General features: G+C 61.1%; 60 protein-coding genes (1 of these 60 cut by a window edge). 40 read left to right on the plus strand and 20 right to left on the minus strand.

All coding sequences use genetic code 11. The features are described 5' to 3' along the window. Positions 1–159: 159 nt before the first annotated feature. On the minus strand, positions 160–1341 hold the full coding sequence (locus tag AAE029_RS32760; RefSeq protein WP_371077110.1) for a sensor histidine kinase: 1182 nt from the start codon (positions 1339–1341) through the stop codon (positions 160–162). Between the two features lie 286 nt (positions 1342–1627). Between AAE029_RS32760 and AAE029_RS32765 the strand changes: the two genes are divergently transcribed. The 4 genes from AAE029_RS32765 (at position 1628) to AAE029_RS32780 (ending at position 2635) form a co-directional block, all read left to right on the plus strand. After that, positions 1628–1837 carry a cold-shock protein gene (locus AAE029_RS32765; protein ID WP_371077111.1) on the plus strand — a complete coding sequence of 70 codons (210 nt, stop codon included), beginning with the start codon at positions 1628–1630 and terminating at the stop codon, positions 1835–1837. 51 nt (positions 1838–1888) lie between these two features. Continuing rightward, on the plus strand, positions 1889–2050 hold the full coding sequence (locus tag AAE029_RS32770; RefSeq protein WP_371077112.1) for a hypothetical protein: 162 nt from the start codon (positions 1889–1891) through the stop codon (positions 2048–2050). Positions 2051–2090: 40 nt separating this feature from the next. Further along, positions 2091–2327, plus strand: a complete 237-nt coding sequence (rpsU, locus tag AAE029_RS32775) for a 30S ribosomal protein S21 (RefSeq protein ID WP_371077113.1) — start codon at positions 2091–2093, stop codon at positions 2325–2327. 92 nt (positions 2328–2419) lie between these two features. After that, positions 2420–2635 carry a hypothetical protein gene (locus AAE029_RS32780; RefSeq protein WP_371077114.1) on the plus strand — a complete coding sequence of 72 codons (216 nt, stop codon included), beginning with the start codon at positions 2420–2422 and terminating at the stop codon, positions 2633–2635. Positions 2636–2823: 188 nt separating this feature from the next. On the opposite strand, the gene AAE029_RS32785 is transcribed toward AAE029_RS32780, so the two are convergent. Next, positions 2824–3027, minus strand: a complete 204-nt coding sequence (locus AAE029_RS32785; protein WP_371077115.1) for a DUF2905 domain-containing protein — start codon at positions 3025–3027, stop codon at positions 2824–2826. A gap of 216 nt (positions 3028–3243) precedes the next feature. On the opposite strand from AAE029_RS32785, the gene napE reads away from it, so the two are divergent. Genes napE through AAE029_RS32815 form a run of 6 tightly spaced genes read left to right on the plus strand, consistent with a single transcriptional unit; the run spans position 3244 to position 7867 of the window. Then, positions 3244–3432: a periplasmic nitrate reductase, NapE protein gene (gene napE, locus AAE029_RS32790; RefSeq protein WP_371077116.1), complete on the plus strand. Its 189-nt coding sequence runs from the start codon at positions 3244–3246 to the stop codon at positions 3430–3432. A gap of 8 nt (positions 3433–3440) precedes the next feature. Further along, positions 3441–3941, plus strand: coding sequence for a ferredoxin-type protein NapF (gene napF, locus AAE029_RS32795; protein WP_371077117.1), 501 nt, complete (start codon positions 3441–3443; stop codon positions 3939–3941). Beyond that, the gene (locus tag AAE029_RS32800) at positions 3934–4221 is read left to right on the plus strand and encodes a chaperone NapD (RefSeq protein ID WP_371077118.1); all 288 of its coding nucleotides are present in this window, start codon (positions 3934–3936) and stop codon (positions 4219–4221) included. The genes napF and AAE029_RS32800 overlap by 8 nt, the downstream gene beginning before the upstream one ends. Continuing rightward, positions 4196–6700, plus strand: coding sequence for a periplasmic nitrate reductase subunit alpha (napA, locus tag AAE029_RS32805; protein WP_371077119.1), 2505 nt, complete (start codon positions 4196–4198; stop codon positions 6698–6700). The genes AAE029_RS32800 and napA overlap by 26 nt, the downstream gene beginning before the upstream one ends. Continuing rightward, complete coding sequence (locus tag AAE029_RS32810; protein WP_371077120.1) at positions 6670–7173, plus strand: nitrate reductase cytochrome c-type subunit; 504 nt, start codon at positions 6670–6672, stop codon at positions 7171–7173. Before napA ends, AAE029_RS32810 begins: the two co-directional genes overlap by 31 nt. 7 nt (positions 7174–7180) lie before the next feature. Continuing rightward, positions 7181–7867, plus strand: coding sequence for a NapC/NirT family cytochrome c (locus AAE029_RS32815; protein WP_371077176.1), 687 nt, complete (start codon positions 7181–7183; stop codon positions 7865–7867). Positions 7868–7989: 122 nt separating this feature from the next. Here AAE029_RS32815 and AAE029_RS32820 read toward each other — a convergent pair whose 3' ends face one another. After that, positions 7990–8196, minus strand: a complete 207-nt coding sequence (locus AAE029_RS32820) for a hypothetical protein (protein ID WP_371077121.1) — start codon at positions 8194–8196, stop codon at positions 7990–7992. 426 nt (positions 8197–8622) lie between these two features. Between AAE029_RS32820 and AAE029_RS32825 the strand changes: the two genes are divergently transcribed. Next, the gene (locus AAE029_RS32825; RefSeq protein ID WP_371077177.1) at positions 8623–9663 is read left to right on the plus strand and encodes a chemotaxis protein CheB; all 1041 of its coding nucleotides are present in this window, start codon (positions 8623–8625) and stop codon (positions 9661–9663) included. Between the two features lie 38 nt (positions 9664–9701). Beyond that, positions 9702–13331, plus strand: coding sequence for a CheR family methyltransferase (locus tag AAE029_RS32830; RefSeq protein ID WP_371077122.1), 3630 nt, complete (start codon positions 9702–9704; stop codon positions 13329–13331). A 230-nt stretch (positions 13332–13561) separates the two neighbouring features. On the opposite strand, the gene AAE029_RS32835 is transcribed toward AAE029_RS32830, so the two are convergent. The 5 genes from AAE029_RS32835 to AAE029_RS32855 form a co-directional block, all read right to left on the minus strand. Beyond that, positions 13562–13966: a response regulator gene (locus AAE029_RS32835; RefSeq protein WP_371077123.1), complete on the minus strand. Its 405-nt coding sequence runs from the start codon at positions 13964–13966 to the stop codon at positions 13562–13564. Positions 13967–14701: 735 nt separating this feature from the next. Next, a complete protein-coding gene (locus AAE029_RS32840) occupies positions 14702–15532 on the minus strand; it encodes an SDR family oxidoreductase (RefSeq protein WP_371077124.1) in 831 nt (276 codons plus the stop codon). A 64-nt stretch (positions 15533–15596) separates the two neighbouring features. Further along, complete coding sequence (locus AAE029_RS32845) at positions 15597–16442, minus strand: alpha/beta fold hydrolase (protein ID WP_371077125.1); 846 nt, start codon at positions 16440–16442, stop codon at positions 15597–15599. 102 nt (positions 16443–16544) lie between these two features. After that, a complete protein-coding gene (locus AAE029_RS32850; protein ID WP_371077126.1) occupies positions 16545–17144 on the minus strand; it encodes a TMEM175 family protein in 600 nt (199 codons plus the stop codon). 37 nt (positions 17145–17181) lie between these two features. After that, complete coding sequence (locus tag AAE029_RS32855) at positions 17182–17877, minus strand: alpha/beta fold hydrolase (RefSeq protein ID WP_371077127.1); 696 nt, start codon at positions 17875–17877, stop codon at positions 17182–17184. 167 nt (positions 17878–18044) lie between these two features. Between AAE029_RS32855 and AAE029_RS32860 the strand changes: the two genes are divergently transcribed. Beyond that, entirely contained in the window at positions 18045–18668 is a 624-nt protein-coding gene (locus AAE029_RS32860) for a CGNR zinc finger domain-containing protein (protein ID WP_371077178.1), read from the plus strand. A 320-nt stretch (positions 18669–18988) separates the two neighbouring features. Here AAE029_RS32860 and AAE029_RS32865 read toward each other — a convergent pair whose 3' ends face one another. Then, on the minus strand, positions 18989–19396 hold the full coding sequence (locus AAE029_RS32865; protein WP_371077128.1) for a YkvA family protein: 408 nt from the start codon (positions 19394–19396) through the stop codon (positions 18989–18991). 137 nt (positions 19397–19533) lie between these two features. On the opposite strand from AAE029_RS32865, the gene AAE029_RS32870 reads away from it, so the two are divergent. After that, positions 19534–21624 carry an acyltransferase family protein gene (locus AAE029_RS32870; protein WP_371077129.1) on the plus strand — a complete coding sequence of 697 codons (2091 nt, stop codon included), beginning with the start codon at positions 19534–19536 and terminating at the stop codon, positions 21622–21624. Positions 21625–22098: 474 nt separating this feature from the next. Here AAE029_RS32870 and AAE029_RS32875 read toward each other — a convergent pair whose 3' ends face one another. Continuing rightward, positions 22099–22332 carry a hypothetical protein gene (locus tag AAE029_RS32875; protein ID WP_371077130.1) on the minus strand — a complete coding sequence of 78 codons (234 nt, stop codon included), beginning with the start codon at positions 22330–22332 and terminating at the stop codon, positions 22099–22101. Positions 22333–22423: 91 nt separating this feature from the next. After that, on the minus strand, positions 22424–23314 hold the full coding sequence (locus AAE029_RS32880) for a LysR family transcriptional regulator (protein ID WP_371077131.1): 891 nt from the start codon (positions 23312–23314) through the stop codon (positions 22424–22426). A 125-nt stretch (positions 23315–23439) separates the two neighbouring features. Here AAE029_RS32880 and AAE029_RS32885 point away from each other — a divergent pair, with 125 nt between their 5' ends. Together AAE029_RS32885 and AAE029_RS32890 are read left to right on the plus strand one after the other, a co-directional pair. Beyond that, a complete protein-coding gene (locus AAE029_RS32885) occupies positions 23440–24054 on the plus strand; it encodes a C39 family peptidase (RefSeq protein WP_371077132.1) in 615 nt (204 codons plus the stop codon). A 34-nt stretch (positions 24055–24088) separates the two neighbouring features. Beyond that, positions 24089–25162 carry a D-alanine--D-alanine ligase family protein gene (locus tag AAE029_RS32890; protein ID WP_371077133.1) on the plus strand — a complete coding sequence of 358 codons (1074 nt, stop codon included), beginning with the start codon at positions 24089–24091 and terminating at the stop codon, positions 25160–25162. A gap of 30 nt (positions 25163–25192) precedes the next feature. Here AAE029_RS32890 and AAE029_RS32895 read toward each other — a convergent pair whose 3' ends face one another. From AAE029_RS32895 to AAE029_RS32905, 3 genes are all read right to left on the minus strand, one after another. Further along, on the minus strand, positions 25193–25696 hold the full coding sequence (locus tag AAE029_RS32895; RefSeq protein WP_371077134.1) for a GNAT family N-acetyltransferase: 504 nt from the start codon (positions 25694–25696) through the stop codon (positions 25193–25195). Positions 25697–25879: 183 nt separating this feature from the next. Beyond that, positions 25880–26749 (minus strand): ketose-bisphosphate aldolase, encoded by an 870-nt coding sequence (locus AAE029_RS32900; RefSeq protein ID WP_371077135.1) that lies wholly within the window; start codon positions 26747–26749, stop codon positions 25880–25882. 746 nt (positions 26750–27495) lie between these two features. After that, positions 27496–28545 carry a GlxA family transcriptional regulator gene (locus AAE029_RS32905; protein ID WP_371077136.1) on the minus strand — a complete coding sequence of 350 codons (1050 nt, stop codon included), beginning with the start codon at positions 28543–28545 and terminating at the stop codon, positions 27496–27498. A gap of 190 nt (positions 28546–28735) precedes the next feature. On the opposite strand from AAE029_RS32905, the gene AAE029_RS32910 reads away from it, so the two are divergent. Both AAE029_RS32910 and AAE029_RS32915 read left to right on the plus strand, forming a co-directional pair. After that, a complete protein-coding gene (locus AAE029_RS32910) occupies positions 28736–29812 on the plus strand; it encodes a class I SAM-dependent methyltransferase (protein ID WP_371077137.1) in 1077 nt (358 codons plus the stop codon). Positions 29813–30380: 568 nt separating this feature from the next. Further along, positions 30381–31304: an alpha/beta hydrolase gene (locus AAE029_RS32915; RefSeq protein ID WP_371077179.1), complete on the plus strand. Its 924-nt coding sequence runs from the start codon at positions 30381–30383 to the stop codon at positions 31302–31304. A 30-nt stretch (positions 31305–31334) separates the two neighbouring features. Here the strand turns inward: AAE029_RS32915 and AAE029_RS32920 are convergent, their stop codons facing one another. Continuing rightward, on the minus strand, positions 31335–32219 hold the full coding sequence (locus AAE029_RS32920; RefSeq protein ID WP_371077138.1) for a LysR family transcriptional regulator: 885 nt from the start codon (positions 32217–32219) through the stop codon (positions 31335–31337). A 138-nt stretch (positions 32220–32357) separates the two neighbouring features. Here AAE029_RS32920 and AAE029_RS32925 point away from each other — a divergent pair, with 138 nt between their 5' ends. Beyond that, on the plus strand, positions 32358–32579 hold the full coding sequence (locus AAE029_RS32925; protein WP_371077139.1) for a DUF1127 domain-containing protein: 222 nt from the start codon (positions 32358–32360) through the stop codon (positions 32577–32579). A 161-nt stretch (positions 32580–32740) separates the two neighbouring features. Here the strand turns inward: AAE029_RS32925 and AAE029_RS32930 are convergent, their stop codons facing one another. Further along, positions 32741–34033, minus strand: coding sequence for an NAD(P)/FAD-dependent oxidoreductase (locus AAE029_RS32930; RefSeq protein WP_371077140.1), 1293 nt, complete (start codon positions 34031–34033; stop codon positions 32741–32743). Positions 34034–34037: 4 nt separating this feature from the next. Further along, a complete protein-coding gene (locus tag AAE029_RS32935; RefSeq protein ID WP_371077141.1) occupies positions 34038–35435 on the minus strand; it encodes a PLP-dependent aminotransferase family protein in 1398 nt (465 codons plus the stop codon). Positions 35436–35671: 236 nt separating this feature from the next. Here AAE029_RS32935 and AAE029_RS32940 point away from each other — a divergent pair, with 236 nt between their 5' ends. From AAE029_RS32940 to AAE029_RS32960, 5 genes are all read left to right on the plus strand, one after another. Beyond that, positions 35672–36754: an ABC transporter ATP-binding protein gene (locus AAE029_RS32940; RefSeq protein WP_371077142.1), complete on the plus strand. Its 1083-nt coding sequence runs from the start codon at positions 35672–35674 to the stop codon at positions 36752–36754. Between the two features lie 43 nt (positions 36755–36797). Continuing rightward, positions 36798–37847, plus strand: coding sequence for an ABC transporter substrate-binding protein (locus AAE029_RS32945; RefSeq protein ID WP_371077143.1), 1050 nt, complete (start codon positions 36798–36800; stop codon positions 37845–37847). A gap of 73 nt (positions 37848–37920) precedes the next feature. After that, positions 37921–39177, plus strand: coding sequence for an ABC transporter permease (locus AAE029_RS32950; RefSeq protein ID WP_371077144.1), 1257 nt, complete (start codon positions 37921–37923; stop codon positions 39175–39177). Next, positions 39177–39992, plus strand: coding sequence for an ABC transporter permease (locus AAE029_RS32955; RefSeq protein ID WP_371077145.1), 816 nt, complete (start codon positions 39177–39179; stop codon positions 39990–39992). The genes AAE029_RS32950 and AAE029_RS32955 overlap by 1 nt, the downstream gene beginning before the upstream one ends. A 26-nt stretch (positions 39993–40018) precedes the next feature. After that, on the plus strand, positions 40019–40384 hold the full coding sequence (locus tag AAE029_RS32960) for a RidA family protein (RefSeq protein WP_371077146.1): 366 nt from the start codon (positions 40019–40021) through the stop codon (positions 40382–40384). Between the two features lie 299 nt (positions 40385–40683). Here the strand turns inward: AAE029_RS32960 and AAE029_RS32965 are convergent, their stop codons facing one another. After that, positions 40684–41598: a LysR family transcriptional regulator gene (locus tag AAE029_RS32965; RefSeq protein ID WP_371077147.1), complete on the minus strand. Its 915-nt coding sequence runs from the start codon at positions 41596–41598 to the stop codon at positions 40684–40686. A 111-nt stretch (positions 41599–41709) separates the two neighbouring features. Between AAE029_RS32965 and AAE029_RS32970 the strand changes: the two genes are divergently transcribed. Then, positions 41710–42135 carry an ester cyclase gene (locus AAE029_RS32970; protein WP_371077148.1) on the plus strand — a complete coding sequence of 142 codons (426 nt, stop codon included), beginning with the start codon at positions 41710–41712 and terminating at the stop codon, positions 42133–42135. Between the two features lies 1 nt (position 42136). After that, positions 42137–42361, plus strand: a complete 225-nt coding sequence (locus AAE029_RS32975; protein WP_371077149.1) for a DUF2798 domain-containing protein — start codon at positions 42137–42139, stop codon at positions 42359–42361. A 43-nt stretch (positions 42362–42404) separates the two neighbouring features. On the opposite strand, the gene AAE029_RS32980 is transcribed toward AAE029_RS32975, so the two are convergent. After that, complete coding sequence (locus AAE029_RS32980) at positions 42405–43025, minus strand: NAD(P)H-dependent oxidoreductase (RefSeq protein ID WP_371077150.1); 621 nt, start codon at positions 43023–43025, stop codon at positions 42405–42407. A gap of 93 nt (positions 43026–43118) precedes the next feature. Here AAE029_RS32980 and AAE029_RS32985 point away from each other — a divergent pair, with 93 nt between their 5' ends. Further along, positions 43119–43787: a TetR/AcrR family transcriptional regulator gene (locus AAE029_RS32985; protein WP_371077151.1), complete on the plus strand. Its 669-nt coding sequence runs from the start codon at positions 43119–43121 to the stop codon at positions 43785–43787. A 185-nt stretch (positions 43788–43972) separates the two neighbouring features. Here AAE029_RS32985 and AAE029_RS32990 read toward each other — a convergent pair whose 3' ends face one another. After that, positions 43973–44173 (minus strand): hypothetical protein, encoded by a 201-nt coding sequence (locus AAE029_RS32990; protein ID WP_371077152.1) that lies wholly within the window; start codon positions 44171–44173, stop codon positions 43973–43975. Between the two features lie 245 nt (positions 44174–44418). Here AAE029_RS32990 and AAE029_RS32995 point away from each other — a divergent pair, with 245 nt between their 5' ends. The 13 genes from AAE029_RS32995 to nuoE form a co-directional block, all read left to right on the plus strand. Then, the gene (locus tag AAE029_RS32995; RefSeq protein ID WP_371077153.1) at positions 44419–45003 is read left to right on the plus strand and encodes an NADPH-dependent FMN reductase; all 585 of its coding nucleotides are present in this window, start codon (positions 44419–44421) and stop codon (positions 45001–45003) included. A 316-nt stretch (positions 45004–45319) separates the two neighbouring features. Continuing rightward, complete coding sequence (locus AAE029_RS33000; RefSeq protein WP_371077154.1) at positions 45320–45820, plus strand: NADH-quinone oxidoreductase subunit J; 501 nt, start codon at positions 45320–45322, stop codon at positions 45818–45820. Further along, positions 45820–46122: an NADH-quinone oxidoreductase subunit NuoK gene (gene nuoK / locus AAE029_RS33005; RefSeq protein WP_074071540.1), complete on the plus strand. Its 303-nt coding sequence runs from the start codon at positions 45820–45822 to the stop codon at positions 46120–46122. The genes AAE029_RS33000 and nuoK overlap by 1 nt, the downstream gene beginning before the upstream one ends. A gap of 4 nt (positions 46123–46126) precedes the next feature. Continuing rightward, positions 46127–47590: a monovalent cation/H+ antiporter subunit D family protein gene (locus AAE029_RS33010; protein ID WP_371077155.1), complete on the plus strand. Its 1464-nt coding sequence runs from the start codon at positions 46127–46129 to the stop codon at positions 47588–47590. Beyond that, complete coding sequence (locus AAE029_RS33015) at positions 47587–47841, plus strand: hypothetical protein (RefSeq protein WP_371077156.1); 255 nt, start codon at positions 47587–47589, stop codon at positions 47839–47841. The genes AAE029_RS33010 and AAE029_RS33015 overlap by 4 nt, the downstream gene beginning before the upstream one ends. Further along, positions 47834–49609, plus strand: coding sequence for a Na(+)/H(+) antiporter subunit D (locus tag AAE029_RS33020; RefSeq protein ID WP_371077157.1), 1776 nt, complete (start codon positions 47834–47836; stop codon positions 49607–49609). The genes AAE029_RS33015 and AAE029_RS33020 overlap by 8 nt, the downstream gene beginning before the upstream one ends. A gap of 8 nt (positions 49610–49617) precedes the next feature. Continuing rightward, positions 49618–51093, plus strand: coding sequence for an NADH-quinone oxidoreductase subunit M (locus tag AAE029_RS33025; protein WP_371077158.1), 1476 nt, complete (start codon positions 49618–49620; stop codon positions 51091–51093). Next, positions 51090–52529, plus strand: a complete 1440-nt coding sequence (locus AAE029_RS33030; RefSeq protein WP_371077159.1) for an NADH-quinone oxidoreductase subunit N — start codon at positions 51090–51092, stop codon at positions 52527–52529. Before AAE029_RS33025 ends, AAE029_RS33030 begins: the two co-directional genes overlap by 4 nt. 128 nt (positions 52530–52657) lie before the next feature. Continuing rightward, positions 52658–53023, plus strand: a complete 366-nt coding sequence (locus AAE029_RS33035; protein WP_371077160.1) for an NADH-quinone oxidoreductase subunit A — start codon at positions 52658–52660, stop codon at positions 53021–53023. After that, on the plus strand, positions 53011–53514 hold the full coding sequence (locus tag AAE029_RS33040) for an NADH-quinone oxidoreductase subunit B family protein (protein WP_038690953.1): 504 nt from the start codon (positions 53011–53013) through the stop codon (positions 53512–53514). Before AAE029_RS33035 ends, AAE029_RS33040 begins: the two co-directional genes overlap by 13 nt. Next, positions 53511–54047: an NADH-quinone oxidoreductase subunit C gene (locus tag AAE029_RS33045; protein ID WP_371077161.1), complete on the plus strand. Its 537-nt coding sequence runs from the start codon at positions 53511–53513 to the stop codon at positions 54045–54047. The genes AAE029_RS33040 and AAE029_RS33045 overlap by 4 nt, the downstream gene beginning before the upstream one ends. A gap of 16 nt (positions 54048–54063) precedes the next feature. Beyond that, positions 54064–55278, plus strand: a complete 1215-nt coding sequence (gene nuoD / locus AAE029_RS33050) for an NADH dehydrogenase (quinone) subunit D (protein WP_371077162.1) — start codon at positions 54064–54066, stop codon at positions 55276–55278. Between the two features lie 17 nt (positions 55279–55295). Then, positions 55296–55405, plus strand: the 5' portion of a protein-coding gene (gene nuoE, locus AAE029_RS33055) for an NADH-quinone oxidoreductase subunit NuoE (RefSeq protein WP_371077163.1). 403 nt of this gene lie beyond the right edge of the window; only the first 110 of its 513 coding nucleotides appear in the window; its start codon is at positions 55296–55298; its stop codon lies off the right edge, out of view.

Below are 55405 nucleotides of genomic sequence, written 5' to 3' on the forward strand. Positions count from 1 at the left end.
AGAATCAGAACGCAATTCCATAGGCAATTCTAAATGTGTGAATGCCATAGCCCCGCCGGGGAGAAGGGGAGTTCGCCGCTTGCTCGGTTTGTCCCCTCTCCCCGCGCGCGGGGAGAGGGTTAGGGTGAGGGGCTTTTCGCGACGGTTGGAGAGTAGAATTCACATTCGAGGCATGCGGAAGGTGAAGCGTGTCTCGTCGCGCGTCGAGGTCACTGTGATCTCCCCCCGATGGGCGGCAGCGATCTGTGATGCGATGTAGAGGCCCAGCCCGAGGCCCTGTTTGCCGGGGCCGTCGTGCTCGCGGCTGAAAGGTTCGAAGAGCTGGGCCATGGCGTCCTCAGAAATCGGTTCGCCGGGATTTGCGACCGACAGCGCGAACTCATCCCCCTCAGTCCAGGCGCGAACGGTGACAACGCCGTCCCGCTCGCCGTGCGTCAGGGCGTTGCTGAGCAGGTTGGAGAGGAGCTGCCCCATGCGGGCGCGGTCGCATGACACGGGTTCGCTCAGGCGGAATTCCGTCTCGATCACGCGATCCGGCCAGCTCGCGCCGAGCTCGTCCACGATATGCATCAGAACAGGCTCGAGCGGCTCATCGGCGTTTCGATCGAGCCGGATGCCGCCGCCGAGCCGGCCTCTTGCGAAATCCATCATATTGGCAACGAGGGTTGCGATGCGGTCGGCGCTTCTCTGCATCAGGTTCAGGGTCGCTCTCGCCTGCTCGTCATCGATCCTGCGGGCAAGCCGATGGATGCCGGCCTGGACCGCGGACAAAGGATTGCGCAGATCATGCCCGAGGATTGCGATGAACTGTTCGCGCTGCTCCGAGGAGGCCTGCTCATCCAGAAGCTTGGCCTGCGATGCGGCAAGCTGCCTGTCCGTCTCCAGATGCCGCGCGATCAGCTCCGCAAACAGCTTCAGCGTGCCGATCGTGCGGGGATCGCCGACACGGGCCGGCTTGCGATCGAGTGCGCAGAGCGTGCCGAAGAAGCTGCCGTCGTTGAGGATGATCGGAGCGGCGATATAGCTTCGAAAGCCGTGAATGGCGGGATCCGGATGCGTACGGAAGACCTCGTCGCGCGTGACATCGTCAATCGCAACCGTTTGCCGATGTCTACGGATCTCGTCGCTGATCGTGGTTTCGACCGGGAGCTCGGCTGCGGGCTTCAGGCCGAGGCCGATTTCGTCGAGGACGCTGCAGGCGATCCATTGTTTTTCCGTCACGCGGGCGACAGCGGCAAAGCCCAATCCAGTCGTGCGGCAGACCATATCCAATATGGCGGGAACGGCGGCGATGCGGCCGACGGCATCGATATCAGCCTGGAGGTCATCGTTCGACGTCAACTCGCGTACCTCGCACGTCCTTCTACTATGACGCTATTCCGATCGCAAGTCATCACAGTAGAGTAGCAAGGATCGTGGTCGCATGCAGGCGGCCTTCCGGTTGCGGAAGGAATTTATTTTTCAATCCGTCATTGCCCAATCGAATAATAGGCCTATATGGAGGCGATCGAATATTGCTTGTGACCTTGGCTCGTGCGCTGACGCGCTCAGTCGGATTTCCTCTCAAACATCGATAGCAGCCGGCGGGTGGTCCTCCGGAAAATACAACGATTGAAAGGAGATCGTTATGAATTCAGGCACGGTAAAGTGGTTCAACGGCACCAAGGGTTTCGGTTTCATCCAGCCCGATGACGGTTCGACGGACGTCTTCGTTCATATTTCGGCCGTCGAGCGCGCCGGCATGCGCAATCTCGCCGAAGGTCAGAAGATCCGGTACGATCTCGTTCGCGACAAGAAGTCCGGCAAGAACTCCGCCGACAACCTTCAGACAGCATGATTTGTCATTTGCCAGCGCTGACCACGGACGTACTGGCAGCGCAAAGGCGGAATGACGGTAGAGGTCGGGTTGCTGCCCGGCCTTTTTGTTTTTGATCAACAAGAAACGCCAAAGGCCGCCAATCGGGGACCTTGGTTGAAACCGGCCAGCATCAAGTCGGCCGTCAAGGTCGGTCAGCGTCAAGGCCGGAAAACATTCTCCCAATTTCCATGATCGATAGGGTAGCCCGGCTACCAACAGAAGGGATATAGTCTTGCAGGTACTCGTCAGAGACAACAATGTCGACCAGGCGCTCCGCGTGCTGAAGAGGAAAATGCAGCGGGAAGGGCTGTTTCGCGAATTAAAGGCGCGCAGCGCCTACGAAAAGCCATCCGAAAAGCGTGCCCGCGAAAAGGGCGAAGCCATTCGCCGTCAGCGCAAGCTGGCCCGCAAGAAGCTGCAACGGGAAGGTTTGCTTCCGGCGCCGAAGAAGATGGCGCGCGCACGCTGATTTTCGCAGCGAGCGCGCTGCCGCCCCCGGACGGGGCCATCCGGCATGGCCCCCGCCAGCTATTGAGCCCAGCACTATCGAAAGGAAGGCTGATGACCGCGACCAAGGGAGAATTCTTCAATCCCAAGAAGCTTTCCGCCCATGACAAGGCCGAGGTGACCGACAACACGGCGCGTGCCATCATCGCCGCCGAGGCAGCTGAGCGCCAGAAGAAAACGGAGAAGCTGAAGAGCCTCCGCATGCAACAGGCGGCCAGTGCCGAGCCGGAAGCCGGAACACCGACCAAAAAACGCCGCTCGCGACGGTAATTATCGGCCATCTCGGGGTTCGGTTACGGTCTCTCTTTGGCGCGTGGCCCTCATCCGCCCTCCGGGTTTCTCCCCGCGAGCGGGGCGAAGGGGAGTTGTACCTCCGTCGTCCCTCACGGCGGCGATGTCAGGCTAGGCTGGGGGGCCAAGCCGGTTGATTCCCGGCGGGTTGCCATCGATCGGCCAAGTCAGAAACGGTTGATCAGCCAGAGGATCGCCGAAAGCACGATGCTGACGATCAGGCCGGTCACAATAGGGGCGTAGAAGGTCAGGTTCCCGCGCCTGATCACAATGTCGCCCGGGAGTCTCCCGAGGCCGATGCGCGTGAGCCATGGCCAGAGAATGCCGACCACAAGAACGATGAGACCGAGGATGATCAGGATTCGCGACATGGCTTAGTCCGCCAATGACGATTGAATTCCAGTATATCGGAAGCTTGGCCCTTTGCGAGCACATGCTGCAGCAGTGACAACCTGCCGAGCGGATTCATTCCCGCTAAAGGGGAAAATGGCGCCCGCTAAAGGGGAAAATGGCGAGCTGCCGGCCTCCGTCGTCTTGATTTAAATTACGATCGACGCATGTTACCTTAGATTGCAGGGGGGCTTGCGATGTCGGAATTGCTTGAACATCCAAGTGAGGCGGATCGGCGGTCGCTGCGACGAAGGGAGCTGCTGACCTTCCTGGTGCTGGCGTTCGGCATCTGGCCGCTCGTTGCCGTCGGTGTCGTGGGCGGCTACGGTTTCATCGTGTGGATGTACCAGATCGTCTTCGGTCCGCCGGGCCCTCCGGGACATTGAGGTTCGCCATGCGCCAAGAACGCCTCTCGCGCCGTGAACTGTTCGTGGGCCGCCCGGCTAAGACGAAGGTCTTCATTCGGCCGCCGGGCGTATCCGCCGAAGCCCTTGAAGCCTGCACGGGCTGCGGTGCCTGCGTTGCGCGATGTCCCACCAAAATAATCCATCTGGTCGAGGGCCTGCCGTCGATTGATTTCGCAGCCGGCGAATGCACGTTCTGCGGAGAGTGCAGGGTTGCCTGTCCCGAGCCGGTCTTTGCAGAAGAGGACGCCCGATCCTTCCCCCATGTGGCCGTCATCACCGATGGCTGTCTTGCCAGGCATGATGTCGCGTGCCAGTCCTGCGGCGAAAGCTGTCCCGAGCAGGCCATCCGGTTTCGCCCGCGCATCGGCGGGCCGTTTCTTCCAGAGCTGAACGAAGAGATGTGCAGCGGCTGCGGCGCGTGCCTGAAGGTCTGTCCGGTCGGCGCCATCACCCTGCGCGTAAGAGAGATGGGGGGCGCCGATGTCTGAGATGGCTACCCCCTATCATATTTCAAGCGCCGTCATCGCCACGATGCCGGCCCACACCGAGGCCGTCCTTGCCGCGCTGGCGGGGATGGAAAACGTCGAAGTCCATGGCCATGGCGGCGGCAAGATCGTCGTCGTCATCGAGGGGACGAGCACGGGCATGCTCGGGGAATGCCTGTCGAAAATCTCGCTTCTCAACGGCGTGATCGCGGCAAACATGGTTTTCGAGCACGTCGAGATCGAGGAGATGCAGAGCCATGACGGGAGAACTGACGCGGCGTGACATTCTCAAGGCTCAGGCGGCCGCCATTGCCGCGGCCGCGGCGGGCATTGCGCTTCCTGCGGCTGCGCAGCCAGTGCCGGGCGGCGTCAGCGCGCTGGAGATAAAGTGGTCGAAGGCGCCATGCCGGTTCTGCGGAACGGGATGCGGCGTGATGGTCGGGGTCAAGCAAGGGCAGGTGGTCGCGACGCACGGCGATATGCAGGCCGAGGTCAATCGCGGGCTCAACTGCATCAAGGGCTATTTCCTGTCGAAGATCATGTACGGGGAGGACCGTCTGCAGACGCCGCTTTTGCGCAAGCGCAACGGGGCCTATGCCAAGGACGGCGAGTTCACGCCGGTCGGCTGGGACGAGGCCTTCGATGTGATGGCCGAACAGTGCAAGAAGGTGCTGAAGGAAAAGGGGCCGACGGCGGTCGGCATGTTCGGTTCCGGCCAGTGGACGATCTTCGAGGGCTATGCCGCCACCAAGCTGATGCGGGCCGGCCTGCGCTCCAACAACCTCGATCCCAATGCCCGGCACTGCATGGCGTCGGCGGCCTACGCCTTCATGCGCACCTTCGGCATGGACGAGCCGATGGGCGTCTACGACGATTTCGAGAATGCCGACGCCTTCGTGCTCTGGGGCTCGAACATGGCGGAGATGCACCCGATTCTCTGGACGCGCGTCGCCGATCGCCGCCTCGGGCAGCCGCATGTCCGCGTCGCGGTCCTTTCTACCTTCACCCATCGCAGCATGGATCTCGCCGACATTCCGATCATCTTCAAGCCCGGAACCGATCTCGCGATCCTGAACTATATCGCCAACCACATTATCCGCACGGGTCGCGTGAACGAGCAGTTTGTTGAGCAGCACACGAGATTCTCGCGCGGGGTGACCGACATCGGCTATGGCCTGCGCCCGGACAACCCACTGGAGGTAAAAGCTGCCAATTCCGCCGATCCGGCGACGATGGAGCCGATCGACTTCGACACGTTCAAGAAATTCGTTGCCGATTACACGCTGGACAAGACCGCCAAGCTGACGGGCGTCGATCCGGAGTTTCTCGAACAGGTCGCGGAACTTTACGCCGATCCTGACCGCAAGGTCATGTCGCTCTGGACGATGGGCTTCAACCAGCATGTGCGCGGCGTCTGGGCGAACCAGATGGTCTACAACCTGCATCTTCTGACCGGAAAGATATCGGAACCCGGAAACAGCCCGTTCTCGCTGACGGGCCAGCCTTCGGCCTGCGGCACTGCCCGCGAGGTCGGCACCTTCGCGCATCGACTGCCGGCCGACATGGTCGTGACCAATCCCGAGCACCGGAAACGTGCAGAGGAAATCTGGCACGTCCCGCAGGGTCTCATTCCCGAGAAACCCGGCTATCACGCCGTCGAGCAGGATCGCATGCTGAAGGACGGCAAGCTCAACTTCTACTGGGTGCAGGTCAACAACAATATCCAGGCCGCCCCTAACACCAGCAACGAGACCTACCAGGGCTACCGCAACCCGGAAAACTTCATCGTCGTATCCGACGCCTATCCGACGATCACGGCGATGTGCGCCGACCTCATCCTGCCGGCCGCCATGTGGGTGGAGAAGGAGGGGGGCTATGGCAATGCCGAACGCAGGACACAGCTGTGGCGCCAGCTCGTGCAGGCGCCGGGCGAAGCGCGCTCGGACCTCTGGCAGATCGCCGAGTTCTCGAAGCGCTTCACGACCGACGAGGTGTGGCCGGCGGAGATTCTCGACGCCAATCCCTCCTATCGCGGAAAGACCCTTTTCGACGTGCTGTTTCGCAATGGTGAGGTCGACCGGTTCCCCTTGAGCGACCTCGACGCCGACTACGACAACAACGAGGCCAAGGATTTCGGTTTCTACATCCAGAAGGGCCTGTTCGAGGAATATGCCTCCTTCGGGCGCGGGCACGGGCACGATCTTGCACCCTTCGATACCTACCACGAGGTGCGCGGGCTGCGCTGGCCCGTCGTGAACGGGCAGGAGACGTTGTGGCGCTACCGCGAAGGCTTCGACCCCTTCGTCAAGCCCGGGGAAGGGGTCAGGTTCTACGGGCAGCCGGACGGAAAGGCGGTGATCCTCGCCGTGCCCTACGAACCGCCGGCAGAACCGCCCGACAGCGAATTCGATTTCTGGCTGGTGACCGGCCGCGTGCTGGAGCACTGGCATTCCGGATCGATGACGATGCGGGTGCCGGAACTCTTCAGGGCATTTCCCGGCGCGCGCTGCTTCATGAACGCCGACGACGCCCGCAAGCGCGGCTTCAACCAGGGGGCGGAGGTGCGCATCGTCTCGCGACGCGGCGAGATCCGCTCGCGCATCGAGACCCGCGGGAGAAACCGCATGCCGTCGGGCGTTATCTTCGTGCCATGGTTCGACGCCAGCCAGCTGATCAACAAGGCGACGCTGGACGCGACCGATCCCATCTCCAAACAGACGGATTTCAAGAAATGCGCGGTCAAGATTCTTCCGGCCGTCTGAGGAGGCGGCAGCATCGCTTGCTGGTCGCAACAGGACTTGTCCTGTTCGTCGCAACCGCCGCGATCGGTCAGGTGGTCGAGAACCTCGTGCCACAGCTCCAGGGACGCGCCAGTTCGATGGAGACGGGTCCGGCGGCACCCCTGCCGAAATGGATCATCGACGATCAGCGCAGGATGCGTGCCTATCCCGACCAGCCGCCGATCATTCCGCATTCGATCGAGGGGTATGAGCTTTCGGTCAACGCCAACCGCTGCCTCTCCTGCCACAGGCGCGAATTCACGCAGGCATCCGGCGCGCCGATGATCAGCGTGACGCACTACATGACGCGCGACGGCCAGATGCTCGCCGACGTCTCGCCGCGACGCTATTTCTGCACGGCCTGCCACGTTCCGCAGGCGAATGTCCAGCCGCTGGTCGGAAACACCTTCAAGGACATGAGCGAACTGGGTTTCAAGCCGGCCGGAAGCGAGTGACGTCATGATCGCTTGGATCAAGAAAATCCCTCTCCAGGCCTGGCGCATCATGACGAGGCCCGCCGCCACACTCGGCCTCGGTTTCCTGACGCTCGGCGGCTTCATCGGCGGCGTCATGTTCTGGGGCGCGTTCAACACGGCGCTCGAGCTGACCAATACCGAGACCTTCTGCACCTCCTGTCACGAGATGCGCGACAACGTCTATCAGGAGCTTTCGCGCACCATCCATTTCTCCAACCGCTCGGGCGTGCGCGCGACCTGTCCCGATTGTCACGTGCCGCACCAGTGGACGGACAAGATCGCCCGCAAGATGCAGGCCTCCAAGGAGGTTTGGGGCAAGATCTTCGGCACGATCAATACGCGGCCGAAATTCCTCGAAAATCGCCTCGAGCTTGCCAAGCACGAGTGGGCCCGCATGAAGGCCAATGACAGCCTGGAATGCCGCAACTGCCATTCCTCTGTCGCGATGGACTTACAGAAGCAGACGCAGCGGGCGGCCGAGATCCACGAACGGTATCTGCTTTCGGGCAGGGCGACCTGCATCGATTGCCACAAGGGTATCGCGCACGAGCTGCCCAACATGCAAGGTATCGATCCGGGCTGGATGATGCCGAAGGAACTGGAGGGCAAGACGATGGCGGCTGAGACCCCCGTCGACGAGCTTCGGCGAGCGCTAGCGGACGTGCATCATTAAAGCCTGTAGCGTGAAAAGGGATTCACACGACTAGCTTTAAGCTTTGTTTTTATGCATGTCGTTGCCGCAAAACCGCTGCACCCTTTTGCGCGATATGCATCAGTCCTCTGTTGCCGGTGGCGTCAAGCACGCTGATCCGAAGAAGAATCGGCTCGGGAGGACTCGATGATCCTGGCAAGATGCAGGCGGTGATCTTCCAATGTAAGCTCGAATTCCATCAGCAGCTCTGCCGCCAAGTCGACCGGAAGACCATGCTCGAACAACTGATCGACAATTTCGCGCTGTCTGCGAACAATACGCTCGCCATCGCGCACGTGGCGCTCAGCCATTTCTAACGTGGTTTCTGGGCGAGCCATACATCACTATACCACGATTAGGGATACGGAAGGTGAAATCTTATAGGTGATGCGATGGAAGGTCATGGACCGAGAGCAAGCCGAAAGACCGCAACGGAGATGCCGCGATCGAGAGCACAAGACTCCCGGTCTGTTATCCGCTTTTAATCAGAGCGGGATGCCGAAGAACGTGCGCGGTCTTCAGGCAACATCCTGCCTCTAACTTTCTGAATTAAAGACGCTTTGGATTTCAGATCGATCCGATCTTAAATCATCCGCCTCTGGCCTATAGTCGTGCCAGGGACTATGATTGAGGGCGAAGGCGCCTGCTGCAAACAGCCTATGTCCGCAGCTACACAGACGGCGTTCGTTGGAACAAATCCATCCAGATACTTGTTCTTTAGCTGAGCGAGGAAGATGATGGCCAATCGCGACATCGTAGTGATCGGAGGATCGGCCGGTTCGATCGGGCCAATTAAAACGATCCTTTCGGACCTGCCTGCAGACCTCCCCGCTGCGGTCGTCATCGTCGTGCACGTGCCCTCGAATAGCCGTGGTATCTACACTTCGATCGCATCCATGGGGGGAGGCCTCCCTATCAAGGTTGCCGAGGACGGCGACATGATCGAGGTCGGGCGGACCTACATCGCTCCGCCGAACCATCACTTGCTTATCACCGGCAAACAACTCCGCCTGGGCAATGGCCCGCGGGAAAACCTGGTCCGCCCGGCGATCGATCCGTTGTTCCGGTCCGCGGCCATTCATTACGGCCCGCGCGCGATCGGTATCATATTGAGTGGTATGCTGAACGACGGCGCGGCAGGACTGAGTGCAATCAAGCAATGCGGCGGGATTGCTCTTGTCCAGGCGCCGAGGGATGCTTCCGCCTCGGAAATGCCGCTTGCTGCGCTCGAGGCCACGCCAGTCGACCTGAGTGCGGCAGCACCCGATCTCGCACCGGCGATCTCGCACTACGTCAACCAGATCGCCGGCGATCGGCCTCCTGTCCCCGCCGATTTGCAGCTCGAAGTTGCGATTGCCAACGGCGGTCCTACCAATAGCCCGGATATTGCCAAGATTGCCGGACCAAGCACTTTTACCTGCCCGGACTGCGGAGGCGTCATTTCCGAAGTCAACGGCTCGACGCCGTTACGATTTCGTTGCCAGGTGGGACATGCATTCACGGCAAAAGCACTGCTTACGCAGAAGGAGGAATCGGTGGACGAGGCCGTCCGTGTTGCTCTGCGCATCATCGAGGAGCGGGCCGGACTGGTCTCCAGAATGAGCAACGACGCGAAGCGGGCAAAGCGCATGGGGATGGCGGAAATGTACCAAAAACGTGCGGCGGAGTATCGTGGTTATGCGGAAACCCTGCGTCGCGTCGTTGTACAGAGCATGGAAGAAACGCCAGGCGATTTGGGGTATGTCGACGATGAAGATTCCGATAAAATAAAGGCATGACGAACAATTAAGTCGTCGCGAATTGTGGGACCGAAAGCGTGACGAAGCAGCCTCGACCGAAACAGGCCGGAAAGACGGAAAAGACCATCGCTGCGGGAGACACCAGAGCGCAAGCCTCGGCGCGTCCTGTTATCATCGGCATCGGTCTCTTCGCCAGCGATCTGTCGAGCCTTGAAACATTGCTTGGCAAGATGACCGCGAAGTTGAGCGCTTCCTACGTTCTTGCGATCCAGCATCGCGATCTGCTCGACGAACAGCAGTTTAGCTCTCGCATCGCTGCAGTCAGTGGCCGGATCGTCAAGAAAATCACCGAGCGGATGCAGATAGAGCCGGAAGAGATTTATTATCTTCCTGCGGGGACAACCGCTGTCCTGTCCAACGGTCGCTTCGAGCTCCAGACGCAGACCGAGCTGGCGGGTGAGCGCGGTATAATCGACACTTTCCTCGTCTCGCTCGCCGAGCAGGAACAAAAGCACGCGATCGGCATCGTCCTGGCGAGCGTTGCAGCCGAAGGGACACTTGGTGTAACGGCAATCAAGGAGCAGGGCGGGCTCACCTTTTCAGAGGCCGGCGCCGAGCCGATCGATCTTGTGCATCACGCGGCGCAACCGAAGAGTGCCGGATCGATCGCGGACCTTTCCTTGCCGATCGATGCTATGGCCGAGCGCGTGCAAGCCCAGATCCGCGCCCTGCAGCGTGCAACCGCCGCCCAGGATTTCGACGAGCTCGTCACCGAGGCGGCGCCGCAACTGACCAGGATCGCCGCGGTCCTGCGCAACAGGACCGGCCACGACTTTCACGGATACAAGCACAATACCTTCCTTCGCCGCGTGCAGCGACGCATCCAGGTCACCCAGACCGAGACGCTCGACAATTACATCGAATTCCTGCGTGGCGATGCGGATGAGGCCAAGGAGCTGTTCAACGATCTTCTCATCGGCGTCACCCACTTCTTTCGCGATGTCAAGGAGTTCGAGTTTCTGGAGAAGGAGGTCATACCCAAGCTCTTCGAGGGCAAGGGATCGGGTGACCACTTGCGCGTCTGGGTTCTCGGGTGCGCGACGGGAGAAGAAGCCTATTCGATCGCAATCCTGCTGCGGGAGCACATGGCGCGGCTCGATGTCGTGCCTCACATCCAGATTTTCGCCACTGATATTGATGCACGAGCCCTCACCCAGGCCCGGGTCGGCCGGTATGCGGCGTCGGCAGTGAAGGATGTGACGCCCGAGCGGCTCGCCCGCTGGTTCGTCAAGGAGGGCGAGACCTATGGCATTGTCAAGGAGCTGCGCGAGATGTGCCTCTTCTCGCAGCACAACCTCATAAAGGACGCGCCTTTTTCTCGCCTCGACATGGTATCGTGCCGCAACTTGCTGATTTATCTTGGTCCGGAGCTACAGAACAGGATCATACCGCTCTTTCATTTTGCCTTGCGGCCCGGCGGCTACCTGTTCCTCGGCAATTCGGAAAATGTCAGCCGACATGCCAAACTGTTTTCTCCGGTCGATCGCCGGTTCAGGATATTCCGGCAGATCGAGACGATGACGCGCCTGCTGCCGGATTTTCCGCTCTCCGCAAGCACGGACCGCCATGGCGTGGCGGAGGGGCTGCCAGGCGTGCGCTCCACGATGAACAATGCTTCCGCCCTGACCAAGCATGCGGAAAGGATCATGGAGCGCTATGCACCGGCCTATATGATCGTCGACGAGAACCATGATGTGCTGCACTTTTCAGGCCGCACCGGAAAATTCATCGATCCTCCCTCAGGACATGCAAGCCTCAATGTCTTCAACCTCATTCATCGCGACTTGAGGATCGATCTGCGTACCGCGCTTCACAAATGCGAAACCGACAAGACGGCGGTCAAGATCGGCGGGCTGAAGGTCGGGCAAAACGGCAGCGCGCTCGTGGTCTCGCTGTCGGTCGAGCCGATCGAAACCGCGCCGGGGCAGCCACGGCGCTACATGATCATTCTCCAGGACGGTCAGATCGTCGGAGACGAGGAGACAGCCCCTTCGCAGCGCTCGCCAGGGCAAGACGAGCATGTCCGCCGGCTTGAGGATGAGCTTCGTCAGGCACGCGACCGCTTGCAGGCGACGGTGGAGGAACTGGAGAGTACCAACGAGGAACTCAAGGCTTCGAACGAGGAATATCAATCCGTAAACGAGGAACTCCAGTCCTCGAATGAAGAGCTCGAAACGTCGAAGGAAGAACTGCAATCGTTGAATGAGGAACTGCAGACGGTCAACGGAGAGCTTGCCCACCGCGTCGAAGAGCTCGCTCGTGCCAATTCCGACCTCCGGAACCTGCTTGAAAGTACGCAGATTGCCGCCGTCTTCCTCGACAACGATCTTCGCATCAAAAGCTTTACCCCTGCCATCACGGACATCTTCCATCTCATCGAGAGCGATCTCGGACGGCCGATCCACCACATTGCGACACGCATTGCCTACGAGGATCTCGAAGCGGATGCCCGCCGCGTCATCCGTACGCTCGCCACGATCGAGCGGGCGACGAAAAACCAGCAGAACGGCTCCCAATATCTGATCCGTGTTCTGCCCTATCGCAGCGTCGACAATGTCATCGAGGGCGCCGTGCTCACCTTCCTGGATGTCACGCGCATGGTGCGGGCGGAGGAGCGGCTGCGTGACAGCGAAGCACTTCTTCGTTCGGTCGTCGAGGGGATTCCGCAGATGGTCTGGCGCGCGGTGGACGGAGGAAACTGGACCTGGTGCAGTCCGCAATGGACGACCTTTACCAATCAATCGGAAATGGCTGCCCTGGGACGTGGCTGGTTGGAACCGGTGCATCCGGATGATCGCGAGCGGGTCATCGAAGCCTGGAAACATACGGAGCGAACCGGGACGCTTGAAATCGAGCATCGCCTGTGGAATGTGGAGGAGGGCGCATACCGGGCTGTCCATCTGCGAGGGCGTCCAGTCACCGATGATGCCGGCAAGATCGTCGAATGGTTCGGTACGACAACTGACATTCACGATATGCTGCTGCTGCAGGAACGTCAGCGGATACTGCTGCACGAACTCCAGCATCGCGTGCGCAACACGCTGGCCATCGTCCGATCGATTGCAAGACGAACCGCCGAGAGGACCGGCAGCGTCAAGGAATATGCGGACGAACTCGATCATCGCATCATGGCCATGGCCCGGACGCAAACGCTTCTGACCCACGCACCCGACAGCACGATCGATTTAAAGAAGCTCATATCAGCAGAGTTGGAAGCGCACGAGCCGGAAGGCAAGCTGCATGTCGAGATCGATGGGCCATCCGTGTCCGTCTCCGGCAAAGTTGCGGAAAATCTGGGGCTCGCTATTCACGAACTCCTAAGCAACGCGGTGAGATACGGAGCGTTTGCCAGCGGAAATGGCCGTCTGAAGGTCAGCTGGAACGTGGTAAACTCAAGCGATGCGGGTAAGCTCGCTATCAACTGGCAGGAGATACTGCCCTCGGCGAACCTCGCCCCACCAGCTCACAGAGGTTTCGGCTCCGAATTGATTGAAGGCGTCGTTCCCTATCAGTTTGGCGGGACTGCACAACTCAAGTTCCGCCCAGAAGGGCTCCTCTGCACAATTGAACTGCCGCTGTCAGACAATGTCCGGCTTGCGGAGCAGGCGGCAGGATTGCGGGAACGGAGAGAGCGATCAGCAGATTGAATCATCCCGTGCTACTGCATGTCTCCTTAGAACGGTTCAGCTTTCCATGGAATCGCAGAACCGCTTTAACCCTTTGTTTTCACGCGATTCCGGACGGAAAACCGCTTCGCACTTTTCCTGGAATTGCTCTAAATCGGCCGATTTAAGGATAAAAACATGCAGCAATTCAAAGCGATACAGCGACCTTTGTGCGTCTTATAAGACGCGCGGCGCTGTAGGTGCGGCCTATATTAAAAGGCTATGAGACCGACCAGATCGTGGGCCAAGCCCTTATAGTCTACAGGTTTCTGGTGGCGACAGATCTGTTGGAAACGCTCGGGTATGGCGGAAACGTCGTAGCCCGAGGTGAACAGGAAGGGGACACCCCTGGCCACCAGCGCATCTGCGACCTCGAATACCGTCTCGTTGCGGATGTTGATATCAAGTACAGCCGCGTCGATCTTCTCGGTCGCCCGGATGAGCGCCAGCGCGGCCTGGATCGTTGCCGCAGGGCCGAGGACAGATGCACCGTCTGTCTCGATCATATCGGCAAGGTCCGTTCCAATCAGATATTCATCCTCGACAATCAGGACGACAGGAGCAACACTTCCATCGTTGTCCAGGATCGCTCTGCTTAGTTCGCTTTCAACACCCATCACGGACTCCCTCATTTTCCTGAATGAGGTCATCTGCAACACTCGCGTTTCTGCAAAAACGGCCCGAAAATGTGCAAAGGACGAGTATGCGCGCCACAAACGTTCGCTTCCGTTGTGCACGAATACCGGCATTGGTCATTACACATGTCCCCAGCACATTGACCTGGTTGCCCAAACGCGTCAGATCGTCTGTAGTTCCCTGTTGAGGTGCGTTTGACCAAAGTGAGTTTCGCAACGTTGCCGGTGTTGATGGGCGGGGTGGAATTCCGTGAGGGGTGATATGCAGGGCAAATTTCGCCGATCCACGATCTCATAGATCAGGCTTCAGGCAATCGGTGTGAAGGAGTCTTTTCGCCGTGCAGACGCACGGCGGCTGGATCCCTGTGACAAGCACAGGGAAGAAGGAGGTTGGTGAGGCCTCCACGTCAAACAACGGCCTCCGAAATACCGGAAGCTTGGCACGGGTCTCGTCATTTCCAGGATTTCAGGAGGTGATTGGGGCACGGACGGCCCCTCACGTTCCCTCTTCCCTGTGCTTGTCACAGGGATCCAGCCGCGCCGTGTCCACGGCGCGAATGACTCGCGTCCTCAAGGTGGATGCAGATGTAACCCTTCATGGCTGGATCTGTGACAAGCACAGCGATGAGGGAGGTCGGGAGGTTTCCGCGCCAAACAACTGGCTCCGGAATATCCGCTCCAAGGGAAGCGGCGGGAATTTTCCCGCCGTCCTGTTCATCAGATCGACTTGACCTCGCCGCCATCCATGCGCAGCGTCGTGCCGGTCATCCAGCGCGCGCCCGATGACACCAGGAAAGCCATCAGTTCGGCGATTTCCTCGGGCTCGCGATATCGCGCGATGCCTGCCTCCTGCGGAAACCTGGCTGTCGCCTCCTCGACGGTCATATCGTGCAAGGGTGCCAAGTGCTGGAGATAGGATCGGCGCCGGCCGGTCATGACCGGACCGGGCAGGACGCTGTTGACCTGCACGCCGTCGGCGATACCGCGATCGGAGAAGGCTTTCGCGAGCGCGACGATCGCCGCATTGATCGTCCCGACAGCGGCATAGGGGGCCTTGGGGAAGATGGCCGAGTTGCCGGACATCAGGACGACGGAGCCCTTGGCCTCCTTCAGCGCCGGCCAAGCCGCGATCGTGAGGCGCCGCGCACCGTGCAGTTTCAGCGCCAAACCACCTTCCCACTGCTCGTCCGTCATCTCGAAAAGGTCGATCTGCGGCACTGCTCCGGCGATGTTGAGAAGCGCGTCGATGCGGCCAAAGGCTGCCAGCGTCTGATCGACCACGGACTGCGCGGCCTTGGGCTCAGCCAGGTCCACATCGCCGATCGGGAACTCGCCGCCGGGGCAGGATTTCACGAGACCCACGCATTCGATACCGCTGACCGGTGCTGCTTCGGCCCATTCGCCGTGGCGCATGTGCATCTCGGCATGGTTGAGGCCGAAGGCCTTGATCTCGATGACGACGTGGCCGGCCTTAGGCTCGGGCTCGGGAATGTCCTTGTAGACGAGGCTGTCCAGACCGCCGAATTTCTCAAGAACGATCGCACGCATGGCTATTCTCCGTTATGATCGGCAGCCGCCCGCCGATGCGGGTCGGCTGCGGGTTCGTTCGATGTCAGTTGGCTAGAAACTCACGAATAGCCGCCGCAATTTCTGCAGCGTGTGTCTCCAGCGCGAAATGGCCTGTGTCGAAGAAGCGCACGACGGCGTTCGGATTATCGCGCCTGAAGGCCTCTGCACCCGGGGGCAGGAAGAAGGGATCGTTCTTGCCCCAGACCGCCAGGAAGGGCGGCTTGTGGGTGCGGAAGTAGTTCTGGAAGGTCGGGTAGAGCGCGACATTGCTCTTGTAATCGCCGAAGAGGTCGAGCTGCACTTCATCGGCGCCGGGGCGGGCCAGATAGAAATTGTCGAGCGAATAGCCGTCAGGCGAAACTCTGGTCGGATCGGCGACACCGTGGGTGTATTGCCAGACGGTCGCCTCGGGCTTGAGGAAGGCCCTCAGGGCAGCGCGGTTTGCCTCTGAAGCGTCCTGCCAATAGGCGCGGATCGGGTTCCAGCCGTCGCTCAGGCCTTCCTCATAGGCATTGCCGTTCTGCGAGATGATCGCCGTGATCCGATCCGGATGCTTCACCGCAAGCCGGAAGCCAGTCGGTGCGCCGTAGTCGAACACGTAGACGGCATAGCGGTCGAATCCGACGATTTCGGTGAAGCGGTCGATCTTTTCGGCAATCCGGTCGAAGGTGTAGCCGCGCTCCGGCATGTCCGAGCGTCCGAAGCCCGGAAGATCGGGCGCGATGATGTGGAAGCGATCGGCAAGCAGCGGAATCAGATCGCGGAACATATGGCCGGCGCTCGGAAAGCCGTGAAGCAGCAGCAGCTTCGGCGCGCCTGGCGAACCCGCCTCGCGATAGAAGATGTTGAAGTCGTCCACGTTAACGGTGCGATAGTTGATGGTCGTCATGTCGTTTCTCCTTTGCTAATTGTAACCACTTTATAATTAATGAAACGGTTACTTCGTTTCGGGTTGGATATAGCGTGCACGGGCCTCGCGGCCCAAGCCATGTCAGTTCGGATGTTTTTGCTGACGGCCCTGGAAGATCTCGGGTCGGAGGTAGAGAAATAGGGCACAGCAGATCAGAGCGAACCCCAGGAGCGGAACCGCCGGGGCCACGAGTCCCGCAGCCGCAAAGGTTGCCAGGCCGACAAGCGTGCGCCGGCGCGCCAGGCGGCGGGATTGTTCCGGCATTGCAGTGGCATCGGCATGCGCCAGGATCTCCCGCTCAAAGAGCAGGTACGCCAGATTCACCAGCACAAAGACGGCTGCATAGGTTGCGACGGGCACTGGCGCGAGATCGGTCGTCGCCATCCAGGCTGTCGTGAACGGCAGCAGTGAGACCAGGAACAGGTGCACGAAGTTGATCCAGATCAGCCGGGGCGAAGCGAAGTGCACCAGGCGGAAAAGATGATGATGATTGACCCAGATGATGGCGATGAACAGGTAGCTCAAGGCATAGCTGACCAGCGTTGGCCAGAGAGGAAGGATGGCGGCAATCGTCGGCTCCTCGGGCGCCTTGAGTTCCAACACCATGATCGTGATGATCACCGCGAGCACTGCGTCCGAAAATGCACTCACACGTTCCGTCGTCATCTTCTGCCCGCGCATCTGCCTGCCTCCTCATACCGTGCTTCAACAGCCGAAGTCAGGCCGCGGCCACCTCTGCAACCGCCTCCCGGATAATATCCAGGACGGTGGCAGGCGCGGTGACGATCGGTGTATGGTCGACAGCGTGAGAACGCACGCGCGCCTTCATGCGTTCCGCCATGAACCGCTGATTGTCGGCAACGATCATCCGGTCCTCTTCTGCCACCAGGAACCAGGCCGGGCGGTCCTTCCAGAGCGGGCGTTCCATCGCGACCGTGATGCAGGCCGGCGAAATCGGCCGCTGCACGGCGGCAAGCACCGCCTGCTCGTCGGCCCCGGCATTCTGGGCGAATGCCGTGCCAAAGGCTTCCTCCGGCAGATAGATCAAACCGTGGCGGTCGGGCGCGAGCTTCGGCGCCTGCGGATGCGGCTCGCCGCGATAGAAGATATCCGCGACCGTCTCGCCTTCGGCCGGAGCGAGAGCGGCAATGTAAACAAGGGCCTTGACCTTCTCGTCGCGCGTCGCCGCGATGACGGCACCGGCATAGGCGTGGCCGACGACGATGGTTGGTCCCGTCACGCGCTCCAGCGTGCGGTCCAGTGCGGCAACGTCGTCGCTGAAGGATGTCAGCGGCAAAGGTGCGGCAACCACCGTGAACCCGTCGGCGACCAGAGGCTGGATGATTTTTGCCCAGCTTGACCCGTCAGCCCATGCGCCGTGGGCAAGCACGATATTCACATTCTTCGGGGACATCGCCGCTCTCCTTTACAGCCGGCAGGTTAGTAACCTGTTTAATTGATGCAGAGAGGTTACTTGCGAGTGGCGTAACTTGTCAAGTCTCATTGGAATGGTTATATGCAATTTGTGTTTTTCGAGGGTCGCCGGCGGTGGACGTCACGGCGGCCGGAACAGGAGTCATGATGGACAATCGCTCGCCCGCCATTTTCGTCGGCGACGCTATGGGGCTGGATTTCTTGAATTCGATCGCGACGCCGGTCGACACTGCGATCGACTGGATCGATGACGGCGAGGGCCTGTTGCGCTGGCTGGAACAGGCAGAACTGGTGCCCCGCGAGGCCCTGGAGGTCATTCGGGCACAGGCGCTGCCCGGCGAACTCGACAAGGTCGCCGACCAGGCCAGAAGCCTGCGCGAATGGTTCAGGGGTTTCGTCCGCAGCCACAAGGGCCGGCCCCTTCCAGCAAATGCACTGGACGAACTGGAGCCGCTCAATCGCCTGCTCGAACGCGACGAGGGCTATAGCCGTATCGTGACGCGGCGTGTCGATGGACGGGAGACCTTGGAGTTTCAGGCCGCGCGCAAGTGGCGCTCGCCCGAGGCGCTGCTGCTGCCGATCGGCGAAGCTCTGGGGCGGTTCGTCTGTACGGAGGATTTCTCGAATGTGAAGGCCTGCGAAGGACCTGCCTGCACGCTGCTCTTTGCCGATCACACACGCGGCCACAGGCGGCGGTGGTGCAGCATGGCGCTCTGCGGGAACCGGGCGAAGCAAGCAGCCCACCGCCATAGGATCAAGGCGGATCGATAGGGATCTGCTATTTCCAGGACGGACTCGCTTCCTCGCCCAAAAAAATCCCCGCTGTTTTCCAGCGGGGAAATTGGTCAGTGGAGGTGGGTCGCAGAGCGCAAGGGGCAGCGCCACGAGAAGGCGCGCGTCCCGCGATCCCGAGTTTCAGAATAGTGCATGGGGACAAAGCTCCACAATCATCACTATTTAAGGGATTTTGGATATTTTTAGCTGCTCACGCGACAGGCTTTAGCTTGTTGTTTTCATGCATGTCGTTGCCGCAAAAACCGCTGCACACTTTTGCGCGACATGCATCAGGATTCGAGCCGTCCTTCTCGCGCTTATCGAAGATTGAACGAGTATCTCTGCAAAATTAGCCAAAGGAGCAATGCTGCGACAGCAATCCAGATGCAGACGATAGCAACTGACCCGGCACGGCTAATGGGACGCTCTCCGGCAGTTGCTGCCGCCGCGCGGTGCTCTTCCATCACTTTTTCCGGGATCAGTCGGACGACAAGAGCGATGGCGATCGGGAGAAGGATTATATCGTCCAAGTATCCCAGGACTGGAATGAAGTCGGGGATCAGGTCGATAGGTGATAGCGCGTAGGCTGCGACCGCTACGGCCAGGACCTTGGCAAGCCAGGGAGTGCGGGGATCGCGCGCGGCGAGATAAAGAGCATGCACATCCCGCTTGATACCACGCGCCCACTGTTTCAGGCGTGCAAAGATGGATTTACGCTCGGACATGTCTACCACTCTTGGGCCTCCTGGCAGAGTCGCTATTAGTAGGTGTCGTCCAACTCTTCTTGCCACCGCCGGCTTGTTGTTGAAACCCTGATTCATCTTCATAAGTGGCGGCGCCGGACACTTTCGGAGACTGCCATTTGAATCTCATCCTGGGGCGGCGCCCAATTTCGCAGACGCCACTACGCCTGCCTGCCGCCAATCATCTTCCTTACCGACCAGACATCGACGGGCTGCGTGCCCTTGCGATCCTTCCGGTCGTTCTGTACCACGCCGGCATTCCCGGTTTTGGCGGCGGCTTTGTCGGCGTCGATGTCTTTTTCGTCATTTCCGGCTTCCTGATGGCCTCCCTTATCTCGGAAGATCTCGCCCGCGGCGAACTCAGCCTGCTGGGCTTCTACGAGCGGCGCATCAGGCGAATCTTTCCCGCCCTGTTTGCAGTCCTTGGCGCCTCCGCAGTGGCGGCATGGCTTTGGCTGATGCCGCTGGAATTCGGCTACTTCGCCCACAGTCTGAAGGCTGCCGCGCTTTTCACGTCGAACATCCAGTTCGAGAAAGAATCCGGCTATTTCGACATCGGCTCGCAGATGAAGCCCCTGGTACACACCTGGTCGCTCTCGGTTGAAGAACAGTTCTACATTCTGTTCCCCCTGATGCTGGCGGCGATCAACCGATTTGCACGGCGGCATACGGCACAGATCCTGGCCGCCCTGCTGATCGCTTCGTTTGTGGCGAGCGGGTGGATGGTGCTGCGAACGCCAGTCGTGGCTTTCTACCTGCTTCAGTTCCGGGCCTGGGAATTGCTCCTTGGAGCCTTGCTGGCCTTCAACTTCATACCGAAGCCGGTATCGCCGAAACTTCGGGGAAGTCTGGCGCCTGTCGGCATCCTGCTGATCGCCATTGCCGTGTTCTGCTTCAGTGACCGCACGCTTTTTCCCGGGCCGGCAGCTCTGCTGCCCTGCCTGGGAGCGGCTCTGGTGATCCATGGCGGCGCCAACGAAGGCCCTGCCGGTCGCGTGTTGCGGGCACGGCCGATGGTGTTCGTGGGCTTGATCTCCTACTCGCTCTATCTCTGGCATTGGCCGATCATCGTCTTCAGCCGCGAACTTACCGGTCGCCCCTTGTCTTTGCTTCAGGGGGGCCTGATTGTCCTTCTATCGTTCATCGTCGCCGTCCTCTCCTGGCGGTTCATTGAACGACCCTTTCGCGGACGCAGCGGCCCGATCCTCCGCCGACCCTTGTTTGCGGCGGCGGTCCTGGTCATGGCCGTTGCCATCGGCTTCAGCAGCTATGTGATCCTTCACAAGGGTGTCCCATCCCGCCTGACCGCCGACGTCCAGAAGGTCTACGCGGCCACCTATGACGAAAGTCGTTTCGGCCGCGCTCCTTGCTTTGCCAGCGCCGAAGCGGGCAGTCCGTCGCCGTCCGACACGCGCGCCGGCAAGCTATGTCGGCTTGGTGCCGAGGGCTCGGATAATCCCACCTTCCTCGTCTGGGGAGACTCGCATTCCGGAGCGATGGCGCCGGCAATCGACAGTGCTGCGAAGGAGGCCGGCGTTGCGGGTCTCATTGCCGGACATTCATCATGCCCGCCCTTGCCGGATGTCCAGCTTTCCAATCGGGGCGATATGGAGCGCTGTCGCGAATTCAATGCGGCGGTGCGCGACCTGGTGAAGTCGCAGCATATCCCGCTGGTCTTCCTGGTCGCCTATTGGCCGAAATATGTTCACGATGGCGAGTTGCCGAATGAAGGCATCTATTTCGATCCTTCCGTGCCGCCGCCGCTCACGGACAAGTCTGCATCGGTCACGGAAACGCTCGACCGATTGATGACCGAGTTAAAGGAGGAGGGCACCCGGGTCGTGCTGGTCATGGACGTGCCGGAGATGGGGCACTACATGCCGACAGCCGTTGCGAAGGCAATGATGATACATGCCTCGACCGATGTGGCGCCGCCGTGGGACTATGTGGAGAAGCGACAGGCGCTCTCGCGTTCCATCCTGACGCGCCTGGCTGCGAAACATGGCGACAGGATCGTTGATCCGCTTCCGGCGATCTGCAGCAATGGGCATTGCGATGCCGTTCGAAACGGCATGCCTCTCTACAAGGACGCCGACCATCTCACGGCCACTTTCTCTGGAAGTCTCGGCTATCTTTACGCGCCGATCTTCTCGACAACCAAGATCGACGGGGCATTAGAGCGGTTCCTCTCTCCTCCGTCACCCCTGTGACAAGCACAGGGATGAGCGTGGGCCGCCCGTGCCCCAATCACCGCCTGAAATCCTGGAAATGGCGGGACCCGTGCCAAGCCTCCGGTATTTCGCAGGCCGTTGTTTGACGTAGGGGCTTCCGCAATTTCCGTCATTCCTGTGCCTCTCACAGGAATCCAGCCGCCGTGCGTCCGCACGGCGAAAAGACTTTATGCCGACAGCCGGAAGCCGGATCTTTCGCCGTTCTGCGACCATGAAGGGTTACATCTGCATCCTCACCTCGAGGAAGCGAGTCATTCGCGCCGTGGACACGGCGCGGCTGGATTCCTGTGACAGGCACAAGAATGAGGCAGGTCGGTGAGGCCCCCGCGCCAACTAACCACCTATCAGATGTCGTCCCTCGCGGAACTCCTCCCTGCCATCAAACACAGACAACCTCACAAAAGCTCACGCAATTCCGGACGGAAACCGCTTCGCACTTTTCCTGGAATTGCTCTAACCCCGCTTACGCAGTCTCTCCAGGAGAGCACCGAGCGTGCCTTCCTCGGCAAGCATCAGGGCATGGTTGTCGGCAAGGGCGATGACTGCGGTAATGACCTCGTCTTCTTGCCATCCCGCCGCCGTCGCCCGGTCGACGAAAGATTGGAACTCGATCTCCAGAGCGTCCTGGCAATGCTGGAAGCGTTCGGGATCGTCGAGGGGTGTCGCAGGAGGAGAGATGTCTGTCATACGATCAGAATGAGGGCAGACGCTGTGTTAATCAAGGCGCCTCAACGCAGTTACTATGGATTTTAATTTAGATTCAGGGTTCCTGCCAATCCTATGGAGCGCTTTTCACAAGCTGATCGAGCACTGCCGCGATCTTGGGATTGCGGCCCTCGCTCTGTCGCGTGACACCATAGATCCCGCGTTGAATGCGTGGGGCCAGGGGCTTTGCAATCAGAGTTCCAGCGAAATTTCTAAGCGCCAGTCGAGGCATCACGGAAATCGAGCAAGCCGCTTCAACGAGAGCAAGAACGACTTCGAAGTTGTCGCTGAACCCGTTTATCATTGGTTCAAAGCCAGCAGCATTGCATGCCTGGCGGATTGCCTTTGAATAGGGACTGGCAGCAACGGTCAATGCCCAATGATCGTCCTTCAGTTGGCCAAGACTGACTGCAGCCTCTCCCGCCAAGCCGTGACCAGGCGGCAAAAGCACATAGAGCTCGTCCTGGCACAGAAACAGTGTGTCAACAGCATCGTCCAGGGCGTGTGGATTGATCGATATGTCGTCGATCACGAGGATGTCCGCCTGCCATGCTCTGAGCGCTGCCAGCGCTTCGACGGGTCCCATCGTCGTAATCGTGATGTCCAGCCGCGGGTGGTCGATTGCGAGTTGTCTCATTGCCGCAGGAATGAAGGACGAAGCTGCGGAGGGCAGGGCGGCAATCCTTAAATCGCCCGCGATGACATTCCGCAGTTCAGCGATATCCGTTTTGGCTTCCTCGACAATGCCGAATATTCTGTCTGCGTGCACGACCAGCCGCTGCCCGACCGGTGTCAACTGCACGCCTCGACCGCGCCGCTCGACGAGTGCTGTCCCGATCTCATCTTCCAATTGGGCGATCTGTTGAGAAACGGCGGATGATGAAATAGAGAGCGCATCGGCGACCGCGGCCATGGTTCCACGGCGAGCCAGTTCGCGAAGCGTCCGCAACCTCAGAAAATCCAAGCCGGATCCCTCACATCATCAATCAGCCACAAATACTAACCTATGGTTTCATTTTAATTAAGTGGACCTAAAGAGAAAGTCGCCGTAGGAAGATTTCAGCGAGCGGCCAAGATGATGGGATATCGATGCAGCAGACAAAGGTGCCTTATTTCAGCCAGTGGGAAACGCCTGACATGACGCTGCCGCTCTTGGCAGAGGGTCCATCGGCGCTCACGCGCGATCCGCTGTGGCGCAATTCCGGTGCGGAGACGATCGAGGAATATGCACGCTGGACCGTCAATGTCTGCGGCATGGCCTGCCTGAAGATGATCCTTGCCGCGCGCGGTGAAATCCATCCGACGCTCGAACTTGCCCGCGCCTGTACCGCCTATGGCGGCTATGTCGTCAACGAGATCGACGCCTCGATCAAGGGGCTGATCTACGCACCCTTCGTCAAGTTCGTCAGCGAAAGGTTCGGGCTCGGCGCCGAGACGTTGACGAATGTCGATACGGCCACCATTCCCGAACTTCTCGCCAAGCGGCGGTTTTTCATCGCCTCGGTGCATCACTCAATCCGCTGGCCGGAGCGCGAGCCGCCATCGAAGGGCGGGCATCTGGTGCTGGTGACGGCAGCCTCCCCGGAGACGATCCGCTTCCATAACCCATCCGGTCACGACCAGGCGAGCCAGGCGGACGTCGCGCTGCCGCTTACCACCTTCGATCGCTTCTTTGCCAATCGCGGCATCGCTATCGATTTCTGACCCTTTTCAACACCAGATCATTTCGGAGGTTTCCATGGCCACTTCCTCGAACAGACTGCGCATTGCCGTGCTCTTCGGCGGCCGTTCGACCGAACACGAGGTTTCGGTGCTTTCGGCGACCAACGTCATGCGCGCGCTCGAGCCCGCGAAATACGATGCCGTTCCGGTCTTCGTCACCCGCGACGGACAATGGCTGTTGAGCCGCTTCGAGGATGGCGCGCTTGCGCAACCTTCGACGGGCACGCAAATCTGCCTCGTTCCGGGCGGACGGGGGCGGATGGTCGCGATTTCGCCGGAAGGCAAGATGAGCGATGCCGGCAGCATCGACATTCTGTTTCCGGTGCTGCACGGCCTTCATGGCGAGGACGGCTCCGTGCAGGGGCTTGCGGAAGTTGCGCGCGTGCCGCTTGCCGGCTGCGGCATTCTCGGCTCGGCGACTGCGCTGGACAAGGATATCGCCAAGCAGCTGCTGAGGGCTGCCGGGCTGCGGGTCGCGCGGTCCGTGACGATCCATGAGGGCACCGCGCCCACGCTTGCCGCCCTGGAAGGCGAGCTCGGGCTGCCGCTTTTCATCAAGCCCGCCCGGCAAGGCTCGTCCGTCGGTGTCAGAAAGGTATCGGGGAGCCAGGAATTTGCGCCGGCGCTCGCCGAGGGCTTCAAGCATGACCGCAAGCTGCTGGCGGAGGAATTCGTCCCGGGACGCGAGATCGAATGCAGCGTGCTGGAGGATACCAAGGGCGGGCTCTTCGTCTCCCGTCCAGGAGAGATCATTCCGGCCGAAAGCCATGGCTTCTACAGCTATGACGCAAAATATATCGACGAGGACGGCGCGGCGCTGAAGGTGCCCGCGGAACTGCCTGAGGATGTCGAGGCGCGGATCCGGGAGACGGCAGCGCGGGCATTCAGGGCTTTGGGCTGCGATGGCATGGCGCGTGTCGATTTCTTCCTCGCTGCGGACATGACGTTCCTTATCAACGAGGTCAACACCATACCGGGCTTCACCAACATCAGCATGTATCCGAAGGCAATGGCCGCAAGCGGCGTCAGCTATCCGGAACTCATCGACAAACTCGTGGAACACGGGATGGCGCGGGCGGGGCGGCTTTAGGCCAAACGGCGACGTGAGACCATCGCAGTCTCACGGTTCAGGGTACCTGAAAACCAGATCGGCGGGATCTTCGCGAGGTGCTGTCGCATCCAACTTAGCACCCAGCCGCTCCGCCAGCCTTCGGGACCGGATGTTGTCAGGGTGGATATAGCTGACGAGGGTCGCAAGGCGACGCACTTTGAAGGCCCAGTCCCGCAACGCCCCTGCCGCTTCGTAGGCGTAGCCCTTTCCCTCGGCGTCGGGATAAACGAACCAACCCAATTCATGTTCAGGAAAGAGCGGTCCGTGATTGATGCCAACCTGACCGAGACACAGGCCGGTATTGCGGTCCTCCATCATCAATGCGCCGTGTCCCATGAGCGTCCACAGAGCCATGTCGTGGCAGAACATGCCCCAGGCGGCTTTGGTGGCATGCGGGCCGCCCATGTAGATCGCGCGTTCGGAGCGCATCAGCTCGGCATATTCGGGCCAGTCTTCCATCCGGGGAGGGCGAAGGAATAATCGCTCGGTCTCAAGGGTTTGTATGACAGTCATCAGATCTCTCTTTGAAAAGGTGAGTTGAAACGCCGGAGCGAAAAGGGAAATGAAGGCTTGTTCAAGTATAACCCAGGTGCATCCTTATCACAGTCCTGTGACAGGAAAGCTCGCTGAGCATCATTCTGCTCGAACGACGCTTTCAAGATGAGTCGGGTAATTATTCTGACAGGAACCGACATCCTACTGCAGGTTATTGAAGAGCTTGAGCCTTGAGCGCACGACATCCTGCACCGAGGCAACGGCAGCCGGCAGTATCTTGTAAGGAACCACTTCGGACTTCCGTTTCTCCAGTTCTTCCTCGAGCCCACGCCGCCAGGCGATCCGCAGCTCCGTGTTGATGTGCACGATGTTGATGCCGGCTTCTATCGAATGCTTCAGGTCGGCATCCGCTGTTCCCGAGCCCCCATGCAGGGTCAGAAAGACGTTGGTTGCCGCTTTGATTTCCCGAATGCGATCAATCCGGAGATGCTTTTTCGTCGCCCCGTCCACCATGCTCTGAAGCATGCCATGGGCGTTTCCGACGGCGGGCGCGAGAACATCGATACCGGTGGCTTCGACAAAATGCCGTGCCTCCGAAGCGGTGGTCAGGATCGGGTCGGACGTGTTGATTTCCTGATGAATTTCCGAGCCTGTCCCGATATCGCCGATCTCACCCTCAACCAGAATTGCCGGGTTTATGGACTTGAGTGCCTCGATGGCTTCCCTGGTTTTCCTGATATTCTCTTCGAATGGCAGGGCGGATAAATCGAAGACCACGGAATCGAAACCGGCCTTGGCGGCCTCGAGAGCACTCGCCAATGAATGCGTGTGGTCAGCGTTCAGGAAAATCGGCCAATCGAATTCATCCCTGATGCTTCTGACGACAGCGGCCAGTTGTCTTGTTCCGAAGAAATTTCGTTCTCCCTCGGAGGCGCCGACCACGACCGGAACCTGCAGCTCATGTGCTGCATTAAAAACAGCCTTTATCAACGTGAGATCGGCGACATTGAAATGGCCGATCGCCACGCCGTCGGACTGGGCCTTCTGAAGAATTTCGCGAAATGTTTTCATGGGGGTGGCTCCATTTGATAAATCATCGATTCACTTCGCCGGCATCTAATTTCGAGGGGGTTGGCCCAAGGGCGAACGGGACTGGCAGCCGCGCCCTGTGCGTCGCGGCAGATCTGAATTCCGCTGGAGTTATCTAGCCTCCTGGCTTCGATGTTCAACGGCTGGCCCGATTTGACGCAGAGTGGCTCCAACGTCATCTGGCTCCCGCAGTCACCAACGGACTGTGCTCTCTCCACCCTCATCAAGTCAGGTCAGCCGTGGAGATTCAATTGGAAAGCGTCGCTTGCAACAGGTCTCGGGGATTGTTGTCTGGCGTTGACGCCTCTCCACACGCCCTCTTCCCTGTGCTTGTCACAGGGATCCAGCAGCGCCGTGTCCACGGCGCGGGAGACTCGCCTTTTCGCGATGCCGGCAGATGGAGGGACATGTGAGGGTGAGTTGCCCCTGCTGTCTTCTCACCCTCGGTCACCCTCGGGTTACCCGAGGACCAGTATGACAGCGAAGTCAAACAAAGGCTCTCAGCAATTGACACCATCATTCGACAAGAGTCTTTTCGCCGTGCAGACGCACGGCGGCTGGATTCCTGTGACAAGCACAGGAAGGAGGGAGGTTGGGGAGCCGTCCGCGCCAGACAACCATCAATGAGATCGTGGATTGGCGGGAGTTATCCCATATGCCACCCACTCGCCTTTATGGAAAACCCCTATCTCGCCCATTAACGCGATCGACTTTTTGAGGCTCCACATCTAATCCTTCCGTCGCGGTTGCGCGTAATCGGGAATCCTGAAGCGCCGGCGGTAGTTTCCCGGCGCCAGACCCGTGACGCGCCTGAAAAGGCGGCGGAAAAAGGCGGGCTCCTCGTAGCCGACCTGCCAGCTGATCTCGTCGACCGGGGCTTCCGTTCGCTCCAACCGGCGCTTGGCGTCCTCGATCCTGAGGCGCTGCACATAGGCGATCGGGCTGAGGCCGGTTGCGGCCGTGAAGCGCCGCTTGAAGGTGCGCTCGGTAAGCCCGGTGCGCCGGATCATCTCCTCCAGCGGATTGGCGACCGCGAAATGCGTGGCGATCCAGTCCTGGGCGGCCTGGATTGCGAGGTCGCCATGATCGTTGCGCCCCTCGAAGACCATGTAGGGGGCAAGCCCATCCTGATGCCATTGCAGCGCGAAGAAGCGTGCGATGGCCTGTGCCGCCGTGGCGCCGGCATGGCGGCCGATGAGGTAGAGCACGAGATCGTGCCAGGTCATGGAGGCGCCGGAACTGATCAGTTCCTCATGCCTTCCAGAGACAACCAGGACGCGCTCGGGGTGGATCGGCACCTGCGGAAAGGCGGCCGCGAAGGCTCCGGCGTAGCCGAAATGCACCGTCGCATCCACGCCGTCGAAGAGCCCCGTCTCGGCAAGCAGGAAGATGCCGGAGCAGGCTGAGCAGAGAAGCGCGCCGCGCCGATGCATGGCGGCGAACCATTCGACCAGTTCCGGATGGCTGCCCTTTTGCCAGCCGTCCGGTCCAAGCAGGATCGAGGGGACGATGACGATGTCGGTCGCATCAAGCGTTGCGATGCTGCGCTGGACCGTCACCGGAACGCGGCTCGCGAGCTCGAGCGGGCCCGGCTGCAGCCCGACGATCTCCACGCGAAAGGGCGGCGCAGAGGACGATGCGTGGCCGGGCGAGGGGATCACGGCGAAAGCATTCATCACGTCGAAGATGCCGGTCAGCGTCGACACCACGGCCTCGGGAATGGCGACGAGGCTGACATGGAGCGGCTCCGATCCGGTCCGGGCAGTGTGAAGCGGCATTTCGACCCCCTGTCGAACACCTTGGAGAGGCGAGAATAACGCCGACAGCACGGACGTTCCATATCCCGCATTTCGGTATCGTGTGGCGCAAACAGCCCGATTCTGGACAGTCCAGCTCTGCCGCTCATGCACCATAGCTGCGATGCTCGCAACGTTTCATCCCGCAGGTGCTTGAACAGGAGACATGGACATGGATCAGGCCCGAACCAGCACAATCGACTCCGAAAAACTCGACGCGCTGCTTGCGCGTGCGGTCGGAGACCTCTCGGCCGGCTACGGCGGCGTAATGGTGAGCCTCGGCAACCGGCTCGGCCTCTACAGGGCGATGGCCGGGGCCGGCCCGCTAACGTCACGTGCGCTCGCGAGCCGCACAGGCTGCGCCGAACGCTATGTGCGCGAATGGCTGGGCTCGCAGGCTGCGGGCGGCTACGTCATCTATCACGCGATCAGCGATACCTATGAGCTGACGCCGGAGCAGGCCCTTGTGCTTGCCGACGAGGACAGCCCCGTCTTCATCCCCAACGCCTGGGCCGTTCCCGCCTCGATGTGGGCGGACGAAGAAAAGGCCGTGGAGGCTTTCCGCACCGGCAAGGGCATTCCCTGGGGCGGCCATGACGGGCGGCTCTATTGCGGGGTCGCAGCCTTCTACCGCAATGCCTATAAGGCAAGCCTGGTCCCGGAATGGCTGCCCGCACTCGATGGGGTCGTCGAGAAACTGCGCGCAGGGGCGCTCGTCGCCGATATCGGCTGCGGTCACGGGCATTCGACGGTGCTCATGGCCGGAGCCTTTCCGGCTTCGCAATTCCGCGGTTTCGACGCGCATCCGCAATCCTTGACCGAGGCGCGAAAGATCGCCGCAGATGCCGGCCTCGGTGACAGAGCAACCTTCGCGACAGCACGGGCCGACGACTACCCGGGCGCCGGCTACGACCTGATCTGCTTCTTCGATTGCCTGCACGACATGGGCGATCCGGTCGCCGCGGCGCGCCATGCGGCAAGCGCGATTGCGCCAGACGGCACGGTATTGCTGGTGGAGCCCTTCGCCAATGACCGGGTCGAAGACAATATTTCGCCCGTCGCCAGGATCTACTACGCTGCTTCGACAACCATCTGCTGCGCGCATGCGATCTCCGAGGGCGGTCGTCTGGTGCTTGGCGCGCAGGCCGGCGAAGCACGCCTGGCGGACGTCTTCCGCAAGGCCGGCTTCACGCGTTTCCGCCGCGCGTTCGAGACGCCGTTCAACCTGATCCTCGAGGCGCGGCTCTGAGAGATCTTCCAGCTTCGAGATAGCCCCTCACCCTAACCCTCTCCCCGCGCGCGGGGAGAGGGGACGACCGTTTAAACCGGATAGATAGGTGACAGGACGGACCGGTTACATGGGTGACAGTTCGCCGCTTGCTCGATCGTTCCCTCTCCCCGTTTTGACGGGGAGAGGGTTAGGGTGAGGGGCAAAATTCTCAGCAAGTCCGATGGTTTAAATCGGACATCTGCCATGGGGCGACCCCCTCATCCGACCCTTCGGGCCACCTTCTCCCCGCCGGGGAGAAGGGGAGTTTGCGGCTTGCTCGATCGCTCCCTCTCCCCTCGGGGAGAGGGCAGGGTGAGGGGGTGCTTCGGCGTACTCGATGTCCGCTGGAGGGGTTGGGCGAAAATGTCGCTCCTTGCAACTTGAGCGCGTCGCGCCTATTCTAGCGGCGGAGCTGACGCGGCCATTTAACAGGCCGCCGGTCCCAGAGAGAAACTTGCGGACGTGCCCTGTAATGCGTCCGGCGATCGCATCCGCATCGATGAAAATCCAGCAATAACCTCACGTGGCTTATGTGGAGATCAAGATGGTGGAGGAACGCGAAATCGATGCCATCAGAACCCTGCTGACATCCAAACCCAGACCCGTCGGATGGGCCGAACGACGACGGCGGATAGAGGAGGTCGGAGCGGTCTGGCCGGTTGCCGACGATATCCGGCTCGAGCAGGCGGATTTCGGCGGGATTTCCGCGGAATGGTCGATCGCGCCGGGAAGCGACCCGTCCCGCGCCCTCATGTTCTTTCACGGCGGCGGTTATTGTTCGGGCTCGATCGTCAGCCATCGCCGCCTGGTGACGGAGGCCGGCCGGGCAGCGCGTGTGCGGACGCTCGCCGTGGGATATCGGCTCGCACCGGAAAATCCGTTTCCCGCGGCCCTCGAAGATGCCATGGCGGCCTGGCGTTTCCTACGCGAACAGGGCTTTGCGGCAGGCGATATCGCTGTGGGCGGGGACAGCGCCGGCGGCGGGATTACGCTCGCTCTGATCACCATGCTGCGAGATGCCGGGGAAGCATTGCCGGCCTGTGGCTGGCTGCTATCGCCCTGGACCGATCTGACATTGTCAGGCATGACATTGGCCACGAAAGACTCGATCGATCCGCTCATTCACGGAGGTTATCTCCACGAGCTGGTCGATGCCTATCTTCCGCCCGAGATCGACCGCAGGGACCCGCGCGTCTCGCCACTTTATGCCGATCTGAAAGGCCTGCCGCCGCTCCTCATCCAGGTGGGTTCGGACGAGACGCTGCTTGCGGATGCGACGCGGTTTACCGCTGCTGCGGGAGAGGCGGACGTAGCGGTCACGCTGGAGATCTGGCCGCACATGATCCACGCTTGGCCACTCTGGAACGCGCGGCTTGAGGCCGGACGGCGGGCTCTGGCGCATGCGGGACGATTCATGGACGGGCATTTTGAGCACGAGAGGCATGCATCGGCGTCCGTCGCGGTATCCTGAGGAGGGCGGGCCCGAAGCGCTGAGCCGCTCTTACGGGATGTCATCCTTGAACTCGCGCAGGCACTTCATCACCTCCCGCAGGCCTCTGGTCAGATACTTGTCCCGGCGCAGGACCATGCCGAGCTGGCGCACGAGCTTCGGCCTTACCGGCGAGGTTGTCAGGAAGCTCGCCCGATCGCGCTGCAGCGCCAGTCCGGGAAGCACCGACCACCCGAGGCCCGCGGCGACCAGTTCCTTGATCGCCTCGACGCTTTCGAACTCCATCACGGGTTTCAGGCGGATCCCTGCCGCCGAAAACCACGCGTCCGTCGTCTGACGGGTGTTGCCGCCTTTGTAGAGCATCAGCACCTTGTCGCGCAGAAATTCGGCGTCCGGCCCTCCCGCGGGCATGAGACTTCCTTTTGGTGCGACCGCGAGCAGTTCATCCTCATAAAAGGGTTCGACCTCAAGCGATCGACCCACAGCGGGGAGGGCAACCACTGCCAGGTCAAGCGCGTTGGCTTCGAGATCGCGCAGTATCTCGTCGATGTTTCCGATGCTCACCGTGATTTCGAGGCCGGGCATGCGCTTCTTCGCCACCGCGATCGCGCGCGGCAGCAGATGGATGGAAGCTGTGCCGCCGCTGCCGATGCGCACGCGGCCGACCGCTCCTTCACGGTAAGGAGCGACCGCCTCTTCGGCGGCGGCGCACTCCTGAAGAATCTGGCGCGCATGAACGAGCAGTTCGGCGCCGGCCGCAGAGGGCTGGGCGCGTCGACCCACGCGCTCGATCAGCCGAACACCCAGCCGCCGTTCGAGGAGTTTCACCTGCAGGCTCACGGCTGGCTGCGTCAACCCCGCCTTGTCCGCTGCGGCGGTGAAACTTCCGAGATCGACCACGCTGACGAAGGCCGATAGCTGGTCGAGGTTGAGCATGCAAAAGAATTCCTTATGGTTTGCATAAGGAACATAATCTTCTCTTGGCTTAGCGACCAGCGCATTCTTCGTGGGTGCTCAGGCGGCCCAGCGAAAATCGCTGCGGGAAGTTCGCAACGGCAGACAGGTGAAGATGTGATGGCGATGCAAGCTCAGGAGCGACCGAAATTCGTTCGGGACATCGTACGGGAAGCAAGAGATCTGCTGCGCGACATGGCGGTCGCGCTTCAGTATTGGACCCAGAAAAGGCGAAGCCGCCTCAGGCTTCTGGAATTGTCCGAGGACCAGCTCCGCGACGTCGGATTGACCCGGGACGACGTGAAGGCGGAGACGTCCAAGTCGTGGTTCTGGCATGATTGAAATGGGGGCTGCGGCAGCGGTGAAGGGGGAATCGATCCCCCTTCTCCCCGGCGGGGAGAAGGCGAGTTCGCCGCTTGCTCGATCGTTCCCTCTTCCCGTTTTGACGGGGCAGGACTTTCAGCGAGCTGACTGAAACTGAAGCGCGACGGTGGTTCGGTGCCTCAAAACCGGTCCGGGCGGAAGGGGTGCAGATCGATCGTCGGCCGATATCCGGATACGAGCTGGCAAACCAGGTATCCGGTCAAAGCCGAAAGTGTCAGTCCCAGATGGCCGTGGCCGAACGCATAGGTGATGCGGGATGATTTGCGGGACTCGCCAATGACCGGCAGCGAATCCGGCATCGACGGCCGGGAGCCCAGCCACTCGTCCGTCGCTCCCCCGGCCATGGGTAGGAGTTTGCGGACGCCTTCACGGATTACGGCGGTGCGCCGGGGGTTCAAGGGTGCGGCGAGGCCGCCGAGCTCGACCGTTCCCGCCGCGCGCAATCCGTCCGCCATCGGAACCATGTAGAAGCCATGCTCCGGATAGCAGACCGGGCGCGACAGCAGGGCGCCGGATTGCGGGAACAGGACATGGTACCCGCGCTCCGTATCGAGGAGGACGTGATCGCCGATTCGATCCGTCAACTTGCGCGAATGCGCGCCCGCAGCGACGACGGCGTGGTCGGCGCGGATCTCATTGCCCGCGACAGAAAGGCCGACACCGCCGTTGCGTGTCGCGATCGTCTTGACTTCGCCGCACAGGACATTGCCGCCGCCCTCGATCAGTGCTTGCGCGAGCGCAATTGCAAGCTGTCTGGGGCTGGAAAATATATAGGCATCGCGGAACAGCACACCCTTATCGTAGACGGGAGCGAGATTGGGTTCCAGGCTCCGGATCGCCTCCTTGTCGAGCCGGTCCATCGTTACACCGTGATGCTGGCGCAGGCCGTTCTCCGCTTCGGCGGCGCGATATTGCGCCTCAGTCTTATAGAGATAGAGGCAGCCCGTCTGTCGCTTGAGGTGCCCGGCTCCTGCCCGCGCGATGAGAGGCTGCCATGCGGCATCGGAAAAAGCGAGAAGGGACGCCAGGGTGCCGGCAATGCGCTCGACCTCGCTCTTCCCGCTCGATGCGAGGAACGCCCCCAACCAGGGTGCCAGTTGCGGCAGATAGCGCCAGACGATTGCCAGCGGACCGAGAGGATTGAGCAGCATGCCGGGCACACGCCACGCAATGCCGGGCGTTGCAACGGGAACGACGCCATGCGGTGCGAAGGTGCAGGCATTGCCGTAGGAACAGGCCTGCCGGTAAGGTGCACCCTCCAATGGCGGTTCGGGATCGATGATCGTGACCCTATGTCCTGCCTTCTGCAACCAGAGGGCGGAGCAGAGACCGACAAGCCCCGCGCCAACGACGGCGACGTGCCGGCGTTCGGTATCGGGCACGGGTTCAAGCGCGGGAAGCGACCTGTTCATCGGCCTAAACCAGGCCGGCCAGAGCGCGCGGCCGGTCGCTGAGCGTGGCGGCGATGATGCGCAACGCCGTTGCCAATTCGTCTCGCGAGGATGCGCAGCCGATATTGACACGGACGGCGTGCTCGACCGGCTGACGGTCACTGGCAAAAGCGGTCGCGGGCATGACCGAGACGCCGTGTGCGCGGAGATTTGCGGCAAAATCCTCACAGCGCCAGGGGGCCGGCAGTCTCAGCCAGAAAAACATGCAGCGCGGATCGGCGGAGAAGGAATGGCCGGCGAGGATCGTGGTCACGATCGAATGGCGGGCGCGCAGCTCTGCAAGCTGGGCCTTGAGGATTGCGTCGGCCGTGCCGTCCTCGATCCAGCGGGTCGCAAGGAGCAGCGGCAGCGGGGAAGGCATCCAGGCCGTGGTGCGTACGGCCTCGGCCGACAGGACTGCCCGCCCGGGAGGGCAGGTGAGGTAACCGACCCGCAGACCCGGCGCGAGCGCCTTGGAGAGCGCGGAAATATGATAGGTCCTGGCCGGCGCAAGGGTAATCAAGGCGCTTGCGCGCGTACCAAGCATCGGCCCATAGACATCGTCCTCGATGATGACGAGATCGTGCCGTTCGGCTATTTCGACCAGCTCGCGCCTGCGCGCTTCGCTCATCGTGACGGTCGTCGGATTGTGCATTGAAGGGACTGTAAAGACGGCCTTGACAGTCTCCCGGCTGCAGACCGCGTCAAGCTCTTCGGCGGACATGCCCTGATCGTCACTTCCAATGCCGATGATCCGGAAACGGAACATCTGCGCCAGTGCGACGAGGCCGTAATAGGTCAGGCGATCACAGACGATGGTGTCGCCCGGCTCGATCAGGCTGCTGATGACCGCGAGCAGCGCATGCTGGGCGCCGCTTGTTACCACGATGTCGTCTTCCGAGGGATCGAAGCCGTTAAGGGAAATCCATTTTCGTCCCGCAGCGCGCGCCCAGGCCGGTCCTTCCGGCGGCTGATATTCCTGCATCTGGCGGAAGCGGCGATCAGAGGGCAGATCCGGCAGGGACTGCGCGAGCCGTTGCTGGAAATCGTCGACCGCCGGCCGATTGACCGTCAGATCGATGATGCCGGCGGGTGTCGTCGCCCGGTCGACGCGCGGCATGGCGCCGTCCCCCATGACGATCGTGCCGCGACGCGTGCTCCCCATGACCAAGTTGAGGTTCTGCAATTCGCGATAGGCGCGCGTGACGGTCGAGACGTTCAGGGACCGCTCTCTTGCGAGGTCACGCTGCGGCGGCAACTGGCTGCCTGGAGGCAAGGCGCCCGAGCGGATCTTTGCCTCCAGCTCGCCCGCGAGCTCCAGATAGGCCGGGATCCGCGTTTCCCGTTCCACATTTGTCTGGTTCACTTCCGATCTTTCAGGCATACAATTCCCGCTGGATGCTTACAATCAGAACGGCTTTCGTATCGCCATTGGCCACGAATTTTCGATACTTAGCCTCAATTTGTGTTGCGTAGCACGTATTTTCCGCATTTTCGAGAGTTATCCGCTATTGCCGTGCAAAATAGTTTGTGTGGCTTGACAATCGGAAGAAGACCGAGACAATATGAGTGTGCATCGAGACAAAGAGGCAAGGGACCCGCCGATGCAAAGGAGGACATATGAGCGAGCGCTTCATTGCTTTCGAAGGCGTGCGGAAATCCTATGACGGCGTGAGTTATGTGGTGCGCGGCCTCGATCTTGATGTCGCCAAGGGCGAGTTCCTGACGCTTCTCGGCCCTTCCGGCTCCGGCAAGACAACGACTTTGATGATGCTGGCGGGCTTCGAAGCTCCGACCGACGGTACGATCACGCTGGACGACAACCGGATCGACAGCGTTCCGCCGCATCGCCGCAATATTGGTGTGGTTTTCCAGAATTATGCCCTCTTTCCGCATATGACTGTCGGCGAGAACGTCGCCTTTCCGCTGAGGATGCGCCGTCTCAGCAAGGCAGAAATTGCCGAGCGCGTTCGTCGCGCCCTCGACATGGTGCGGATGGGAAATTTCGAATCCCGGCGGCCAAGCCAGCTTTCCGGCGGGCAGCAGCAGCGCATCGCGCTTGCGCGCGCTCTTGTGTTCGAACCGCAGCTCGTCCTGATGGACGAGCCGCTTGGCGCGCTGGACAAGCAGCTTCGCGAGCACATGCAGCTCGAGATCAAGCACCTGCACGCCCGGCTTGGCATCAATGTCGTCTACGTCACCCATGACCAGAGCGAGGCTTTGACCATGTCGGATCGGGTCGGCGTATTCAATGACGGCATCCTTCAGCAGGTCGCCGCTCCGCATGCGCTCTACGAGATGCCGGCAAATCCCTTCGTCGCCACCTTCATCGGCGAGAACAACGCGATTGCGGGGGAGGTCGTGGCGCTTGGAAATTCGATCTGCAAGATTCGCACGCCTGACGGTTCGGTCATCACCGCTCATGCGGGCGAGGGATTGAAGGAGGGCGCGCGGGCAACATTGGTCCTGAGGCCCGAGCGCATCCTGCTGGCGCCATCGGCCGACATAGCGAACCGCTTCGCCGCCAGGCTCAAGGAGATCATCTATCACGGCGACCATGTGAGGTTGCGGGTCGCCGCCTGCGGCAGCGACGACGTCTGCATCAAGATTGCCGCTGCACAGGATATCGCGGTTCACGCGCCCGGTTCGAATGCCGTGATCGGCTGGGCTCCGGACGACTGCCGGGCACTCGCGCTCTCCTGAGCACTCATTTTTTGCGAACGCAGCAACAAAAAGGGGAACCACCATGATGCGTTTCAATTGCATGCTTCTCACTTCCGTCATGACTCTGGCTGTCGCAGGAGCAGCGATTGCCGGCGATACGCTGACAGTCACGTCCTGGGGCGGTGCCTACACCAAGAGCCAGGAAGAGACCTATTTCAAACCCTTCGCCGCAAAGACCGGCACCAAGATCCTGCAGGATGAATGGGATGGATCGACCGCCAAGCTGAAGGGCATGGTCGAGACCGGCCAGGTTACCTGGGACGTCGTCGATGTCGAACCCAGCCATGCGTTGCAGGGCTGCGACGAAGGCTGGCTGGAGACGATCGACTATTCCAAGCTCGGTGGCAAGGAGGCGTTCATCGACGGCGCGGCAATGGATTGCGCCGTCGCGACGATCGTCTTCGGCACTATCTATGCCTATGACGCCGACAAGTTTCCGAATGGCGGACCGAAGACAATGGCCGATCTGTTCGACACGGCCAAGTTCCCCGGACCGCGCGCCCTGCGCAAATCCCCCAAGACGACATTGGAGTTTGCGCTCATTGCCGATGGCGTCAAACCTTCCGAAGTCTATGACGTGCTCGGGACGAAGGAAGGTGTCGATCGTGCATTCAAGAAGCTCGACACGATCAAGAAGGATGTGAAGGTCTGGTGGACGGCGGGTGCGCAGCCGCCGCAGCTGCTCGCCGATGGCGAGGTCGCCATGACGACGGCATGGAACGGCCGCATCTATGATGCCGTCAAGAACAGCGGCAAGAATTTCAAGATCGTCTGGGATGGCCAGGGCATGGACTTCAACCTCTGGGCGGAGCCGAAAGGCTCGAAGAACAAGGAGCTTGCCGACAAGTTCGTTGCCTTCACCGTCAATCCCGACGTGATGGCGCAGCAATCCAAATACATCTCCTATGGCCCGACCCTTAAAGCGGCAATCGCGAAGATTCCGCCGGATATTCTCGCTGACCTGCCGACCGCGCCGGAAAACACGAAGACCGCATTTGTCGTCTCGTCCGAGTTCTGGGCCGATCATGACGAGGAATTGACCGAGCGCTTCTACAAGTGGCTCGCGCAATAACTCGATTTGGCGGGCGGGCATTGTTCCCCCAAGGCTCGTCCGTCCCTTTCTCTTTTCCGGGAAGACGTCAGCCATGGCGATTGCGATAACGAACGAGAGCGAAGAGGCAGCCGTTGCCAGCCATGTGAGGGTGAAGCATCTGCGCGCAGCACGCAGCAAGGCGCAGCTCAGGGCGCTGCTGCTCATCGCGCCTCTCCTGATCTTCCTGTTGCTCGTCTTCGTGCTGCCGATTGCCCTGTTGCTGACGCGCGCGGTCGACAACAGGGCGGCCTCCGCGGCCTTGCCATCCACCATGTCCGCTCTTTCCGCATGGGATGAGCAGTCCCCGCCGGATGAAGCGCTGTTTGCCGCTTTCGCCGCCGATCTGAAACAATCGCCCCGTGACCAGATCGCGGAGGTGGCCAAGCGTCTCAATTATTATGAAACAGGCATGCGCTCGATGCTCTTGAAGACCGCCCGCACAATCCGCGAGGCAAAGCCGCCGTTCAAGGCCGCCTTTCTTGCGGTCGATCCCAAATGGGAGGGTCCGCATTATTGGCAGATTATCAAGAACGCATCGCCCGCATATACCGACTACTATCTCCTCGCTTCAGTCGATCTCGAGCGCGACGCATCAGGTGCAATCACCAAGGTCGCGCCTGACAACGCCGTTCATGTCGACGTCCTGATCCGCACCTTCGTCGTCAGCGCCTCGGTAACCCTCATCTGCCTCTTTCTGGGCTATCCGCTGGCGGCCCTCATCGCCCGGTCGAAGGGAGCGGTCGCCAACACGCTGCTCATTCTTGTGCTTCTGCCGTTCTGGACGTCGCTCCTGGTACGGACGAGCGCCTGGGTGGTGCTGCTGCAAAGCCGCGGCGTCATCAATTCGGCGCTTGCCTGGCTGGGATTGATCGATCCGTCACAGCCGCTCGACCTGATCTACAATCGCATCGGCGTGCTGATCGCCATGACGCATATCCTGCTGCCTTTCATGGTGCTGCCGATCTACAGCGTCATGAAGAGCATTCCTCCTGTCTATCTGCGCGCCGCCTCCTCGCTGGGCGCGCCGCCGGTGTCCGCCTTCCTTCGGGTCTACCTGCCAATGAGCATGCCGGGGGTCAGCGCCGGCGGGCTGCTCGTCTTCATCTTGGCGCTCGGCTACTACATCACCCCGGCACTGGTTGGTGGTCCGGGAGACCAGATGATCAGCTATTTCATCGCCTATTATGCCAACCAGGTGACCAATTGGGGGATGGCAGCCGCCCTGAGCGCCATTCTGCTCGTGGCCGTGCTCATTCTCTATGCCGTCTACAACCGTATCGTCGGCATCGACCGACTGAGGATAGGGTGATGCGAGATTTGCTTTCCTTCCCGCGGATGTTTTCTGTTCTCCTGTGGCTTGCAGGCGGCCTGGTGATCCTGTTCCTGATCGCGCCAATCGCCGCGATCATGCCCTTGTCATTCAATGCCGAACCCTTCTTCACCTATCCAATGCCCGGCCTGTCGCTTCGATGGTATCAGGAGTTTTTCGAATCCAACGTGTGGCAACTGGCGCTCAGGAACAGCATCATCGTCGCCGTTTTCGCCACGCTCCTGTCGACGGTTCTTGGCACGCTTGCGGCGATCGGCCTCAGCCGGCCGGCCTGTCCGGCGCGCGCAACGCTGACCGCCATTCTGATCTCACCGATGATCGTGCCGGTCATCGTCTCGGCGGTCGGCATCTACTACGCTTTTGCCGCCGTAGGGCTGCTCAACAGCCTGACCGGCCTGGTGCTTGCGCATACGGCGCTCGGTGCGCCCTTCGTGGTCATCACGGTCACGGCCACGCTTGCGAGCTTCGATTACAATCTGATGCGAGCCGCATCGAGCCTCGGCGCGCCGCCGGTCGCGGCGACATTGCGCATCATGCTGCCAATCATTGCGCCGGGCGTGGCCTCCGGCGCGCTTTTCGCCTTCGTGACCTCGTTCGACGAGGTGGTGATTGCGCTTTTCATCTCCGGTTCGGAACAACGCACCTTGCCGCGGCAAATGTGGAGCGGCGTGCGCGAGACGTTGAGCCCGACAATTGCCGCAGTCGCGACCCTGCTCATCCTGTTCTCAACGCTGTTTCTCGCCACCCTCCAGTGGCTGCAGCGGCGCGCGGAGCGGCAGAGGGTTGCACATTGAGATCAGGATTGGGGGAGATACGGACCATGCAGATCCAACGCTACGAAACCGGAAAACGGATGAGCCAGGCCGTGGCCTATGGCGGTTTCGTCTTTCTCGCAGGGCAAGTCGCGCTCGATGCTCCAGGCGCGTCCGTTCGCGAGCAGACCACGAACATCCTGTCGCGGATCGTAAGGCTCCTGGAGAATGCAGGAAGCGATCCAACCCGTATCCTCAGCGCCACCATCTGGCTTCAGGACATGTCGACCTTCGAGGAAATGAACACGGTCTGGGACGCCTGGCTGCCACCGGGCCAGGCGCCAGCGAGAGCCACGGTTGAAGCAGAACTCGCCAGCAAGGAGTTTTCCGTCGAGATTGGGATCATTGCGGCGGGAACTGACGCGGCATTGTAAGGAGGGTTTTGGGTATCGTGGCTGGCATGAACGCTGCCCGCAGAGAGAACTTTCGGCGAATCCGATGGCTGGGGCTCGGCGTACTTGCCGTGCGGCGAAGCCCCCTCATCCGACCCTTCGGGCCACCTTCTCCCCGCCGGGGAAGGGGAGTTCGCGGCTGGCTCCGTTGTCCCCTCTCCCCTCGGGGAGAGGGCAGGGTGAGGGGGTACTTTCAGCGAATCCGATGGCTGCAGATCGGCGTAATTGTGTGCGGCGATTCCCTCCTCATCCGCCCTTCGAGTTTCTTCTTCTACCGGGCATCACCGCTCGTTAACGGCCGCAAGCGGTGTATCCAGGGTCAGGCTGGCGCTTTCCAGCAGCGACTCGGTCAGGAGCGTCACCAGCGGCCGGACGATATGCTGCATTTCCGGGGTCCCGCCGATGACGGAGACTTCGGCGGTCGGCAGCGCCGGCCAGTGTTCCGAAGGCGGCAGCACCTTCATGCCGTTCTGGGCGAAGGATTTGCCGAGAACGGTGACGCCGAGGCCGCCGAGGACGGCGGCCTGGATGCCGAGGAGGTTGCTGGCGGTGCAGGCCGTTACCCATTCGCGGCCGATCGCATCCAGCGACTCCGTCATGACGGCGCGATAGATGCAGGGCGGGCGCATCATCACCAGACGGGCGGGCCTGCGGTTGTCGGCGCGGTAATCGGGACCGGCGAGCCAAACCAGCGGCTCGCGCCAGATGACGCGGCCGGGATGGGGGGAGCCGTCCTTGCGCGTCTTGGCGATGACGATGTCGAGACGGTCAGCATCGTAGTCGGCGAGAAGCTCCTCGCTTGTGGCCGTCGTCAGTTCCAGTTGCACGTCCGGATAGCGGTGACTGAAGCTGGAGAGCAGCCGGGGGAGCTGCGTCTGGACCAGGTTTTCCGAGATGCCGAGCCTCAGGACGGAAACCTTGGGGGGATCGCGCAGCTCCTGCATGAAGTTCTCATAGTGGGCAAGCAGCCGCTTGCCCGCCACGAGAAGCCGCTCGCCATCGCGCGTCAGGCTCAGGGAACGGCTGGTCCTGTCGAAGACGCGCATCTGCAGAATGTCCTCGAGCCGGAGCACCTTCTGGCTGACCGCCGATTGCGAGCGGCCGATCACCTCGGCGGCGGCGGTGAAGCTGCCAGTCTCGGCGACCGCCACGAAGGCCCTCAGCAGGTCCGGCTCGAGATCGGGTATTGCTGTCATCGATTAGCCTTTCGACTAGATACAATTAATATTATTCGTTTGTCTTCTTCATGGCAATCTCCAACAATCACGCCGGAAACGAACGCGCAACGCGCGCAAAGGAGATTGGATATGGCAACGAGAAATTCGGTCGAAGTGGTCGAGAACTTCTGGCGTGAGGTGTGGCAGTCGAAGAACCCCGATGCCGTCGACCGGCTGGTGGCGGAGGACTTCGGCATCACCACGGGCGGCGTCGAGATCCGCTCGCGGGAAGCTTTCAAGACATGGATCGCGGCCTTTCTTGCGAGCATCGACGACTTCGAATTCACGGTCGTCGAGATTTTCCAGAACGAAACAGGCGACCGCGTCGTCACCCGCTGGATGGTCACCGGCAAAAACAACGGCTTCATGGGCATGCCGGTCCGCGGCGCGCCGATCTCCATGATCGGGACTGCCGTCATGCACGTGCGCGAGGACGGGCTCCTGCAGCATAACTGGGTGGAGCGCAACGCGCTCGAGGTGCATCGCAGCCTCGCCGGGGTCGAGCACGTCGCCTGAGATGCCCAGGATTCCGAGGAAATACCGCCATTTCGCCTTCGGCGTCATCCAGTCGGGGATCACCTGCGCTATTGCTGCGGCGATCGCGAGCCTTCCCTTCTACGCGGAGGGGAGTTTTATCGCCCATTGGCTGCGGGCCTATCTCTTCTCCTGGGCGATCATGCTGCCCGTTGTCGTGATCGCGGCTCCGCTTGTCCGCAGGCTTGCGGAGGCGATCACGGACTGAGGCGGTAAGATGTTCCCGTAGGTCTGGTGGCTGCGCTGGGACGTCATGCTGCGTCGGCCGCCTCGCATTGCTGCGATGTCTTGAAGAGATTGCGGCCGATGGCGCGCGCGGCGTCCAAATGGGAAGCCGGATCTTGCGCTTCGGATTGGAGCAGGAGCTCCGACGTCACGACGCGTGCGCCGCAGTAGTCGAAGATCCCATGATCGATCTGCGTCTTCATGGCGCCGAAATAGCCGTGTCGCGCATAGGTTCGCAGATTGGCGCCGCCAATGGCGATCAGATGAACCCGGAGGTGGCGAAGCTTCTTCATCAGTCTGGTATCGGGGCTCTCGTCATAAGCCCAGCCATTGGCGAACACACGATCGATCCATCCCTTGAGAAGCCCCGGCATCGACCACCAGTAGACGGGATAGACCAGCACAAGGGCATCGGCGCGATCGATCCTTGCTTGTTCGACAGCAACGTCGGCGAGGGGCGGCGCCTCCCTGCGATGGACGGCGAGATCGGCCGCGGTGAACCTCGGATCGAAGCCTTCTGCCGCGAGATCTGCGATTTCGAAGGAGTTGTCCGGACCCGACAGGGACACGCCCTCGGCAACATGCGCGGCGACGCTATGGCTGAGCGATCTCGGATCGGGATGCGCGATAACGATGAGCGTGTGCATGTCGAAGACTCCCGATTTCTAATTGCGGACGAAGGCCAGCGCCTATATACTTTTGGTAAGTTACGTTTAGTAGGTTACTTTTGGTAAGTTAGTATGTCAAGCGCCGAAACGAGAGAACAGGCTTCCAATTCGCGGCCGCGTCGCCGGTTGTCGAGGGAGGAGCGACATCGCCAGCTTCTGGACGTCGCATGGCGGCTGATCCGGGAGGAGGGAACGGAAGCCTTGTCGCTTGGGCGGCTTGCCGAGCAGTCGGGTGTTACAAAACCCGTCGTCTACGACCATTTCGACACGCGGCCCGGGCTGCTCGCGGCGCTCTATCGGGAATTCGACGCGCGTCAGACTGCGCTCATGGATTGCGCGCTCGAGGAGAGCGAAGCGACCTTGGCGGACAGGGCCGCGGTCATTGCGTCTTCTTATGTGGATTGCGTGCTTCTGCAGGGTCGGGAGATATCAGGCATTATAGCGGCGCTGGCCGGTTCGCCGGAATTGGAAAAGATCAAGCGTGAATACGAGGTCGTGTTCATCGAGAAGTGTCGGGCCGTCCTTGCCCCATTCGCAGGACCTGGTGCTATCGCTTCAGCTGGTCTTTGGGCGATGCTCGGTGCCGCGGAGGCTCTATCTTATGCCGCCGCGACGGGAGAAATCACGGCCGCGCAGGCGCAGGACGAACTCTTCGAAACAATCCTCGCGATGGTTGCCAGAAGCGCGCACGGCGGTACTGATCGCGTCACCATGGCAGATCGATTGCCTGGTCGGCCATGAGCCGGGCCTGATCGTGCGCATGAAGGGGCATGACGCGTCGAACGGGCATCATCAGCCCTTCAGGCGCCTTATTCCCGGGGAAGAGTGGAAGCGGCTTACATCCTGAGGACCGCAAGCCATATCATCGCAAGGGCTGTCAGGACGATCAGAATCAACAGCACCTGGCGCGGCGTCATGGATGGTTCCTATTCGGTAAGGACTTCAGGCATGCGCGGCGGTCTCCGCTTGGCGGCCATCAGCAGGTCGAGCTCGATCGACGAGGGGCCGAAGCGAATATAGAGATCCTTGCCCTCCTCGGGGTCAAGTCGGTATTTCGCGGTAAACTCCTCCAGCGAATAGGGTCGCCCGCGGGTGGCCCGACGTCGCAAGGTAGGTATCTGGCCCATGGGCATACCTCCTCTTTCCATGAGGCGGATAAAGCGGGGGATGGGAAAATGTTCCGCATAATCTGTCGCCACCGTCGCCTGCTGGTTCCCTCGCCCCGCTTGCGCGGAGAGGGTTAGGGTGAGAGGCAAACAACTCTCATCGAATCCGATGCTTGCGAACTTGCCGACATGACAGCGGCATCTAATTAAACCGGACAAGGATTGGATAGCGGGCTCGCATCCGGCGGCAAAAAAGGAGCAAGAGCATGACCGTCATTTCCGTCATTATCGGAAGCATCCGCGAGGGCCGTTTTGGCGAAAAACCCGCGAAGTGGATCCTGCAGCAGCTGAAGAAGCGCGACGGCGTGGACGCCCGGCTTCTCGACCTGCGCGACTTCCCGATGCCCTTCTTCGATCAGCCGGTAACCCCGGCCACACCGGGCCGCGCACCTTACACGCATGAGGTCGTGCAGAAATGGACTGCTGCGATCGCGCAGTCCGACGGCTTCGTCTTCGTCACGCCCGAGTATAATTTCGGCCCGCCCGCGGTGCTCAAGAATGCGCTCGACTGGGTCTATCCCGAGTGGAACCGCAAGCCCGCGGGCTTCGTGAGCTATGGCTCCGCCATGGGCGCGCGCAGCGTCCAGCAGCTTCGCGAAACCCTCGTCGAGCTTCAGATCGTCTCGATCCGTCCATCGGTCCATATTCCCGTTCCCACCTTCTTTGCTCACTTCAAAGGGGGTGATGTCGAGGCCGGATTGGCCGAGCTTGAAAAGCCCGCCGACGCAATGATCACCGATCTCCTGTGGTGGACGGAGGTCTTGAAGACGGCGCGCGCACGTGCGTCATGACAGACGGGGAGGCCCCATGGGCTTGCCTGATTGCGGACGACGACGCTTGGCTTTCTCCAAATTCGGATCGGCTCGGCCTTGCTCGTCCATGACAAAAATCTTGTGAAAAATCCGATACTAGAGCATCCTGTGTTCAAGTGACGTCCCTTGGACGCAGAAAGATGCTTTAGAATTTAAAGAGCTAGAGCGTCCTTTGCGCGTTCGAACGAACGCGCAGCGCTCTAGGGCACACTTTATGAATGCACCTGAAGTGCGGAGCTATCTCTGATCCGGCCGTCTCGCGCCGAGTGACAGCTCGCGTGGGAGGGTCGCGTCGATGGGTCAGGGGTTCTTTCTTCTGTTTGCTGCGGTGTCCGTGATCACGGCCCTGACCGTCGTCCTGGCGCGCAATCCGGTGCACAGCGCATTGGCGCTGATGGCGTGTTTCCTGCAAATCTCGGCAATCTTCGTCTTGCTCGAGGCACCGCTGCTCGCGGTCATCCAGATCTTCGTCTATGTCGGCGCGATCATGGTCCTTTTCCTGTTCGTGATCATGATGATCGACGTGCGCGAAGCGGTGCTGCAGCGGTTCTTGCCGGGCGGCAACCTGCCGGCTCTGGTGCTGCTCGTCCTGCTTGGGGTCGAGATGTTCGTGCTGGTCCTCTGGAGCAACCGTTTTTCGGTCGCGGAGCCCGCCGTTATTGGCGATGGCGATCAGATCAGACAACTCGCCACGACGCTTTTTTCCGACTATCTCCTGCCGTTCGAAGTCGCCTCCGTGATCCTGCTGGCGGCCCTCGTCGGCGCCATCGTGCTGGCGCGGAAGGAGTCGCGGTGATGGTTCCGCTCTCCTGGTATATTCTGCTCGGAGTGGTCCTGTTCGTGATCGGTGCGGCGGGCGTGCTGCTCAGGCGCAATATTCTGGTCGTGCTGATGTCGCTGGAGTTGCTGCTTAACTCGGTCAACATCAATTTCATCGCCTTCGGGCGCATCTACGACGACTTCCGCGGGCAGATCTTCGCCATCTTCGTCATAGCGATTACCGCGGCGGAGGTTGCCGTCGCCCTCGGCATCCTTGTCGCCCTTGTGAGGAATAAATCCACTCTCAAGGTCGACGACGTGACCATGATGAAAGGATAGCGGCTTGGACCCGGTGCTATCGATCCGGCCGCTGGTTGCCGTCGCCGTTCCGGGTTTGGCGGCCATTGCAATTCTCCTACTGAACAACCGTGAGAAACTCCGCGATCTCATCTCGCCGCTGGCTGCGATCGTCCTGTTTGCGATCGTCGCCTCGATGGCGCCCACGGTGCTTTCGGGCGGAACCGTCGATCTGCGCCTGTTCGAGGTGCTGCCGGGGATCGATTTCGCTTTCCGCGCCGATGCGCTCGGCATGGTGTTCGCTACCGTTTCGTCGCTTCTCTGGATCGTGGCGGCGATCTATTCCATCGGTTACATGCGGCACCTGAACGAGCATGCGCAGACCCGGTTCTTCGCCTGTTTCGCCACCAGCCTCGCGGCCGCCGTCGGGGGCGCCTTCGCCGCCAATCTGTTCACGCTCGTGATCTTCTACGAGGCGCTGAGCCTCGTCACCTATCCGCTCGTCTATCACCACGAGGACGAAGAGGGATGGGCAGGCAGCCGCAAGTACCTGGTGTATCTCATGGGCGCGTCGAAAAGCGTGCTGCTTGCGGCGCTGGCGCTGACCTACTCGATCACCGGGTCGCTCAACTTCGTGCCGGGAGGGTTGCTTGCGGGCGCCAATGCCTCGGCGGCGCTGCTGACGGTCATCTATTTCTGCTATCTGTTCGGCTTCGCCAAGGCAGCGGTGATGCCGATGCACGCCTGGCTGCCGGCCGCCATGGTCGCGCCGACACCGGTCAGCGCGCTCCTGCATGCCGTTGCCGTGGTCAAGATGGGCGTGTTCTGCGTGCTGCGGGTGGTGTTCCATGTCTTCGGCGTCGGGCTGGTAGGCGGGCTGGGGCTCGGCATCGCCACGGCCTATCTGGTCTCGTTCACGATCCTGATGGCGTCGGTCTATGCGCTCACGCGGGACGACCTGAAGGCGAGACTTGCCTATTCGACGGTGAGCCAGCTCTCCTATATCGTGCTGGGCGCGGTTCTGCTGTCGCCGGTCGCCATGGTCGGCGGGATCATCCATATCGCGGCGCATGCATTCTCAAAGATCACGCTCTTTTTCTGCGCCGGGTCGATCTATTGCGCGTCGGGAAAGCGCAAGATCAGCGACATGGCCGGCATCGGCCGCAGGCTGCCCTGGACGATGGGGGCCTTTTTCGTCGCGTCGCTGAGCATGATCGGGATACCGCCGACCGCGGGCTTCGTCAGCAAGTGGTATTTGGCGGAGGGGGCCGTGGCGGCGGGAGAGACTGCGTTCCTGATCGTGCTCCTGGTGAGCTCGGTCCTGAACGCCGCCTATTTCCTGCCGGTCAGCTATGCCGCTTTCTTCCAGGCGGAGACGCAGGAGAGCCGGACGACGGTCCGTGAGATTCCGTTGGTCACGATCCCGCTGGTCGCGACCGCCATCCTGTCGGTACTGATGGGCATTTTCCCGGGCTATTTTCTCACCCTGGCAGACGGAGTGATCAAATGATCAAGCGTGTCGTCGACTTCTTTGGTGACGAGGAATATGCGAGGCCACGGCGCCGACTGTTCTATCTGGTGCTCGTCCTGATCGTCGCCGCCGACTTTCTGGTCTCTCGCGAACACGCCGAATATCTGTGGGACAGCCTGCCGGGCTGGTCCGCTGTCTACGGCTTCGCCTCCTGCGTGCTGCTCATCTTCGTTTCCAAGTTCCTCGGCCATCGGGTCGGACTGATGCGGCGCGAGGATTATTATGACTGACTTCATCCATCCGGCCCTTCTCTTCGTTCTCGGCGCTCTGCCGATCCCTTTCCTCAGCGGGTCTATCCGCAAGGCGTACCTGCTTTTGATCCCGGCTCTGGCGATCCTTGCCGTGCTTGCGATGGAGCCGGGCAGCTATGGCCAAACGCGGTTCATAGGGCAGGAGATCCTGATCGCGAAGGTCGACAAGCTCAGCATCGTCTTCGCCACCGTCTTCACCATAATGGCGCTGATCGGCATGGTCTATGCGCTGCACCTGACGGATGCCGGCCAGCATGTGGCGGCATTCGTCTATGTCGGCAGCGCACTCGGCGTGGTGTTTGCCGGTGACTACCTGACACTTTATCTGTTCTGGGAAGGCATGGCATTCGCTTCCGCCTATCTGGTCTTTGCGCAGCGCGGCGGGCCGGCGATCCGGGCCGGGTTCCGCTATCTCATGGTCCATATCAGCGGCGGCGTCGTCCTGCTCGGCGGCATCATTTCCCACGGGTTTGCCACCGGTTCACTGCTTTTCGGCCCGATCGCGGGGGAGCCGACCGGCGGGGGAATGGGTGTGGGCGACTACCTGATCCTCGCGGGCTTCATCCTGAATGCGGCGGTGCCGCCGCTCAATGCCTGGCTGACCGACGCCTATCCGGAGGCGACCGTCACCGGGGCGGTGTTCATGAGCGCGTTTACCACCAAGACCGCCGTCTATGTGCTGGCGCGGGCCTTTCCGGGGACCGAGCTTCTGGTTTGGCTCGGCACAATCATGGCGCTCTACGGCGTCATCTACGCGGTGCTGGAGAACGACTGTCGGCGGCTTCTCGCCTATCACATCGTCAGCCAGGTGGGCTACATGGTGGCGGGTGTCGGCATCGGCACCGAGATGGCGGTGAACGGAGCCGCCAGCCATGCCTTTGCGCATATTCTCTACAAGGCGCTGCTGTTCATGGGGGCAGGGGCGGTGATCTATGTCACCGGTCGGCGCAAGCTCACCGAGCTCGGCGGGCTCTACAAGACCATGCCGCTGACCGTGGCGCTCTACATGGTCGGCGCTTTCGCGATTTCGGCATTTCCGTTTTTCTCGGGCTTCGTCACGAAATCGATGGTGATCGCCGCCGCCGGAGCGGATCACCGTGCGCTGGTGGTGCTGGCGCTGACGATGGCATCGTCAGGAACGTTCCTGCACACTGGGTTGAAGCTTCCCTATTACATGTTCTTCGGCACGGACCAGAAACTGGAGGCACGGGAGCCGCCGCGCAACATGCTGATTGCGATGGGCATGGCGGCGGTGCTTTGCATCGCGATCGGAGTGTTCCCTGAGCCGCTCTATGCGCTTCTGCCCTATCCGGTCGATTTCCAACCCTATACGGGCCAGCATGTCATGGAGAGCCTCGGGCTGCTAATGTTCACCGCGCTCGGCTTCGTGCTGTTCCTCTGGGCGCTCGATCCCGAGAACACGATCAGTCTCGATACCGACTGGTTCTACCGCAAGGGCGCGCGGACCTTCATGTGGATCGCCGAAAGGCCGCTGGCGCGCTATGAGCAGGCGGTGAGCAGCGTGTCCGAGACGGCGGCGCTGCCCTTCCTGCATGGGGCGGCGCGGGCGGGACTGCGGCTCGATCTTGCCGGCGTGGATGGCATCGTAAACGGTGTCGCTCACTCCATCCTGCGCGGCGGCGGGCGACTCAGGCGGCTCCAGACGGGTGTCGTGACCCACTACGTGCTGGCGATGCTCGTCGGTCTGGTGGCAGCCACCGTCGTCTTCGCCGTGGCTTGGCGGTAGGGGGTGCCATGGGGTTCCCGCTGCTCAGCCTCATCATATTCACACCGGTCGCAGGCGCCGCGGTTCTGATGTTTCTGCGCGGTGATGATGCGGCGCGGTGGACTGCGCTTTCATTCACCGGCCTCGATCTTGCTCTCGGCATCGCCATGCTGGCCGGCTTCGACACCACGACCCACGCAATGCAGTTTACCGAGACGCGCCCGTGGGTGCCCGCGCTCGGGATCACCTATGCGCTCGGTGTCGACGGGATCAGCGCGCTCTTCGTGTTCCTGACCGCGCTGTTGGGCTTAATCTGCGTGCTCGCCTCGTGGGTCGCAATCGACCGCAAGGTGAAGGAATTCATGATCAGCCTGCTCGTCATGCAGGCGCTGATGCTCGGGGTCTTCTGTGCGCTCGACCTGTTCCTGTTCTACGTCTGCTGGGAGGCGATGCTGATCCCGATGTACCTGATCATCGGCGTCTGGGGCGGCGAGGGCCGGGTCTATGCGGCGATCAAGTTCTTCCTCTACACGCTGGCGGGCAGCCTCCTGTTCCTGATCGGTGTCATCGTGCTCTATTTCTACGGTGGCAGCACGTTCGACATCATCGCTTTGACCGAACAGGACTTGCCGTTCCAGATCCAGTCCTGGCTGTTCTTCGCCTTCCTGATCGCGTTTGCGGTCAAGGTGCCGATGGTGCCGGTCCATACCTGGCTGCCGGATGCCCATGTGCAGGCGCCGACGGCGGGCAGCATCATTCTTGCCGGCGTGCTCCTGAAGATGGGCGCCTATGGATTCCTGCGGTTCTCGCTGCCGATGCTGCCGGAGGCGTCGGTCTATTATTCGACGCTGATGCTGGCGCTTTCGGCGCTGGCGATCGTCTATGGCGGGTTGCTGGCGCTGGCGCAGGACGACCTGAAGAAGCTGGTAGCCTATTCCAGCATCAGCCACATGGGCTTCGTGACGCTGGGGATTTTTGCGCTGAATCTCAACGGGCTCGAGGGCGGCATCCTGCAGATGTTCAATCACGGCGTCACGACGGGTGCGTTGTTCCTCTTCGTCGGCCTGATCTACGAGCGGACACATACGCGCAGCATCGCTGACTATGGCGGTTTGATGAAGGCGGCGCCGGTCTACACGACGTTTCTTGCGCTCTTCACCCTGTCGTCGATGGCGCTGCCGGGAACCAATTCGTTCGTGGGCGAACTGCTGGTGCTGTCGGGCGGGTTTACGGCGAGCCTTGCCGCCGGTGCGGCCGCCGTCCTGGGTGCGTTGCTGGGTGCGGCCTATCTGCTTGGCATGTATGGGAAAGTGGCGCTTGGCCAGCCGAGCGTCGGCGCCCGGTTCAAGATTCGCGACGTGAACGCCCGCGAGATGGTTGCGATCCTGCCGCTCGCCGTCTTCGTCCTATGGGTTGGGCTCTATCCGAAACCATTTCTCAGCGTCGTCGACACCTCGGTGAAGCATCTCCTGACGCAGGTGCATAGCAAAGGGAGCGGCCAATGAGCGACGCCGCGCTTCTCCAGTCGATCCTTGCGAGCCTGCCCGAGATTGTGGTGGTCACCGGGGCCTGTATCCTTCTGATAGTCGGAGAGTTTGTGCGCAAGGAGCGGGAATATTTTCTTGTTTGGGCCTCCGTCGCGATCGTGCTGATTGCTGCGATTGGGACATTCATGCTGGCGGGCGAGGTGCGGCCGGCCTATGCGGGCATGTTCGTCGTCGACCGCTTCGCGGTCTTCTTCAAATTCGTATTTTACCTGGCCACGGTTCTGACTTTCCTTCTCTCGCGAAAATATGCCGACATCGAAGGGATCGGGAACAGCGAATACTATGTCCTGCTGCTTTTCGCGCTTTCGGGAATGATGATCATGGCCTCGGCGACCGATCTGCTGTCGATCTATGTGGGGCTCGAACTGATGGTGCTCTGCACCTATGTGCTTACCGGCTTTCTGCGGAAGCAACGGCGGTCGAACGAGGCGGCGCTGAAATACGTGATCCTTGGCGCGGTCTCGACCGGGATTTTCCTTTACGGCGTTTCGCTGATCTACGGGCTTACCGGCACGACGCAACTGGACGCCATGGCTGCGGCGGTGACTGGCGCCCCGCTCGATCCCGGATTGCTGCTGGCGATGGTCTTCATCGTTGCGGGACTGGTCTTCAAGGTCGGCGCCGTCCCGTTCCATATGTGGGTGCCTGACGTCTATGAAGGTGCGCCGACGACGATCACCGCCTTCATGTCGGTCGCCCCCAAGGCGGCGGGGTTCGCGGTGATCCTGCGGGTGTTCCTCAACCCTCTGGTGGCAGCTTCGGACGTCTGGATCATCGTCGCCGTCATTGCGGTGGTGACGATGGCGCTCGGCAGCTTCGTGGCGCTGGTCCAGGATAATTTCAAGCGGCTCCTCGCCTATTCCAGCATCGCACATGCAGGGTTTGCCATTTTCGGCGTCGCAGCCGGCGGCGCCGACGGGATTGCCAGCGTGATGCTCTACCTGCTGATCTACGCTTTCATGAATCTCGGCATTTTCGGCGCCGTCATCATGATGCGGAACGGCGATTTCTCGGGTGAGGTCATTGAAGACTATGCGGGTTTCGCCAAGTCGCATCCGGGGCTGGCGCTTCTGATGCTGCTCTATCTCTTCTCGCTTGCCGGCATTCCGCCGACGGCGGGATTCTTCGCCAAGTTCTACGTGCTGGTTGCGCTCGTCGATCGCGGTTTCGTCGCGTTGGCGGTGATCGCAGTGCTGCTGAGCGCTGTCGCTGCCTACTTCTACATCCGCATCGTCATGGTGATGTACATGCGCGAGCCGAAAAGGACGTTCGCGCCGGCGCTGACGCCGCTCGTGGGCGCAACGCTTGCCTTCACCGCCGCCGGCACGATCGGCATCGGCCTATTTCCGTCGTGGTTTTTGAAACTTGCCCAGGATTCGGTCTTTGGCGGCTGACCGATTGGATTTGCAATGATCCCACCGACGGAATAGACTTGGCGGCGGAGGAAGGATTGCCCAAGTCGCCAGCGGCCCGGAGGTGGATCGCAGCCTGAGGAAGTCCTCGGTGGGCAACCGGTGCAGTGATGACTGCAATGGAATTCTTGCCCGTTCTTTTCATGGTCGCCGGAGTCGTCCTGGTGGCTGGGGTGACGCTGTTCGTTTCCTCGCTGCTGCGTCCCTCCAATCCCTATCCCGCGAAGAACATGCCCTATGAATGCGGCATGGACGCAGCCGGCGAGGCCGCCGGGGGCCGCTTCAGGGTGCCATTCTTCATCCTGGCGATCCTGCTGGTCGTCTTCGATGTCGAAGCGATGTTCCTCTTTCCCTGGGCCGTCGTCCTGAAAGAGATCGGGCTGGTCGGCTATATCGAGATGTTCGTCTTCATGGTGCTGCTTCTCGTGGGCTTCGCCTACGCCTGGCTGAAAGGAGCGCTGGAATGGGAGGCGTAAACAACGCGATCCGCGACAGCGTGCTGTTCACCACGGCCGACAGCATCATCAGCTGGAGCCGGAGATCGGCGCTGTGGCCCGAGACCTTCGGGATTGCCTGCTGCGCCATCGAGATGATCTCGGCCGGTTGCGCCCGTTACGATCTCGACCGTTTCGGTGTGGTGTTCCGCCCTTCGCCGCGACAATCCGACGTCATGATCATCGCCGGCACCGTGACCCGGAAATTCGCGCCCGTCGTGCGGCGGCTCTATGACCAGATGCCGGAACCGCGCTGGGTGATCGCAATGGGCACCTGCGCCATTTCGGGCGGGGTTTACAACACCTATGCGGTGGTGCAGGGGTCGGAAACCTTCGTGCCCGTCGACGTGCATGTGCCCGGCTGTCCGCCCCGGCCCGAGGCGCTGATGCACGGCTTCCTGCTGCTTCAAGAGAAGATCAAGAGGTCCCGGGCGCTTGCCGGCACACCTCTGGATCGGGTTACGGCGTCATGAGTGCAGAGGCATCCCTCAATCGCGCTCCGATCATGGAGCGCTTCGGAGAAGCAATTGAGGATCTCGGCACTGCGCACGGTATCGACGCCTTTGCCGTTCCGCCCGAGAGGATCGTCGAGTTCTGCCGATTCCTGAAGGACCATCCGGCGCTTCAATTCAATTTCCTCTCGGACATTTGCGGGGTCGATCATTATCCCGAAACGCCGCGGTTCGAGGCGGTCTACCATCTCTATTCGCTGCCCAACAGGTGGCGGGTCCGTATCAAGTGCCGGCTTGGCGATCCCCCTGAGGTTCCGTCGGTCACGGGAGTCTGGCGCACGGCCAACTGGCATGAGCGCGAGGCCTGGGACATGTATGGCATCCGGTTCGAGGGGCATCCGGATCTCCGCCGGATCTACATGTGGGAAGGCTTCGAGGGCTTTCCCCAACGCAAGGATTTCCCTCTCAGGGGTTATAAGGACAAGCTGAACCCCTTCGGTGCTGAAGGTCCGCCACCGACACAGCCCGACCTCGCCACCAGGGACATTCCATAAGGGGCGGAGAGTTGAGATGACCGAAGTCACCGAGCTCAGCAGGACGGAAGGCGAAGCGCTCCATACTAAGGAAGTGCTTCTCAATCTTGGTCCGCAGCACCCCAGCACTCACGGGGTTCTCCGGCTCGTCCTCGAACTGGACGGCGAGTATGTTGAGCGCGTGGACCCTTATATCGGCTACCTGCACCGCGGCACCGAAAAACTGGCGGAAAGCTTCACCTATACGCAGATCTTCCCGTTGACCGACCGGCTCGACTATCTCTGTCCGCCTTCGAACAACCTCGCTTTCGCGCTGGCGGTCGAAAAACTCCTCGGCATCGAAGCACCGATCCGGGCGCAGTATATTCGCGTGATGATGGCCGAGCTGGCGCGGATCTCCGGTCATCTCCTGATCACCGGTGCGCTGCCGATGGATCTCGGCGCCATGACCGCGCTGCTTTACGCCATGCGCGAGCGCGAGATGATCATGGACCTCCTGGAAATGATTACCGGTGCGCGCATGCACACCTCCTACTGCCGGGTTGGCGGGGTGCGCGAGGATTTGCCCGACGGGTTCTTCCCGAAGATCCGCGAGTTCTGCGACATTTTCCCGAACCGGATCCGCGACTATGAGCTACTGCTCGAAGATAACCGGGTGTTCCTCAATCGCACGAAAGGGATCGGCGTGATCTCGGCCGAGGACGCCATTGATCTTGGCCTCAGCGGCCCAAACCTGCGTGCCTCCGGTGTTGACTGGGACATCCGGCGCGACGAACCCTACGAGATCTACGACCGGCTCGATTTCAACGTCATCACCCGCAGTGAGGGCGATTGCTATGCGCGCTGGCAGTGCCGGGTCGACGAGATGCGCGAAAGCATAGGGATCATCGAGCAATGCATCGACCAGATGCCCGACGGGCCTTTCCAGATCGACATGCCGACGATCGCCTTTCCCCTGGACAAGGAGCGGGTGCACTGTTCGATGGAGGCGCTGATCCAGCATTTCGACCTGTCGGCCTACGGCTTCAAGGTGCCGAAGGGCGAGGTCTATTCGGCGATCGAGGCGCCGAAAGGCGAGCTCGGCTTCTACATCATCAGCGACGGGTCGCCAAAGCCGTTCCGCATGAAGGTGCGGGCCCCGTCCTTCGTCAACCTTCAGGCACTCTTCGGGGTCAGCAACGCCCGTTACCTGGCGGACATGATCGCCGTGCTCGGCAGCCTCGACCCTGTCATGGCGGAGGTGGACAAGTAGCGGAGGATTTGGACGCGATGAGCATGCGCGAAAAGATCGAGAAGGCGGCCACGCGGTATCCCGACCAGCGCTCGGCGATCATGCCCGCGCTGCTGATCGCGCAGCAGGAGCATGGTCATCTGCCCGG

Origin of the sequence: Sinorhizobium sp. CB7 (assembly GCF_041357635.1) — a bacterium.
Lineage (GTDB): Bacteria > Pseudomonadota > Alphaproteobacteria > Rhizobiales > Rhizobiaceae > Rhizobium.

Bases quoted from the DNA above. Each gene is read 5' to 3' on its own strand.
- AAE029_RS32905 (WP_371077136.1), bottom strand. From the start codon at position 28,545: ATGCCGCTTCACACTGCCCGGACCGGATCGGAGCCGCTCCATGTCAGC.
- AAE029_RS32890 (WP_371077133.1), top strand. From the start codon at position 24,089: ATGGCCACTTCCTCGAACAGACTGCGCATTGCCGTGCTCTTCGGCGGC.
- AAE029_RS32975 (WP_371077149.1), top strand. From the start codon at position 42,137: ATGCCCAGGATTCCGAGGAAATACCGCCATTTCGCCTTCGGCGTCATC.
- AAE029_RS32945 (WP_371077143.1), top strand. From the start codon at position 36,798: ATGATGCGTTTCAATTGCATGCTTCTCACTTCCGTCATGACTCTGGCT.
- nuoK (WP_074071540.1), top strand. From the start codon at position 45,820: ATGGTTCCGCTCTCCTGGTATATTCTGCTCGGAGTGGTCCTGTTCGTG.
- AAE029_RS32810 (WP_371077120.1), top strand. From the start codon at position 6,670: ATGCGCGGTCAAGATTCTTCCGGCCGTCTGAGGAGGCGGCAGCATCGC.
- napA (WP_371077119.1), top strand. From the start codon at position 4,196: ATGACGGGAGAACTGACGCGGCGTGACATTCTCAAGGCTCAGGCGGCC.
- AAE029_RS32800 (WP_371077118.1), top strand. From the start codon at position 3,934: ATGTCTGAGATGGCTACCCCCTATCATATTTCAAGCGCCGTCATCGCC.
- AAE029_RS32980 (WP_371077150.1), bottom strand. From the start codon at position 43,025: ATGCACACGCTCATCGTTATCGCGCATCCCGATCCGAGATCGCTCAGC.
- AAE029_RS32820 (WP_371077121.1), bottom strand. From the start codon at position 8,196: ATGGCTGAGCGCCACGTGCGCGATGGCGAGCGTATTGTTCGCAGACAG.
- AAE029_RS33015 (WP_371077156.1), top strand. From the start codon at position 47,587: ATGATCAAGCGTGTCGTCGACTTCTTTGGTGACGAGGAATATGCGAGG.
- AAE029_RS32940 (WP_371077142.1), top strand. From the start codon at position 35,672: ATGAGCGAGCGCTTCATTGCTTTCGAAGGCGTGCGGAAATCCTATGAC.
- AAE029_RS32925 (WP_371077139.1), top strand. From the start codon at position 32,358: ATGGCGATGCAAGCTCAGGAGCGACCGAAATTCGTTCGGGACATCGTA.
- AAE029_RS32860 (WP_371077178.1), top strand. From the start codon at position 18,045: ATGGACAATCGCTCGCCCGCCATTTTCGTCGGCGACGCTATGGGGCTG.
- AAE029_RS32910 (WP_371077137.1), top strand. From the start codon at position 28,736: ATGGATCAGGCCCGAACCAGCACAATCGACTCCGAAAAACTCGACGCG.
- AAE029_RS32865 (WP_371077128.1), bottom strand. From the start codon at position 19,396: ATGTCCGAGCGTAAATCCATCTTTGCACGCCTGAAACAGTGGGCGCGT.
- AAE029_RS32825 (WP_371077177.1), top strand. From the start codon at position 8,623: ATGGCCAATCGCGACATCGTAGTGATCGGAGGATCGGCCGGTTCGATC.
- AAE029_RS32965 (WP_371077147.1), bottom strand. From the start codon at position 41,598: ATGACAGCAATACCCGATCTCGAGCCGGACCTGCTGAGGGCCTTCGTG.
- AAE029_RS32990 (WP_371077152.1), bottom strand. From the start codon at position 44,173: ATGGGCCAGATACCTACCTTGCGACGTCGGGCCACCCGCGGGCGACCC.
- AAE029_RS32900 (WP_371077135.1), bottom strand. From the start codon at position 26,749: ATGAAAACATTTCGCGAAATTCTTCAGAAGGCCCAGTCCGACGGCGTG.
- AAE029_RS32785 (WP_371077115.1), bottom strand. From the start codon at position 3,027: ATGTCGCGAATCCTGATCATCCTCGGTCTCATCGTTCTTGTGGTCGGC.
- AAE029_RS33025 (WP_371077158.1), top strand. From the start codon at position 49,618: ATGGGGTTCCCGCTGCTCAGCCTCATCATATTCACACCGGTCGCAGGC.
- AAE029_RS33020 (WP_371077157.1), top strand. From the start codon at position 47,834: ATGACTGACTTCATCCATCCGGCCCTTCTCTTCGTTCTCGGCGCTCTG.
- AAE029_RS32845 (WP_371077125.1), bottom strand. From the start codon at position 16,442: ATGACGACCATCAACTATCGCACCGTTAACGTGGACGACTTCAACATC.
- AAE029_RS32770 (WP_371077112.1), top strand. From the start codon at position 1,889: ATGACGGTAGAGGTCGGGTTGCTGCCCGGCCTTTTTGTTTTTGATCAA.
- AAE029_RS33040 (WP_038690953.1), top strand. From the start codon at position 53,011: ATGGGAGGCGTAAACAACGCGATCCGCGACAGCGTGCTGTTCACCACG.
- AAE029_RS32850 (WP_371077126.1), bottom strand. From the start codon at position 17,144: ATGCGCGGGCAGAAGATGACGACGGAACGTGTGAGTGCATTTTCGGAC.
- napF (WP_371077117.1), top strand. From the start codon at position 3,441: ATGCGCCAAGAACGCCTCTCGCGCCGTGAACTGTTCGTGGGCCGCCCG.
- AAE029_RS33035 (WP_371077160.1), top strand. From the start codon at position 52,658: ATGACTGCAATGGAATTCTTGCCCGTTCTTTTCATGGTCGCCGGAGTC.
- AAE029_RS32985 (WP_371077151.1), top strand. From the start codon at position 43,119: ATGTCAAGCGCCGAAACGAGAGAACAGGCTTCCAATTCGCGGCCGCGT.
- AAE029_RS33000 (WP_371077154.1), top strand. From the start codon at position 45,320: ATGGGTCAGGGGTTCTTTCTTCTGTTTGCTGCGGTGTCCGTGATCACG.
- AAE029_RS32955 (WP_371077145.1), top strand. From the start codon at position 39,177: ATGCGAGATTTGCTTTCCTTCCCGCGGATGTTTTCTGTTCTCCTGTGG.
- AAE029_RS32840 (WP_371077124.1), bottom strand. From the start codon at position 15,532: ATGCGTGCGATCGTTCTTGAGAAATTCGGCGGTCTGGACAGCCTCGTC.
- AAE029_RS32875 (WP_371077130.1), bottom strand. From the start codon at position 22,332: ATGACAGACATCTCTCCTCCTGCGACACCCCTCGACGATCCCGAACGC.
- AAE029_RS32895 (WP_371077134.1), bottom strand. From the start codon at position 25,696: ATGACTGTCATACAAACCCTTGAGACCGAGCGATTATTCCTTCGCCCT.
- AAE029_RS32765 (WP_371077111.1), top strand. From the start codon at position 1,628: ATGAATTCAGGCACGGTAAAGTGGTTCAACGGCACCAAGGGTTTCGGT.
- AAE029_RS32835 (WP_371077123.1), bottom strand. From the start codon at position 13,966: ATGGGTGTTGAAAGCGAACTAAGCAGAGCGATCCTGGACAACGATGGA.
- AAE029_RS32950 (WP_371077144.1), top strand. From the start codon at position 37,921: ATGGCGATTGCGATAACGAACGAGAGCGAAGAGGCAGCCGTTGCCAGC.
- napE (WP_371077116.1), top strand. From the start codon at position 3,244: ATGTCGGAATTGCTTGAACATCCAAGTGAGGCGGATCGGCGGTCGCTG.
- AAE029_RS32960 (WP_371077146.1), top strand. From the start codon at position 40,019: ATGCAGATCCAACGCTACGAAACCGGAAAACGGATGAGCCAGGCCGTG.
- AAE029_RS32995 (WP_371077153.1), top strand. From the start codon at position 44,419: ATGACCGTCATTTCCGTCATTATCGGAAGCATCCGCGAGGGCCGTTTT.
- AAE029_RS33030 (WP_371077159.1), top strand. From the start codon at position 51,090: ATGAGCGACGCCGCGCTTCTCCAGTCGATCCTTGCGAGCCTGCCCGAG.
- AAE029_RS32970 (WP_371077148.1), top strand. From the start codon at position 41,710: ATGGCAACGAGAAATTCGGTCGAAGTGGTCGAGAACTTCTGGCGTGAG.
- AAE029_RS32935 (WP_371077141.1), bottom strand. From the start codon at position 35,435: ATGCCTGAAAGATCGGAAGTGAACCAGACAAATGTGGAACGGGAAACG.
- nuoD (WP_371077162.1), top strand. From the start codon at position 54,064: ATGACCGAAGTCACCGAGCTCAGCAGGACGGAAGGCGAAGCGCTCCAT.
- AAE029_RS32855 (WP_371077127.1), bottom strand. From the start codon at position 17,877: ATGTCCCCGAAGAATGTGAATATCGTGCTTGCCCACGGCGCATGGGCT.
- AAE029_RS32920 (WP_371077138.1), bottom strand. From the start codon at position 32,219: ATGCTCAACCTCGACCAGCTATCGGCCTTCGTCAGCGTGGTCGATCTC.
- AAE029_RS32930 (WP_371077140.1), bottom strand. From the start codon at position 34,033: ATGAACAGGTCGCTTCCCGCGCTTGAACCCGTGCCCGATACCGAACGC.
- AAE029_RS33045 (WP_371077161.1), top strand. From the start codon at position 53,511: ATGAGTGCAGAGGCATCCCTCAATCGCGCTCCGATCATGGAGCGCTTC.
- AAE029_RS32885 (WP_371077132.1), top strand. From the start codon at position 23,440: ATGCAGCAGACAAAGGTGCCTTATTTCAGCCAGTGGGAAACGCCTGAC.
- AAE029_RS32780 (WP_371077114.1), top strand. From the start codon at position 2,420: ATGACCGCGACCAAGGGAGAATTCTTCAATCCCAAGAAGCTTTCCGCC.